This is a genomic window from Franzmannia pantelleriensis (genome assembly GCF_900102875.1).
GTDB classification, from domain to species: Bacteria; Pseudomonadota; Gammaproteobacteria; order Pseudomonadales; family Halomonadaceae; genus Franzmannia; species Franzmannia pantelleriensis.
Map to the genome: position 1 here is coordinate 174,788 of NZ_FNGH01000008.1, position 55,081 is coordinate 229,868.

Here is a 55,081-nt window from a genome sequence, read left to right on the forward strand (position 1 = left end):
AGAGGACTTGAACCTCCACGTCCTTACGGACACTAGCACCTGAAGCTAGCGCGTCTACCAATTCCGCCATCTGGGCAAGTGGCGTGCATCATACCGATTTCGTCTCTTATTGCAAGCCCTGAACGGCGGCTTGCCGCGCTTTCAAGACCTTGACCTCCACACCATCAAGGGTTTCGCGCCGGCAATGGGTTGGGTGTGGAGAGCGGCGGCGCTATACTGCCGCCATGACATTGACAATTCGACCGAATATTGCCTCCCGCCCGCAGTGCCTCGCGCGCATCTCTTCAAGGACGCCCCTCGCATGACTCATTGGACGCTCAGCGACGACCCACACGCGGAACGTGAAGCCCACAAGTACGATAACCCCGTCCCCAGCCGCGAATATCTGCTGGCTCGCCTGGAAGACTATGGCAAGCCGATCACCCACGAGAACATGAGCCGCATGCTGGGACTCGAGGATGAGAACCAGCTGGAAGCGGTACGCCGCCGCCTGGCGGCCATGGAGCGCGACGGCCAGATCCTGCGCGACCGCCGCGGTGCCTATGCGCTGATCAACAAGCTCGACCTCATAAAGGGCAAGGTGCTCGGCCATCGCGATGGCTTTGGTTTCCTGGTCCGCGATGATGGCAAGAAGCCCGACCTGGTAATGCCGCCGCGCCAGATGCGCCGCGTGTTCCACGGTGACCACGTGCTGGTCAGGGTCAGCGGTCGCGATCGCCGCGGCCGCGACGAGGCGACCATCGCCGAGATCATCGCGCGCAATACCCAGACCATTGTCGGCGTCTACCGCCAGAACAACGACGAGTTCGGGGTGCTGATCCCCGAAAACTCGCGCATCTCCCAGGAAGTGATCATCCCCCACAGCGCCTGCGGCGGTGCCCAGGACGGCCAGGTGGTCTCGGCCAAGATCGTCAAGCAGCCCGAGACTCGGGTGCAGCCGGTGGGCGAAGTGGTCGAGGTGCTCGGCGAGCGTATGGACCCGGGGATGGAGATCGATATCGCCATCCGCAGTCACGATATCCCCGCCGACTTTCCCCCCGATGTGCTCGATCAGATCGCCAGCATGTCAGCCGAGGTGGCCGAGGACGACAAGGCGCACCGCATCGACCTGCGTGACGTGCCGCTGGTGACCATCGACGACGAGAGTGCCAAGGACTTCGACGACGCGGTATGCGCGTGGAAGACCAAATCCGGCAGCTGGAAGCTGCTGGTGGCGATCGCCGATGTCTCTCACTATGTACGCCCCGGCAGCGCGCTGGATCAGGAGGCCCACACCCGCGGCAACTCGGTATATTTCCCGGGCCAAGTGGTGCCGATGCTGCCGGAGCTGCTCTCCAATGGACTCTGCTCGCTGAACCCGGACGTTGATCGTCTGGCGATGGTCTGTGAGATGAATATCTCCCAGAGTGGGGCGATCAGCCGCTACCGTTTCTATGAGGCGGTATTCCGCTCCCACGCCCGTCTCACCTACAACAAGGTGGGCAAGATTCTCGAGAGCGACGAGAGCCCCGAGCGCAGCGCGCTGCGTGAGGAGTATCGCGAGCTGTTGCCGTCGCTGGAGAATCTCCACGCGCTCTATCACCTGCTGCGTGAGTCGCGCAGCGAGCGTGGTGCGATCGAGTTCGAGACGACCGAGACGGCGATCCTGTTCAACGAGGAGCGCAAGATCGAGAATATCGTGCCGCGCTCACGCAACGACGCCCACAAGATCATCGAGGAGTGCATGCTGGCTGCCAACGTGGCCACTGCGCGCTTCCTCGACAAGCACGATCTGCCGGCGCTATACCGCATTCACCAGCCGCCCTCGCCGGAGCGCCTCGATAAGCTGCGGCTGTTCCTCAACGAGCTCGGCCTGTCGCTAGGCGGCGGTGACGACCCGACGCCCCAGGACTACCGGGCGCTTTCCGAGGTGATCAAGGATCGTCCCGACGCCGACATCATCCAGACCGTGATGCTGCGCTCGATGAACCGTGCGGTCTACTCGCCGCATAATGAAGGCCACTTCGGTCTGGCCTACCCGGCCTACGCCCACTTCACCTCGCCGATCCGCCGCTACCCGGACCTGCTGGTACACCGTGCGATTCGCTCGGTGGTGCGCGGGCCGCGCCAGACCGCCACCGTACTGCGTGCCGAAGGCGCGCCGGTGGATCCACCGAGCAACTGGTGCCCCTACACCTTCGAGCAGATGATCGAGCTCGGCGAGCATTGCTCGATGACCGAGCGCCGCGCCGACGATGCTACCCGCGACGTCGAGGACTGGCTCAAGTGCGAGTTCATGTCCGACAAGCTCGGCGAGGTCTACGATGGCACCATTGCCTCGGTCACCCAGTTCGGGATCTTCGTGCGCCTCGACGATATCTACGTCGAGGGCCTGGTCCACGTGACCTCGCTGCCATCCGACTACTACCACTACGAGGCCGAGAAGCATCGTCTCAAGGGCGAGCGCTCGGGGATTGCCTACCGGCTGGGTGACGGCGTCACCGTGCAGGTGGCGCGCGTGGACCTCGACGATCGCAAGATCGACTTCGACCTGGTCGACGACAAGCCGCGGCCGCAGCGTCCGCCCAAGCGTCGCAAGCCGTCGGCTGACGCGCCTGCGGCCAAGGCCAAAGCCGGCAAGGGCGATAAGCCGGCTGGCAAGCCGCGGCGCCGTCGCGGACCGCGTAAGCCCAAGGGCGGCCAACACTGATGGCGATCCACAAGCGTCGCAAGGGGCCGGCAGGGGGCAGGAAATCCCCGGCCCCTGGTGGCCTGGACGCGGTGTACGGCGTGCATGCGGTGCGTGCGCTGCTCGATCGCGGTGAACGCCCCCGCGAACTGTGGGTGCAGGAGGGCGGCGCCGCGGCGCGTCTCGCCGAGCTGGTCGACACCGCCCAGCAGCGTGGTGCGCGGTTGGTCAGCCAGCCACGCGACGTGCTCGATGAGTTGGCTCAGGAAGCCTCCCACCAGGGCATCGTTGCCTTCTGCACGCCGCTGGCCGCCGAAGGCGAGGCCTCGCTATGGCTGCGCCTCGAGGCTTGGCCCGAGCGGGCAGCCGCGCCGTTGCTGCTGATCCTCGACGGCGTTACCGATGTGCACAACTTCGGGGCCTGCCTGCGTAGCGCTGATGCAGCCGGGGTCGACGGGGTGATCGTGCCCAAGGACAAGGCCGCGCCGCTCAACGCCACGGTGCGCAAGGTGGCCTGCGGGGCAGCGGAGAGCGTGCCGGTCTATCAGGTCACCAACCTGGCCCGGGCCATGGCCAAGCTCAAGTCGCTGGGGGTGTGGATCACCGGCACCGCCGGCGAGGCCGATGCCAGCCTGTTCGAGGCCGACTTCCGCGGCGCCACGGCGCTGGTGATGGGCGCCGAGGGCAAGGGCATGCGGCGCCTGACCCGCGAGGCCTGCGACGGCCTGGTCAAGCTGCCGATGGCCGGCAGCGTCTCCAGCCTCAATGTCTCGGTGGCCACTGGCGTCTGCCTGTTCGAGGCGGTGCGGCAGCGTCAAGCTAGCGCAGTGCCTGCTAGCGAGGGACGCCGGCGGTAGGTCGAAGAGGAGGTTTGCGCCATGGGTGAGGAGGATTCCTCCGAACGGGCTGGCCATGGATGGCCAGCCCCGGTCCTGCAAGCGGAGCAGGATGCGAGAGCGCAGCAGGGCGCAAGGTAGCGCCCAGGGAAGGGTTTACAGCGCCTCCTCGTAGGCCTACCGGCGGATCAGTCTCGAGCGGTGCCGCACTGTGTCGCCTTGCCTTTAGCTTGCGATGTCGGTGTTTAATCCCTAAAATACTGGCGCCCGTACGTCCTTCGTGCGGGCATTAGTATTTCTACTATCACCTCCTTGCTTCCCCTGGTCATGCCGCGTCAGGCCTCAGGAAGCTGTCAAACCGAAAGGAGCTAGCATGCGCCATTACGAAATCGTGTTCATGGTCCACCCGGACCAGAGCGAACAGGTTCAGGCGATGGTCGAGCGCTACACCTCTCTCGTCACCGAGGGCGGCGGTACCGTGCATCGTCTGGAAGATTGGGGCCGCCGTCATATGGCCTACCCGATCAACAAGATCCACAAGGCTCACTACGTGATGATGAACGTCGAGTGCCGCGGCGAGACCCTCGAGGAAATCGAGAACATCTTCCGCTTCAACGACGCGATCATCCGTAGCCTGGTCGTGCGCTGCAAGGAAGCCATCACCGAAGCATCACCGATGATGAAGCCGGCGGAAGAGAAGCGTCCGCGCCGCGAGGACAAGCCCCGCGAGCGTAACGAAGAAGAAACCGCCGAAGCTAACTGATTTCCGCACGTCCATAGGAGACTCGACATGGCACGCTTTTTCCGTCGCCGCAAGTTCTGCCGTTTCACCGCCGAAGGCGTGAAGCAGATCGATTACAAGGATATCGATACGCTCAAGGCCTACGTCACCGAGACCGGCAAGATCGTTCCGAGCCGTATCACCGGCACCAAGGCCCGCTACCAGCGTCAGCTGTCCACCGCGATCAAGCGGGCACGCTACCTGGCGCTGCTGCCGTACACCGATAGCCACCAGTAAGCCATTGGCGTGATGCTGTCCGTCGCCCGCTGGCTGATGCGCGGTACCCCCTACGCGGTGGGTGCCGCGGCACTCGCCTCCGTCATACCCTGGCTGTTCTGGTTCGGTGCTGCCATCGCTGCGCTGGTGACCCTGCGCCGCGGGTTGGCGCCGGCCACGCCGGTGATCCTCGCCGCTGCACTGCCCTCCGGCTGGTGGTGGATGCAAGGGGATGCCATCCCGCTGGCCACGGTACTGCTGGTCACCTTGATGGCCAGCGTGCTGCGGGCCCGCATGCGCTGGAGCGAGGCGTTGATCGTCGGCGCTCTGGCCGCTGCGGCAATGGTTCAGTTGGGACTGTTCGTGCCCCCCGGTGGGGCGGGTCCGTTGCTGGAGCAGGTGCGGCAGAATTCGGCGGAAGTCGACCGGATGCTCACCGAGTTCGCCAATCAGGGGCTCGATACCGAGCGCCTGGCGGTACTGCTGATCGGCGGGGTGACCGGCCTGATCGTGCTGGTGGCTGCGGTGGCTTGCCTGGCGCTGGCGCGCAGCTGGCAGGCCGGGCTCTATAATCCCGGCGGCTTTCGCGAGGAATTCCACGCGCTGCGCGTCGCACCCAAGGAGTTGGCGGTGCTGGTGGTGCTGGGGGTGATCGGCATGCTGCTGGGAATCCCGGCGCTGGCGATGCTCAGTTGGGTGCCGCTACTGGTGGCCGGCGTTGCGCTGGTACATGGTTTTATTGGTGTAAAGGGGATGAACGGGCTGTGGTTGGTGGCCTTCTACGTATTGCTGATAACCACCTGGCCCATGATTCTGATTGTGCTGCTTCTGGCCTTCATCGATTCGCTTGCGGATTTCCGTGGGCGACTGGCCCGAAGCGACTGACAAGAGGTTAACGAGATGGAAGTCATTCTGCTCGACAAGATTGGCAAGCTGGGTGGCCTGGGTGACAAGGTCACCGTCAAGCCCGGTTATGGCCGCAACTACCTGGTGCCCTACGGCCTCGCCGTGCCGGCCACCAAGGATAACGTCGCTGCTTTCGACGCGCAGCGCGCCGAGCTTGAAGCGCAAGCCGCTGATCGCAAGGCCGAGGCCGAGGCACGCGCCGCTCAGCTCAGCGAGATCGAACTGTCGCTGGTCTCCAAGGCCGGTGACGAAGGCAAGCTGTTCGGTTCCATCGGTCCGCGCGACCTGGCCGAAGCGATCGCCTCTGCCGGCATCGACATCGCCAAGAGCGAAGTGCGCATGCCGGAAGGTCCGATCCGTGCCACCGGTGAGTACGACATCGACCTGCAGCTGCATGCCGAAGTCGCCACCACCGTGCGCGTCGTCGTCGTCGCCGAGTAAGCGATACGCCGCGCGACGGCGCTTGCCGTCGCAGGACGCCAGCGTCCGTGCAAACAAGCCCCCGTAGCCCTGCTGCGGGGGCTTGCTCGTGTCTGGCGGGCGCAAGCGCGTGGTGGCGCTTGCCAAAATGTCAGACATTTAATAGGCTGGTGCTCCGTTCTTCAGGAGATGCGCCATGCCGCTCGATCAACTGCCTCGCCATCACGGTGGCGCCGATGCCTTGGCGCGCCTGCTGGGCCAAGCGCTGCTGGCCGGCGAGTGGCAGCCGGGCGAGGCGTTTCCTCGTGAGCTGGACCTCTGCCAGCACTTCGACGTCAGCCGCAATCAGGTGCGCAACGCCCTGGCCAGCCTGACTGCCACCGGCTTGATCGAACGCACCGCGGGCCGCGGTACCCGGGTTTGCCCCATCAGCGATTGGCATCTTCTCGACCCGCTGATGAGCGACTGGCTGGCCGGGCTGAATAACCCCGACCCGCAACTGGTGCGCGAGATCTTTGCCTTCCGCTACTCCGCCGAGCCGGTGGTCGCCGGCCTCGCTGCCAGCGCCGCCGAGCCGCGCGATATCGCCGAGATCGACCGGGCATTTCAGGGCATGCGCATCACCGCCAATGCCGGGCAAACCGAGCAGCACGTCGAGCACGATCTGGCCTTCCACGAAGCCATCTACCGTGCCAGTCATAATCTGGTATGGCGGCAGATGGGGCATCTCCTGAGGCCCTCCATCGTGGCGCTGATTCAGCGCTCACAGCACAGCGTCGCGACCCTTGACGATAGCCTGAGGCGCCACGGCCGCGTGCTCGAGGCAATCCGTACCGGCCGCCCGATGGCCGCCGAACAGGCCGCCCGCGACGTACTCAAGCGCACCGCTATCGACCTGGGTATTGTCGCCGAGGCGATCGACGCCTGATTCACTCTTAGGAGTCCCATATGAAGATCACCCGACTCAAGACCTGGCAGGTGCCGCCGCGCTGGCTGTTCCTCAAGATCGAGACCGACGAGGGCTGCTACGGCTGGGGCGAACCGGTCATCGAGGGGCGTGCCGCCACCGTCGAGGCGGCCGTGCACGAGCTGTCCGACTACCTGATCGGCGAGGACCCGCACCGCATCGAGCATCTCTGGAACATGCTCTACCGCGCCGGCTTCTATCGCGGCGGCCCGATCCTGATGAGCGCCATTGCCGGCATCGACCAGGCGCTGTGGGATCTCAAGGGGCGCGACCTGGGCGTCCCGGTGCATCAACTGCTGGGCGGCGCGGTGCGCGACAAGATGCGCATGTACGCCTGGACCGGCGGCGACCGCCCCAGCGACGTGGGCGCCGGAGCCCGGCGGCTTGCCGAGCAGGGCTTCACCGCCTTCAAGATGAACGGCACCCCTGAACTGGCGATCGTCGACTCCCACCACAAGATCGACGAGGCGGTGGCAAGGGTCGCCGAGGCGCGCCAGGCGGTGGGGCCAGCAGTGGGCATCGGCATCGATTTTCACGGCCGCGTGCATCGCCCCATGGCCAAGGCGCTGCTGCGTGAGCTGGAGCCCTTCCATCCGATGTTCGTCGAGGAGCCGGTAGCCCCCGAACACTTGCCGTGTCTCAAGCAGATCGCAGGTGGGCTCGGCTATCCGCTGGCGACCGGTGAGCGACTGCACACGCGTTTCCAGTTCCGCGATCTGTTGGCCGACGGCATGATCGATATCGTTCAGCCCGATCTCTCCCACTGTGGCGGCATCAGCGAGGGGCTCAAGATCGCCGCCCTGGCCTCGGCGCATGACGTGGCCTTGGCGCCGCACTGTCCGCTGGGCCCGCTGACGCTGGCTACCTCGCTGCAGCTGGATGCCGTCTGTCACAACGCTTTCATCCAGGAGCAGAGCATGGGCATCCACTACAACCGCGACAACGATGTCCTCGATTATCTGGTCGACAAGTCGGTGCTGGCCATCGACGACGGCTTCTGCGGGATTCCCCAGGGGCCGGGGCTGGGGGTCGAGATCGACGAGGCATTCGTCGAGGAGCGCGCCAAGGTCGGGCACCGCTGGCGCAATCCGGTGTGGACCCACGACGACGGCTCGATCGCCGAATGGTGAGTACCACGATGCCGATTACCGACCACGTCGGCTGGATCGCCGTCGATTGGGGCTCCAGCAACCTGCGCGCCTGGGCCGTTACCGCCGCCGGCCGCGTGCTGGCTCATGGAGGCAGTGAGCGGGGCATGCTGTCGCTCGCCTCTAGCGACTACGAAACGGCACTGCTCGAGGTGGTGGGCAACTGGCTGCCCGCCTCCAGGCGAACGCCGGTGCTGGTATGCGGCATGGCGGGGGCCCGCCAGGGCTGGCGTGAGGCTGCCTATCTGCCGCTGCCGGCGCGGCTGGACGACCTGGCCCGCGGGGCGGTGTGCCCGCCAGTCAACGATGCGCGCCCGGCGGTGCGGCTACTGCCGGGACTCTGCCAGAGCGCTGCGGGGGCGTTCGATGTGATGCGCGGCGAGGAGACCCAACTGGCCGGCCTGGTAGCCGACGATAGGCGCTTCTCGGGTCTGGTCTGCCTGCCGGGTACCCACGCCAAGTGGGCGCGACTCGAGCAGGGGGCGGTGACCCGGTTCACCACCTGCCTTACCGGTGAGCTGTATGGCCTGCTGGCCCGCCAGTCGGTGCTCAAGCACTCCATCGGTGCGGACGACCTCGCCGCCCCCGGCGATCGCGAGGCGTTCGTGTTCGCGGTACGCGACATCCACGCCAATCCGGGGCGCTATACCGCCCGCCTGTTTGGCCTGCGGGCCAGCGACCTGCTGGATGCCGGGCTGCCCGCCGGCGACGCGCGAAGTGCGCGCCTGGCGGCTCGCCTCTCGGGGCTCTGCGTGGGCCTGGAGCTGGCTGGAATGGGCGACGAACTGGCGGATAGTGGCCCCATCACCCTGGTGGGTAACGCAGCGCTGTGTACACGCTATGCGCTGGCGCTGGAGGCGCTCGGCCATGAGAGCCAACGCCTGGACGGCGACGCGGCGGTGCTGGCCGGGCTGGGCCTGGCGTATCAGGCGTTGCCTGCCTTGTGATCCCCCTCTCGCTGGAGACTGTGCTATGACGCTACCCCTGATCGGTATCCTGCGCGGCGTCACTCCCGACGCCGCAGTAGCCATAGGTGAGGCGGTGCTCGCCGCCGGTATCACCACCCTCGAGGTGCCGCTCAACTCGCCGCAGCCCCTCGACAGTATCGCCCGGCTGCGTGAGGCGCTTGGCGAGCGCGCACTGGTCGGCGCGGGCACCGTGCTGAGTGCCGCTCAGGTGCGCGACGTGCATGCTGCCGGCGGCCAATTGGTGGTCTCGCCCAACTGCCGCACGGCGGTGATCGAGGCGACGCGTCGGCACGACATGCACAGCTGGCCCGGGGTGGTGACGCCCAGCGAGGCCTTCGAGGCCCTCGACGCCGGCGCCAGCGGCCTCAAGCTGTTTCCCGCGGTGCAGGTCGGGATTGCCGGTATGCAAGCGCTGCGCGCGGTGCTGCCGGTCGGTACCCGGCTCTATGCGGTGGGCGGCATCGGTGCCGATAACTTCGTTGACTGGCGGGCCGCCGGCGTCGACGGCGCGGGGCTCGGCAGTGCACTCTACCGGCCCGGGCAAGAGGCGGGCCAGGTGGCCGAGCAGGCCCGCCGCCTGGTGACGGCGTGGCAGGCGGCGGAGCCAGCCCAATGAGCGGGGCCGATGGAGGGCCGCAGGCCAGACTCGCCGTCGATTGTCGCTGCACGCTAGGTGAGGGGCCCCAGTGGCATGCCGAGGCGCAGCGGCTCTACTGGTGCGACATCCTCAACGGTCGGCTGCACTGGCTGGACCCTGTCAGCGGCGACGCGGGTACGCACGACGTCGGTCAGCTGCTATCGCTGGCAGCACCGCTGGCGACGGGTGGGCTGCTGTTGGTCGGTGAGCAGGGCTTGAGCCGCTTCGATCCGGCTTCTGGCGACGTCGCACGCTACTGCGATGTCGAAGCCGACAATCCGCGAACGCGCAGCAACGACGCCCGCGTCGACCGCCACGGCAGCCTGTGGTTCTCGACCATGGGCAAGGCCGCCGAGCCCGGCGCCGGCAGCCTCTATCGGCTGCATCGAGGGACGCTGTCGCGGCTACGCAGCAACCTGACCATCCCCAATGCGATCTGTTTCTCCCCCGATGGCGACTGGGCGTGGTTCACCGATACGCCGAGTGGTGTGGTGATGCGCTGGGCCCTCGACGCCGATGGCTGGCCGCTGGGGGAGCCCCAGGCCTGGGCCGATTTCACCGGCGTTTCGGGCAATCCGGACGGTGCCGTGGTCGACGTCGAAGGTCATCTATGGCTGGCGCTGTGGGGAGCGGGGCAGGTGGTGCGGATAGCGCCGGACGGTCGCCTAGTCGCCAGGCTCCAGCTGCCAGTCTCGCAGCCCTCCTGCCCGGTCTTTGCCGGCCGCGATCTGGACACGCTCTACGTGACCACCGCTCGCGAGGGGCTCGCAGCCGACGCGCTGGCCGATCAGCCGCAGGCGGGAAGCCTGTTTGCGGTTCGCCCGGGGGTCAGGGGGCTCGCTGAGCCCGCGCTGCGGCTTGGGCAGGGGAGTGTTACCGGTGCCTAGGCGCTGGTCTCAGCATGACACCTGGCGTTTTGCCGCCATCGCATCGGGGATTTTGGTGTTCGACTCGGAGTGGCCGCATCGGTTGGGGTAGAATGCGCCTTGGCTCGGCGCCAGCCATTGTCGCCAGCCAACCCGATTTCCCCTCAGGCCGTGAAGCGTCATGAACGACATCGTCGAAACCGATCAGGAAACCGCCGCGCTCAAGGTGCCGCCCCACTCGCTGGAAGCCGAACAGTCGGTGCTGGGCGGCTTGATGCTCGACAACCAGGCCTGGGACACCGTCTCCGAGCAGCTGGTGGGCGGTGACTTTTACCGCTACGAACACCGGCTGGTGTTCAACGCCATGCAGGGGCTGGCCGAAGGCGGGCACCCGCTGGACGTGGTAACCCTCTCCGAAGCACTCGAGAACCGTGACCAGTTGGAGACCGTCGGCGGGCTGGCCTATCTCGCCGAACTGGCCCGTAATACGCCTTCGGCCAGTAATATTCGCGCCTATGCCGATATCGTGCGCGAACGGGCCACGCTCAGAAAGCTGATCCAGGCCGCCAATCAGGTCGCCGAGAGCGCCTTCGCCCCCCAGGGGCGGCCCGCCGATGAACTGGTCAACGAGGCTGAGCGGCTGGTGTTCCAGATCAGCGAGGAGCGCCCCAAGAGCGGTGGCCCGATCGGCATGAGCGACCTGCTGGCCAAGGCGGTAGATCGCATCGACGAGCTGTTCAACATGCAGGGCGAGATGAGCGGCCTGTCGACCGGCTTTCGCGATCTCGACGACATGACCTCGGGCCTGCAGCCCTCGGACCTGGTGATCATTGCCGGACGGCCCTCGATGGGCAAGACCACCTTCGCCATGAATCTGGTCGAACACGCGGTGATCTCCAGCGACAAGCCGGTGGTGGTGTTCTCGATGGAGATGCCCGCCGAATCGCTGATGCTGCGCATGCTGTCGTCGCTGGGGCGTATCGACCAGACCCGGGTGCGTACCGGCCAGCTCGAGGATGAGGACTGGCCGCGCCTGACCTCGGCGGTCAATCTGCTCAAGGACAAGCAGCTGTTCATCGACGACACTGCAGCGCTGTCACCCAACGAGATGCGCTCGCGGGTGCGGCGCATCGTCCGCGAGCACGGCAATATCGGCCTGATCATGATCGACTATCTGCAGCTGATGCAGATCCCTGGCTTCTCCGAGAACCGCACCGGCGAGATCTCCGAGATCTCACGCTCGCTCAAGGGGCTGGCCAAGGAGTTCGGCTGTCCGGTGGTGTCGCTGTCGCAGCTCAACCGCTCGCTGGAGCAACGCCCCAACAAGCGCCCGGTGATGTCGGACCTGCGTGAGTCGGGGGCCATCGAGCAGGACGCCGATGTGATCGCCTTCGTCTACCGCGACGAGGTCTATAATCCAGATAATCCCGACAATCAGGGCCTTGCCGAGCTGATCATCGGCAAGCAGCGTAACGGTCCCATCGGCACCGTGCATATGGCGTTCATCGGCAAGTACACGCGCTTCGAGGACCTGGCCCCGGACAGCTACGGCCAGCACTTCGGCGAATAGCGAGGGTGGCGGCCTTGAGCCACGCCGCCCAGCCCGTATAATGCCGAGCCCCACGCAACCCGCAACAGGAGGCCTCATGGCAGGCGGATTTCGACGCGGTAACCGCAAGCGCATTCCCAAACTGGAAGGGCGCGGCGAGCTTCAGGAGCTCGAGCGTGAAGGCCCATTCAAGGAGTGGCTGGGCATGCCCGACCTGTATCGCTACCGGCTGGTGGTCGACGGCGTAACCTACAGCTACCAGACCGAAGACGCCGAAGTACCGGTTAAGGTCGGCGACCGAGTCGTGTTCCGCTACAAGGAGACCAAGGCGGGCAACTGGGTCGATCGCAATTCGCTGGGCAAGGCCATCGACCCCTCGGACTATCAATAAACGGGCTGCGCCTGGAACTTGACGACTTGGACAGGGTCACAGATCTGTCGTCGTAGGGACACGACGCTGTCATCTGGGGAAGCCATGCTGACCCTATTTCCCTCACGCTTCGTCGTCTTTTTCAGGAGCAATATCCATGGAGTTCGACCATCTCAAGGCGTTCGTCGCCGATCATGACAATTTCGAGATTCGCGTCATCAGTCACGCCGGTAGCCGCTACTACCAGCTCGAGCTGGAGGACGTCGAAGGTCAGCGGCATATGCTGTGCCGGCGTGGCAAGCCGGTGATGTTCCGAGCCCTCGATGATATCTACCTCGAGCTCAAACGCGCCGGCATCCATCGCGCCTACCTGGTGCAGTACGTGGCCCACGACGAGATGATCGGACGTGATGCCCACTACAACGACCCGCTGTCATCGCGCATGCCGCTGGTGTTCTAGCGCCGCGGCGAGCTCACTCTGTGCCCCCGCGGCGTGCCAGCCACCAGCGTCCCAGCCGTACCCGGCGACGCGCAAACCAGCGATATACCCCATCCAACCCGCCTGCCAGTCCCGGTAGGCAGCTGATCCACACCAGCCGGCGGTAGCCGAGCACCGCATACAGCGCGCGGCTGGCGTCCATGCCCACGTACCACTGGCCTGCCGCATCGCGCAGATGCAGTCGCCCCATCATCGCTTCGAAACTGCTGCCCATCGCCTCGGCGTTGAAATCGTCGGCCTGGATATCCACCAGCTGTACCCGATCGCGACGTGGATGCCGTGCCAGCCACGCCACTTCGCGCTGACACAGCGGGCAGTGCCCATCGTGAAACAGCGTCACCGGTGAGCGAGCGGAGAGGGGGCGGTGCCGTGTCATCAAGGTATCTCCTGGTAGTAGCCATCGACATGTGCCTGGCGCTGATTGCCGCTGCCGTAGCCTTCCTCGCCATCGAGACGGGCCAGGAAGGCGTCGGCCTGCTGGCGAATGGCATCGCGCTTGGCATCATCCATGCGCCTTAGCGAGCCGTAGATCAGCGCCATGCGCGGGTTATCCGACAGGCTGTCGGCGTGGCGCTCGAGGAAGTGCCAGTAGAGGCTGTTGAGTGGGCAGGCGTGGGTGCCGGTGATCTGCTTGGGATCGTAGCGGCACTGACGGCAGTGGTCAGACATGCGATCGATATACTTGCCCGAGGCGCAGTAGGGCTTGGATCCCATCAGACCGCCGTCGGCGTGCAGCACCATGCCCAGGGTATTGGGCAGTTCGACCCACTCGCAGGCGTCGGCATAGACCGCCAGGTACCAGTCACATAGCGCCTCCGGCGCGACACCGCAGAGCAGCGCGAAATTGCCGGTCACCATCAGCCGCTGGATATGGTGGGCGTAGGCGTTGTCGTGGGTCATTTCGATGGCGCGTTTGAGGCAGCGCAGGTCGGTATCGCCGCTCCAGTAGCTGCTCGGCAGCCCGCGCTGAGCGCCCAGGTGATTACCTGTCTTGTAGGCGGGCATCTGCGTCCAGTACAGCCCGCGCACATATTCGCGCCAGCCGAGGACCTGGCGGATAAAGCCCTCCACGGCGTTGAGCGGGGCGCGCCCCTCGTAGTATTCCCGCTCGGCGCGCTGGCACACCTCCTGCGGCGTCAGCAGGCCGAGATTGAGCGCCGGCGCCAGCCGCGAGTGGAACAGCCATGGCTCGGCGTCGCTGATGGCGTCCTGAAAGCGGCCGAAGTCGGGCAACGCGTGATCGAGGAAGTGGCGAAGATCGGCCAGCGCCTGGCGGCGGGTCACCGGCCAGTTGAACCCCTCCAGGCTACCGAAATGGTCGGCAAAGTGCTCGGCCACCAGCGCCAGCACCTCCTGAGTGATGGCGTCGTGACGATGACGCGGGGGCTCCGGGGGGCTGGCGTTGGCGGCGAGGGGCTGACGATTGTCATGGTCGAAGTTCCACTGGCCGCCGGCCGGCTGGTCGGCTTCCATCAGCAGGCCGCTGCGGCGACGCTGCTGGCGGTAGAAGTGCTCCATGCGCAGCGTCTTGCGGCCCTCGGCCCAGGCGGCGAAGTCGTCGGGGGTGGTGAAGAAGCGGGTGTCCTCGTGCAGCTGCCAGGGCAGGGTGGCGTTGCGGCGTGCGCGCATCGCTTGCCATAGTCGCCATTCACCCGGACGCACCGCCTGTATGCTATCGCAGTCGTAGCGTTCGGCCAGGCGCTCCGCCTCGGCGAGCAGCGACTGGGCGTTGTCGTCGTCGTCGAGCCGGCTGTAGTGCACCCGGAAGCCCCGGGCCCTCAGTGCCTCGGCGAAATGACGCATGGCCGCCAGTATCATGGCGATTTTCTGTGGGTGGTGCGGTACGTAGCGGCCCTCGTCCTCGACCTCGCACATCGCCACAACGGCGTTGGCGGGGGCGTCTTGCAGGATCGCGAGATCGAGGCTGAGCTGGTCGCCGAGCACTAGCAGCAATGGCTTGGACATAGGTTGACCTGAAGTTATACAAATAATGCTGATAGTATAACGTGATTCTCCCCGGCGACGAGTCGGATGCTAGAATCGCTCTACGACTTCGACCCAACCTAGGCCTACTGCGGCTGCCGACAAACAAGTCCTAGGTTTGTACGAAAAGTCGGCGAGCGATGGCCAGACAAGGCAAAAGACGGCGAAAACGGACCGGGCTCGCGCGCGAGTTTACGGGGTGTAAATGAGTACTTTGAGCCGAATTTTAACGCCGTATGGGCGAGCGCAGACAGTTTTCGTACAGAGCCTAGCCTGCGGTAGCGCGGCGACCCAATTAAAAGGATGCCTCTGCATGTCAGCAAGTGATGTGGAACTCGACCAGCCTGGCCAAGGCCGGCTGGCCCATGCCGGACCCGACCACCCGCCGGTGACTCGCGCCAAGGTCGGCGTGGTGCTCGCCAATCTGGGCACGCCAGACGCCACCGACTACTGGTCGATGCGCCGCTATCTCAATGAATTTCTCTCCGACAAGCGGGTCGTCGACTACGCCTCCTGGAAGTGGCAGCCGCTGCTGCAGGGCATCATCCTGACCAAGCGCCCGTTCAGTTCCGGCAAGGCCTATCGCAGTATCTGGAACGAGGAGAAGGATGAGAGCCCGCTGCTGACCATCACCCGCGACCAGACCGCCAAGTTTGCTGCACGGCTCGAGCGTGAGCTGGGCGACAAGGTAGTGGTGGACTTCTGCATGCGCTACGGCAACCCCTCCACCGATAGCGTGCTGCGGCGACTGCAGGCCCAAGGCTGCGAGAAGATCCTGTTCTTCCCGCTCTACCCGCAGTACGCCTCGCCCACCTCGGCGACGGCCAATGATCAGGCCTTTCGTACCCTGATGAAGCTCAAGTGGCAACCGGCGATCCGCACCGTGCCGGCCTACTTCGAGCACCCGGCCTACCTCGATGCGCTGGCGGCCTCGGTCACCGAGACCTATACGGCCGCCGAGTCGCGGCCGGACATCCTGGTGGCCTCCTACCATGGCGTGCCGAAGCGCTACCTGATGGAAGGCGACCCCTACCACTGCCAGTGCCAGAAGACCACGCGCCTGCTCAAGGAGCGGCTGGGCTGGGACGACAGCCAGATCGTCACCGCCTTCCAGTCGCAGTTCGGGCCAGAGGAGTGGGTGGGGCCGCAGACCGTCGATCACGTCGCCGAGCTGGCACGCCAAGGCCACAAGCACATCGCGGTGATCTCGCCGGCCTTCGCCTCCGACTGCGTGGAGACCCTCGAGGAGATCAACGAGGAGATTCGTGACAGTTTCCTGCACGCCGGTGGCGAGCACTTCACCTATGTGCCCTGCCTCAACGATCGCGACGACCATATCGAGGCATTGGTGCAGGTGGCGCTTAACGAGCTGGGCGGTTGGATCTAACGCCGCAGGCGCCAGCGGCGCTTCTGCCCCTCGCTGGCAGGGCGCCGCGGCCGCGGCGGACGCTCTACCCGGCCTTGGCCGACGTCCTCATCGCGCAGCTCGGGGGGCGAGCCGCGGGTGTCACGGGTGTAGCGCAGGTGCATGTGCAGGCCGGTCTTGGCCAGCATATGGCCGGTGACCGGGGCAGTGATGAAAAGAAACAGCGTGATCAGCAGCTCCTGCACATGAATCCCCGGCTGCACCACGCTGAAATAGACCATCGACGCCATCAGGATACAGCCAATGCCCAGGGTGGTGCCTTTGGTCGGCCCGTGCAGGCGCATGAAGAAGTCCTTGAACTGCAGCATGCCCAGCGAGCCGACGAAGGCGAACACGCCGCCGGCGATCAGCAGCAGGCTGATCACCCACTCGAGTAATACATAGAACGCCATGCCGTGCCCCCCTATTCGATGATATCGCCGCGCAGCAGGTAGCGGCAGATCGCCATGGTGCTGACGAAGCCGAGCATGGCGATCAGGATCGCCGCTTCGAAGTACACCTTGGTGTTGAGCCACAGCCCCAGCAGCACGATCAGGGCGATGGAGTTGACGTAGATGGTGTCGAGGGCCAGCAGCCGGTCGGGAATGTCGGGCCCGCGTGCCAGGCGTGCCACGTTCATGGCCAGGGCGGCGACGATCAGCGCCAGGCTGATCCACAGTGCCGTGTCTAGCATTCGAAGATCTCCTTGAGCGGCCGCTCATAGCGGGTGCGAATCGCCTCGACCAACGCCTGCTCGTCGTCGAGGTCGAGCACATGGATCAGCAGCGTTGAGCGGTCGAGGCGAATGTTGGTCGAGACGGTGCCGGGGGTCAGGGTGATGGTATTGGCCAGCAGGGTAATGGTCAGCGGCTCGCGCACCAGCAGCGGATACTCGACGAAGCCCGGGCGTGGCGCCCGCCCGGGCTTGAGAATCAAATAGCTGACCTCGAGGTTGGCCTTGAGGATGTCCCACAGCACCCGGGCGACGAAGCGGCACAGCGTCCAGGGGTGACGCACCCTCGGCAGCGGTTCCCACAGGCGTCGTGTCAGTAGCGGTATGCCCATCGCCAGCAGCACGCCCAGCAGCAGTTGGCCGGGGGCCAGGCTGCGTACCAGCAGCAGCCAGATGATCAGTAGCACCAGCGATAGAGTAGGGGTCGGCAGTAGGCGGCCCAGCGATGTCATGGTCGGGCTCCTGGGTCGGCGGCCAGCGGCGCGGTCTCGGGTACATCCAGCGTGGCGTCAGTGCGGGCCAACTGCGCAGCGGTGGCCTCGGCGTAGCCGCTCACCGGCCCGGCGAACAGTGTCAGCAGTGGCAGGCTGGCCAGTAGCCAGAGTACCCCGACGAGCTGCGCGGGATGCGCGCGCTGGGTCCCTGGCTTGCCCTGGTGGCTGGCCCAGAACAGCACCGACCCGGCTCGCGACAGCGCGATCAGGGCGGCCAGGGTGGCCAGCAGCAGTAGTGCCCACAGCCACAGCCCCTGTTCGTCATCGGCCGCCTGCAGCAGCCACATCTTGCCCAGCGCGCCGGACAGCGGCGGCAGGCCGACCATGCCGATGGCGGCGATCATGAACAGCCCGCCGAGCAGGCGCTGCTGGTTCAGACGCCGACCGCACACCAGTCGCGTGCCGGCCTGGCCGCGCTGGCGGTCAATCAGCTCGGCGATCAGGAACAGCGCAGCGGCGACCAGCGTCGAGTGCAGCAGGTAGTAGAGCAGCGCTGCATCGCTGGCGCGCTGGTCCATGCCAACGGCCGCCAGTAGTGCCCCCACCGAGATTAATACCAGGTAGGCCACCAGCATACGCAGGTCGCGGGCGCCCAGTGCACCGATCATGGCCAGCGCCATGGTGGCTAGCCCGGCGACCCATAGCCAGGTCTGGATCGGTGCACTGGCGGGGGTATCGGTGAAGACCAGCGACTCGACGCGCAGCAGTGCATAGACGCCGACCTTGGTCATGATCGCGAACAGCGCGGCGACCGGTGCCGGGGCAGCGGCATAGGTGCGCGGGAGCCAGAAGTAGAGCGGCAATGCGGCGGCCTTGAGGCTGAACACCACCACCAGCAGCAGTGCACCGGTGGTGGCCAGCGCCGCCTGATCGCCGTCCAGGGCGGCCATGCGTTGGCCCATATCGACCATGTTGAGGGTGCCGGTGGCGCCGTAGAGGACCCCTAGCGCAATCAGGAACAGCGCCGAGCCGATCAGGTTGAGCACCACGTAGTGCAGCCCGGCGCCCACCCGGGCCTTGCCACCGCCGTGCATCAACAGCGCGTAGGAGGCCAGCAGCAGGATCTCGAAGAACACGAACAGGTTGAACAGGTCGCCGGTCAGGAAGGCGCCGTTGAGCCCCATCAGCTGCAGCTGAAAGAGGCCGTGGAAATGGCTGCCCTGGGCGTCTTCGCCGGCGCAGGCGAACGTCACGCAGCCCAGCGCCAGCACTGCGGTGAGAACGACCATCAGGGCCGCCAGGCGGTCGAGGGTCAAGGCGATGCCGAATGGCGCCTGCCAGTTGCCCAGCGCATAGTGGAGTATCTGGTCGCTGCCGGCCTGGTCCAGCAGCAGTGTGGAGATGCCGACCAGCAGCAGCGTGGCGGTGATGCTGACCAGACGCTGGCGTGCGTCGTCGAGGCGCAGGCCGAGCAGTACCAGTGCCGCCAGCATCGGCAGCAGGATCGGCAGTATCGGCAGATGCTGGGCCATCATCGCGGTGGCTCCTCGTCGCCCTGTTTACCATCGACATGGTCGTTACCCAGCTCGCTGCGTGCGCGAATCGCCAGGATCACCACGAAGGCGGTCATGGCAAAGCCGATCACGATAGCGGTCAGTACCAGCGCCTGGGGCAGCGGATCACTGGGTGACAGCGACTCGCCGATCACTGGGGCGGCGTGGGTGTTGAGCCCGCCCATCGAGAACAGGAACAGGTTGACCGCATAGGAGAGCAGCGTCAGGCCGACGATCACCGGGAAGGTGCGGCCGCGCAGCATCAGGAATAGTCCGCAGGCGGTCAGGGTGCCGACCACCCCGGCGAATAGCGCTTCCATCAGTTCTCCTCCTCGATGCTGGGGCGGTGCACGGTGGTCACTCGGCCAAGGTTGACCAGGATCATCAGGGTGGCGCCAACGACGGCGAGGTAGACGCCGAGATCGAAAAGCAGCGCCGAGGCCAGCTCTAGCTCGCCGATCAGCGGCAGTTGGAAATGCCCAAACGTCGAGGTCAGGAAGGGGTAGCCGAACAGCCAGCTGGCGAGTCCGGTGGCGGTGGCGAGTGCCAGCCCCGATACGGCCACCAGCGGGTAGGAGAGCGGTAGCCGCTGGCGGGTCCAATCGTAGCCGCGTGCCAGGTACTGCAGCAGCAGCGCCACGGCGGTGATCAGGCCGGCGATGAAGCCGCCGCCGGGCTGGTTGTGGCCGCGCAGGAAGATATACGCCGACACCAGCAGCGCCAGCGGCAGCAGGATCTGGGCGATCACCGCCAGGATCAGCGGATGACGATGCCTCGACCAGTGAATGCCCTCGACGTTACCGGCCGGCATGAACAGTTTCATACGATTGAGCAGCTTGTAGGTGGCTAGCCCGGCCAGGGTCAGCACGGTGATCTCGCCGAAGGTATCGAAGCCGCGGAAGTCGACCAGGATCACGTTGACCACGTTGCCGCCGCCGCCGCCGGGTACGCTCTCGCGCAGGAAGAAGTCGGCAATGCTGAGGGTCTCGCGGGTCAGCAGCGCGTAGTTGAGGCTGGCCACCACCAGGCCACACAGCCCGGCCACCAGCAGGTCGCGCAGGATACGCCGGGTCGACACCCAGGGCGGCGGGCGCTGGGGCAGGAAGAACAGTGCCAGCATCAGCAGAATCATCGATACCACCTCCACTGATAGCTGGGTCATGGCGAGATCAGGCGCCGAGAAGCGCACGAAGGTCAGCGCCACGGACAGCCCTACCACCGACAGCATCAGCAGCGATACCAGCCGCCAGCGGTGGCTCAAGGCGCTGCCGACGGCGCCGAACACCATCAGCGCCGCGCCCAATACCAGCATGCCGTCCAGCGGCTGCACGCCACGCTCGCCGGTGAGCCGCTCGACCTGGGCCAGGCCGAGTCCGGCCATGGCCACGGCGGTCAGCAGCAGCAGGGCCAGATAGCGCTGCAGCGAGCCGTTCTCGAGCCTGAGGGTCAGCCACAGGCTAGCCTTGGTCAGGCGGATGACACCGGCCTCGAATAGCCACCGCGCATCGCGCCGCGGGAACAGGGCGACGATCCGCGCCAGCTGGGGCTGGCGCAGTGCGGCAACCAGCCCGCCGAGCACGGCGACCACGCTGATCGCCAGCGGCAGGCTGGGGCCGTGCCACAGGGCCAGATCGAGCGTCGGCGTGGCGCTGCCCTGCACCGCCCGGCTCGCCAGCGTCACCAGCGGTGCCGCCAGGGTCATCGGCAGCAGGCCGATCAGCAGGCACAGCGCCGCCAGCAGCAGGCCCGGGGCCAGCATGCTGCGGGACGGGTCGTGGGTCGCTGGCTCATCGGGTCGGCCAGCACCGAAGAACACGCCGACGGCCAGGCGCAGCGAATAGCCCACCGAGAGCAGGGCGGCCAGCCCTACCAGCAGCGTCACTGCTGCGCCCAGGCCACCGAACAGTCGGCTGTCGAGGGTAGCGGCGAGCAGCAGCTCCTTGGACAGGAAACCGTTGAACGGCGGTAGCCCGGCCATGGCGGCAGTGGCCATCAGCGTCAGGGTGGCGGTCAGTGGCATGGCGCGGGCCAGCCCGCCAAGGCGCTGAAGGTCGCGGGTGCCGGTCTGGTGGTCGATGATACCGGCACTCATGAACAGCGCCGCCTTGAACAGCGCATGATTGAGGATATGCAGCAGTGCGGCGGCGATCGCCAGCGGGCTGCCCAGCCCCAGCAGCAGGGTGATCAAGCCCAGGTGACTGATGGTAGAGAAGGCCAGGATGCCCTTGAGGTCGCGCTCGAAGAGTGCAAACCAGGCGCCATAGAGCAGGGTGGCAAGGCCAATCAGTGACAGTGACAGCGCCCACAGCGACGTGTCGCCGAGTGCCGGGGTCAGCCGCGCCAGCAGAAACACGCCGGCCTTGACCATGGTCGCCGAGTGCAGGAAGGCCGATACTGGGGTCGGTGCGGCCATGGCGTGGGGCAGCCAGAAGTGCAGCGGGAACTGCGCCGACTTGGCAAAGGCGCCGAACAGCACCAGCGCCACGATCAGCGGGTAGCGGGACGAGGCGCGCAGCGTCTCGCCGGCCGCCAGCACATCGCCAAGCGCCAGGCTGCCGACTTCCTGGCCGATCAGCAGGATGCCGGCCAGCAGCGCCAGGCCCCCGGTGCTGGTCACCACCAACGACATGCGCGCGCCACGCCGCGCGTCGCTCAGTCGCGACCAGAAGCCGATCAGCAGGAAGGAGGCGAGTCCGGTAAGCTCCCAGAACAGCCACAGCAGCAGCAGGTTGTCGGACAGCACGATGCCCAGCATGGCGCCCATGAACAGCAGCAGGTAGGCGAAGAAGCGTGCATCGGGCTCGTCGCGATGCAGGTAGTGGCCGGCGTAGACGATGATCAGGCTACCCAGGCCGAGGATCAGCAGCGCGAACAACAGGCTCAGGCCGTCCAGGCGCAGCGCAAGGTCGAGGCCCAGGGCTGGCATCCAGCTCAGCTGCACGCGCGGCAGGCCGCCGGCCAGCAGCTCGGGTAGCGTCAGGCTGAGCAGCAGCAGGGCCAGCAAGGGGGGAATCAGGGCGGTCAGGGTCAACCAGCGACGGTTGCGGCGACCAGCGGCCAGCGGTAACAGACTGCCGGCCACGGGGGCGAGGAGAGTCCACAGCAGTGACATCGAAGATGGGTCCCGTCGCAGCGGGGCACGCTTGGGGCGTTGCCGTTGGGTTATTGTCGTGGCGTGGCGACACTGGGAAACCAGTGCGTCAGGCGATGAATTTCCAGAAAAAACAGGGAGTAAGCTCGGAAAGTGCCGGTCTTTTCCGATGCGGCGGACCGCTATTTCTTGCCAACTATCACATTGATTCTATAGGCTTTACCTCCACCATTGTAGGCTTGCATGTCGCCCCGCGGTTAATCATTAGGCGTAGGAAATTTATAACATTGCGCCATCCACCGCCCTGCGTGCGCGGGTGACGACGACGACAAGGAGAGACCCGCGTTATGCAACTTGCCGTGCTTTCAGGCTTCGTGCTGGCCGCCTTCGCTCCGCTGCTGCAGCGTTGGTGCGCCGCACGTACCAGCCTGGTATTGGCGCTCTATCCCGCCGCGCTGGCGCTGTGGCTGTTGACCCAGCTGCCGGCCGTGATGGGCGGTGAGGTGCTGGTGTTCAGCCTGGAGTGGGTGCCGTCGCTGGGCATGAGCCTGACCTTCGTGCTCGACGGCCTGTCGATGCTGTTCGCGCTGCTGATCACGGTGATCGGCACCTTCGTGCTGATCTATGCCGGCGGCTACCTCAAGGGTCACCCCGATCTGGTGCGCTTCCACGTGGTAATCGTCGCCTTCATGGTGTCGATGCTGGGGCTGGTGCTGGCCGACGGTCTGATGACGCTGTTCGTGTTCTGGGAGCTGACCAGCATCACCTCCTACCTGCTGATCGGCTTCAACCACACCGATCTCGAGGCGCGCAAGTCGGCCCGCCAGGGGCTGTTCGTCACCGTCGGCGGCGGCCTGGCGCTGATGGCGGGCCTGGTGATGTTGGCCATCGCCGGCGATAGCTGGTCGCTGCAGGAGCTGCTGAGCAGTGGCGATGTGCTGCGTGATCACGCGCTCTATCTGCCGATGCTGCTGTGCCTGCTGGGCGGCGCTTTTACCAAGTCGGCGCAGTTCCCCTTCCATTTCTGGCTGCCCAACGCCATGGCCGCACCGACCCCGGTATCGGCCTATCTGCACTCGGCGACCATGGTCAAGGCCGGTATTTACCTGCTGGCGCGTCTGCACCCGGGGCTCGGCGGTACCGAGGCCTGGATCGGCATCCTCTCGGTGGTCGGTGCCCTGACCATGTTCACAGGTGCTTTCCTGGCGCTGCGCCACACCAACATCAAGAAGCTGCTCGCTTACTCGACGATCATGGCGCTGGGTACCCTGACCATGCTGCTCGGCATCGGCACCGAGGGGGCGCTGATCGCGTTCGTCACCTTCCTGCTGGCCCACTCGCTGTACAAGGGCGCGCTGTTCATGATTGCCGGTATTCTCGACCATGAGACCGGCACCAAGGATGTCACCGCCATGGGCGGGCTGCGCCGGCTGATGCCGGTGACCGCGCTAGTGGCGTGTATCGCAGCGCTGTCGCTGGCCGGGGTGCCACCGCTGTTCGGCTTCATCGGCAAGGAGCTGATGTTCGAGTCGGTGCTCGAGGCCGGCAGTTTCCGTGCCATCATCTTCCTGCTCAGTTTCTCCGCGGCGATCTTCACCATCGCCGTGGCCGCCATCGTGGTGCTGCGGCCGTTCTTCGGCGAGCGCCGCGAGACGCCCAAGGCCGCCCACGAGGCACCCAGTGCCATGCTGGCAGGACCGGTGGGGCTGGCCATCCTGTCGCTGCTATTCGGCCTGGTGCCGGTGCTGGCCGGCACCGGCCTGCTCACCGCGGCGGCGTCGGCGGTGGCCGGTGAGTCGCTGTCGGTGTCGCTGTCGCTGTGGCATGGCATCAATCTGCCGCTGATCATGTCGCTGATCAGCCTGGCGCTCGGCTACCTACTGTTCCGCCACTGGGATCGCGTGCGTGGCAACCTGTCGCGGCTCGACCCGCTGTTCGCCCACGGCCCGGAGGCCGGCTACGAGAACCTGATGGATGGCATCGTGCGGATCTCCGAGTGGCAGACCCGTGTGCTGCAGAACGGCTATATGCGCAACTACATCATGGTCATGGTAGTGGTATTGATCGCGCTGGTGGGCAATTCGCTGCTGCTGCGTCATGCGCCCGCCTTTGCCATCAGCTTCGACGTGCAGTTCCACGAGGCGGTGGTGACCGGCTTGATGGTGGCCGGCGCGCTGTTTGCCTGCATCTCTCGCTCGCGGCTCGGTGCGGTGGCCTCGGTGGGCATCATGGGGTTCTGTATCGCCCTGACCTTCATTCTGTTCAGTGCGCCTGATCTGGGTATCACCCAGCTGCTGGTCGAGACGCTGACCGTGATCCTGCTGATTTTGGTCCTGTTCCGGCTGCCGCGTTTCGCCAGCCTCTCGACGCCACTCGAGCGCGTGCGGGACCTGGTGGTGGCCGGCTCCATGGGGGTGCTGATCATGTTGTTGATCCTCACCGTGGTGGCCAGCAACCAATTCGTGCCGGTGTCCGGTTACATGATCGAGAACAGCGTTCCGCTGGCTCATGGTCGCAATATCGTCAACGTCATCCTGGTCGACTACCGCGCACTGGATACGCTGGGCGAGATCTTCGTGCTGGCACTGGCGGCGATCGGCGTGATCGCGATGCTCAAGCTACGCGCGCCCAAGCCGGAGGCCAAGGGCGCCGGCAAGGGCCAGGGAGCCAAGGAGTCTGCCGATGGTTAAGTCGGGTACCATCATTCTGAATACGGCGGCGCGGCTGCTGATGCCGCTGCAGCTGCTGTTCTCGGTGTTTCTGCTGCTGCGCGGCCACGATGAGCCGGGTGGTGGGTTCATCGCCGGCCTCGTCGCGGCGGGGGCCTTCATTCTGTACCTGTTTGCCTTCGGGGTGACGGCGACCAAGGAAGTGCTGCGCATGGTCGATCCCCGCGACCTGATCGGCATGGGGTTGCTGCTGGGCACCCTGTCGATTCTGCCGGCCTGGTTCGTTGGCGAGCCGTTCTTTACCGCACAGTGGTGGGAGATTCCCGGCATCGACTTCAAGGCCTCGACGCCGCTGATCTTCGATATCGGTGTCTACCTGGCGGTGCTGGGTACCCTGCTGGCAGTGATCATGACGCTGATGGAGGTGGACAAGGATGAGCCCTGACCACGTGACCCAGGCGCAAGATGTGATGCCTACGCCCATGATTCAGGAGGTGCCATGGAACCGCTGATGGCGCTCGCCATAGGCCTGCTCTACGCCACCGCGATCTACATGATGCTGCGGCGTTCCATCGTCAAGCTGGTGATCGGCTTGATGCTGCTGTCCAATGCCGCCAACTTGCTGATCTTCACCTCGGCGGGGATGACCCGCGGCGCACCGCCGCTGATCCCCGAAGGGGCCCTGGCGCCGGCCGGTCAGGTCGCAGACCCTTTGCCTCAAGCGCTGGTGCTGACGGCGATCGTGATCGCCTTCGGCGTGCTGGCCTTCGCCGTGGTACTGATTCGACGCGCCTATGAAATCGTCAAGGCCGATGATCTGGACAAGATGAAGGATACCGACACGTGAGGCCCGAAGTCGCACTCCCCGTTATCATTCCGCTGCTCTGTGGCGCCGTATCGCTGCTGTTCTGGCGTTCGCGGCCCATGCAGCGCTTCATCGCCGTGGCGGGCACTCTGGCGCTGCTGGTGGTGGGGCTATGGCTGATCACCAGCGTGTCACGCGAGGGCTATGTGGTGATCCACATGGGCAGTTGGCAGGCGCCCTACGGGATCAGCCTGGTGGCCGACATGCTCAGCGCGATCATGATCCTGCTGACCGGTATCATCGGTCTCGGGCTGGCAATCTACTCACTGGCCTCGACCAGTACCCAGCATGAGAAGTTTGGCTTTTATCCGCTGATGCATCTGCTGCTGGCGGGGGTTGCCGGCGCCTTCCTCACCGGCGATATCTTCAACCTCTATGTGTGGTTCGAGGTGATGCTGGTGGCCTCCTTCGCACTGCTGATCCTCGGCGGGGAGAAGGCGCAGATGGAGGGGGCGATCAAGTATGTGACGCTCAACCTGCTGGCCTCGGTGATCTTCCTCACCGCTATCGGCCTGGTCTATGGGATGGTGGGCACGCTCAATATGGCCGATATTGGCCAGCGCCTGGCCGAGGCCGAGAACCAGGGGATGGTCGAGGTGCTGGCGATCATGTTCATGATCGCTTTCGGCATCAAGGCCGCTGCCTTTCCACTGTTCTTCTGGCTGCCGGCTTCCTACCACACGCCAGCGGTGGCGGTGTCGGCGCTGTTTGCCGGTCTGCTGACCAAGGTCGGTGTCTACTCGCTGTTCCGGGTGTTCACCTTGATGTTCGACCAGACCATGCCTTACGTGCAGGACATCCTGCTGTGGGGGGCGGCCTTCACCATGGTCACCGGGGTGCTGGGCGCGGCGGCGCAATATGAGTTCCGGCGTATCCTGTCGTTCCATATCGTCAGCCAGATCGGCTACATGATCCTGGGTCTCGCTCTGTTCACGCCGCTGGCACTGGCCGGCGGGATCTTTGCGGTGATGCACAACATCATCGTCAAGACCAATCTGTTCCTGATCAGCGGCATTACCAACCGGCTGCAGGGCACCTACCAGCTCAAGAAGATGGGCGGGCTGTTCAAGGAGCGTCCGTGGCTGTCGGTGGCGTTCTTTCTGTCGGCCTTCTCGCTGGCCGGGATACCGCCGCTGTCGGGGTTCTTCGCCAAGTTCGTGATCGTCCGTGCGGGCATCGAGGCCGAGGCCTACGTGGTCACTGCGGTGGCGCTGGCGGTGGGGCTGATGACGCTCTATTCGATGGTCAAGATCTGGAACGAAGTGTTCTGGAAGTCGCTGCCAGAGGATAATCTGGTTCCGGAAAGCAGTACCCCCAGCGGTGACGAGGGGCGTCTGGTCAAGAGCTCGTTGGGGCTGATGTACCTGCCCGTTGCGATCCTGGCGCTGTTCGCAGTACTGATCGGCGTCTTCGCTCAGCCGCTGATGGAGATGATGCTGATGGCCGGTGAACAGCTGATGGACCCCCAAGGCTACATGGATGCGGTGCTGGGGGAGGAGCGGACGGTACTGCTGCGTGATGCTCTGGAGGTGAGTCCATGACCGGTGCGATCTGGAACCTGCTGCTGGCGCTGGCCTGGGTGATCCTGGGTGGCGAGTTCACCGGCATCAATCTGGTGGTGGGCTTGATCTTCGGCTACGTGACCCTGGTGCTGATCGAGCCGCAGGTGCCTGCGCTCAAAGGCTACCCGGGGCGAATTCCGAGGATCCTGATGTTCATCGGCTTCTTCATCAAGGAACTGATCCTCGCCAACCTGCGCGTTGCCTTCGATATACTCACTCCCCCTTGGCACATGCAGCCGGGGGTGATCGCGATGCCGCTCAAGGCCGAAACCGAGCTCGAGATCACCATGGTGGCCAACCTGATTTCGCTGACCCCGGGCACCCTGAGCCTGGATGTCTCCGACGACAAGCGGGTGCTCTACATTCACGCGATGTTCCTCGACAACGAAGAGGAGCTGCGCCAAAGCCTGCAAGAGATGGAGAGTCGCGCATTGGCGCTGTTCCGCTGACCGCTCGACACCCTGTGAGGAGTGACCTTGGATACCGTGATCCTGATAAGCCAGGTATTGATGGGCCTGGCGATGATTCTCGCCTTCGTGCGCCTGGTGCGTGGCCCCAGTCTGCCCGACCGGGTGGTGGCGTTGGAACTGTTTGCCAGCATCATCGTCGGGCTGGTTGGGGTGCATGCGATCAGTTCCGACCTGTCGAGTTTTCTCGATGCCGCAATCGTGATTGCGCTGATGGCGTTCCTGTCCGCTATCGGTTTCGCTCGTTTTCTGGAACGTGGAGGGCCTCGCGATGATTGAGGTGATCAAGGGCACACTGATCATCGTCGGTGCGCTGTTCATGCTGCTGGCGTCGCTGGGCATCCTGCGTCTTCCGGATCTGCTGACGCGCATGCACGCCACCACCAAGGCGGCGGCCCTGGGGGTGATCCTGGTCATGCTGGCGGTGGCCATGCATTTCGCCGAGGTGGGCGTGGTGGCGCGAGCCTTCGCGATCATCACTTTCATTCTGATGACCGCCCCGGTGGCTGCGCATGTGATTGGTCGCGCCGGTTACTTCGTCGGCTCCAAGCTGTGGAGTGGTACGGTCAAGGATGAACTCAAGCCTAACTATGATCCGCTGACCCATGAGCTGAAAAGCGGCCTGGAAACCGAGGCCAATGCTGCGCGTCAGCCCAAGCACACCGACAAACCCTGACGGCAGGTCGAACATGCGGCGATGACAGGGCCACCCCAGCGGGGTGGCCCTGTTGCGTTGGTGGCTACGGCACGATGAGGCTGTTCTTTCGTGTACATAGGGTGTAGATTGATATCATTATTGTATAGGTATTGAGGCCCGTCTGATTCAGGCGGCCAGTCCTTGGGCACCCTGGGTGCAAGTGAGAGTGAGCATGCGTCGTACCGGCGATCTGCCTATCAAGCAGTGTGAGCAGTGCCAGCGGCCTTATCGCTGGCGACGCAAGTGGGCGCGCTGCTGGAATGAGGTGCGCTACTGCAGTGAACGCTGTCGCCGTAATGCGCGACTCGCCAGGAGGCGGGCATGAGCACCACGATTGTGTGGCTGCGTCACGATCTACGGGTGTCTGACAATCCGTTGTTCAGTTCACTGGAGGGCACCGCGGCCTTGGCCTGTGTCTATGTGCTGGATGCCCGTGAGCTGCGTCAATGGGCGCCTGAGCAGAGCGCTAGCCGCTGCGGTCCGGCGCGACTGCGCTTCCTGTGGCAGAGTTTGATGGCGCTACGAGGAGAATTGCTCAAGCGTGGCAGCGACCTGCTGGTGCGCATCGGTGACCCCGTCGACATCATCGCCGAGCTGGCCCTGCGGCTGCAGGCCGATCACGTTCTGGTGCGTGAAGAGCCTGGCCCTGAAGAGCGTGCTCAGCTCGAGCGCCTGACGCACTCGTTGGATCAGCGCTGCCGGCTGCAGCCGGTAGAATCGGGCATGCTGTTTGAGCGAGGACAGCTCCCCTTTGCGCTGGACGAGTTACCGTCGTCGTTTTCGGCCTTTCGACGCCGGTTGGAACACGACTGGCAGGTAACGGATCCTCGGCCTGCCCCACTGACCCTGCCGCTGTGGCCGGATGGCGCCCCACGCGGCCTGCCTCCTCTGGATCAGGTCTGTCCGCGTGCTGCGGCATGGCGGCCGAGCGATGCCACCAGCCTAGACATGCAAGGGGGTGAAGAAGCGGCTCGTGCCAGGCTTGATCACTACCTCTGGGACAGCAACGCGGTGGCCACCTACAAGACCACCCGCAACGGCCTGCTGGGAGCTGACTTTTCGACGCGCTTCTCTCCGTGGCTCGCCCACGGCTGCTTGTCAGCGCGTCAGGTTCACGCGGAAGTGCGCGCCTGGGAGGCGGAGCACGGTGCCAATGCGTCAAGCTACTGGGTCATCTTCGAGCTGCTATGGCGTGACTACTTTTACTGGGCCGCCTGGCAGGAGGGGGCCGCACTGTTCGGTGCCGAAACGCTGCCGGCGCCCGATGCAAACCTGGTGGCATGGTGCGAGGGCAGCACCGGCGTGCCCTTCATTGACGCCGCCATGCGTGAGCTCGGCACCAGCGGCTGGCTTTCCAATCGTGCTAGACAGAACGTGGCCAGTTTTCTGGTCAAGGACCTTGGCGGCGATTGGCGGCTAGGCGCCGCCTGGTTCGAGCACTGCCTGATCGACTACGATGCCTCCAGCAACTGGGGCAACTGGCGCTACGTGGCCGGGATTGGCCGCGATCCACGCCAGCACCGCTACTTCAATGTGCTCAAGCAGGCGCGCCACTATGATCCTCAAGGGGACTATGTGGCGCACTGGCTGCCGGCACTCCAGACGCTGCCCCAAGGGGCGTCCCGCCACCAGCCCTGGCAGGCGGCTCCCGCGCGCTTCGCGGCGCCGCTTGTCGAGCCACCGGCATGGCGTGAATGGCGCATCCCAGCGTTAGGCGGTGTCGAACCGGTAGGGCCGGATGAGTAAGGGGCGTGGGATGCAGTTGCCAACCCGATTGACCACACGGCTGGGTGCCGCCGGCCTGCTACCGTTCGCCATGACGCTGACGATGGCCTGGGTGGCACCGTCCGATTGGCAAGCCTGGGCGGTCAGTGCGTTTCTCTTCTACAGCGCGGTGATTCTGTCGTTTCTCGGCGGCGTCCAGTGGGGCGTGGCAATGAGCCTGGATGCGCCAGAGGATGCAGCGTTTGCCGCACGAATGCTGCGCAGCATGCTGCCCAGCCTGATTGCCTGGCCGGCGCTGCTGCTGTCGGATCTGGCCGCCACGGTAATCCTGCTGGCGGGATATCTGTTGATCCATGCCTATGAAAGTCAGCCTGTCAGCCGGGCGCGACTGCCAGGATGGTACCGGTCGCTGAGGCGCTCTCTGACGCTGTGCGTCGTCGGCGGACATGGGCTGATGATACTGCGTCTCGTGATGGGCTGAACGCTGGCAAACGGGGCTGGCTCCGAAGGCACTTCTGGGCGATGATCCCGGTCACAGACTGACTCATTTCGGAACTGCTGACAGGGATTGCCATGCGTAAGCTTTTCTTCACTTCGCTCGTATTCACTATGCTTGCCGGCTGCCAGTCGGGTGCCCAGCTGGCACCGCCGGCTGCCGCCGACGAGTCCGATTCCCACGCCAGCGATGTTGCAACCGATAGTGCCGTCGAATCCGACACGACTGCCTCGAGTGGCGGCGCTGCCAGCAACGACAATGGTGCCGAGCGACCCGCCAGCTTCATGGCCTGGGTCGATGACTTCCGCCGTCATGCGCGCAGCGAAGGTATCGCCAGGTCGACCCTCGATGAGGCCTTCAGCAATGTGCGCTATCAGCCACGCATCATCGAGCTCGACCGCTCGCAGCCGGAGTTCGTGCGACCCATCTGGGAGTATCTCGACACCGCGGTCTCCTCGACGCGGATCAATCAGGGCCGTGACAAGCTCGCCGAGCATCGTGACACCGCCCGAGAAATGGAGCAGCGCTATGGCGTGCCGGCCGAGATCGTGGTGGCGATCTGGGGCATCGAGAGCAACTACGGCGGCAATTTCGGCAGCTTCTCGACCATTGATGCCCTGGCTACCCTGGGCTATGACGGCCGCCGTCAGAGCTTCGCCCGCGGCGAGCTGATGGCAGCGCTGCGTATCATCGAGCAGGGCGATATCGCCGCCGAGCGGATGATCGGCTCGTGGGCCGGCGCCATGGGGCACACCCAGTTCATCCCTTCGAGCTTCGAGGCCTACGCCGAGGATGGCGATGGCGATGGGCGCCGTGATATCTGGGGCAGCATTCCCGACGTCATGGCGTCGACCGCCAACTACCTGGCGCGAGCCGGCTGGCAGCGCGGGCAGCCGTGGGGTGTCGAAGTCGAACTGGGCAGTGGGTTCGACTACTCCCAGGCCGACGATACCCGCCTGAGCAGCCGCCAGTGGGCCGAGCGCGGGGTGCGCCCGGTGAACGGCGGCAGCCTGCCGGACTTCAGTGACGCGGCGGTGGTGGTGCCGGCGGGCGCTAACGGGCCGGCGTTCCTGGTCGGCCCCAACTATCGGGCGATCCTGCGCTACAACAACGCCACCAGCTATGCGCTGGCGGTGGGCACCCTGGCCGATCAGATCGCCGGGCGCAGCGGCGTGGTCCAGGGGTGGCCGCGTAGCGAGCAGCCGCTGACCCGCAGCCAGGTGCGCGAGCTACAGGAGCGCCTCAACGCCGCCGGCTTCGATACCGGCACGCCGGATGGCGTGTTTGGCCCCAACACTCGCAGCGGCCTGCGCAGCTATCAGCGCGCCGAGGGGCTGGTACCGGATGGCTTTGCCACCCTCAGCCTGCTGGAGCGCCTACAGCGCCGCTAGCCAAGCCGGGCCAGTAGTGCCACCACCGCGGTCTCGACGCGCAGGATGCGCGGGCCGAGATGGATGCCCTCGCAGCCGGCCGCCAGCAGCTGTTCGACCTCGTAGGGAATGAAGCCGCCCTCGGGGCCGACCAGCAGGGTGGCGGGTCCTTCAATGCCTCGCGGGCAGGCCGCCGGCATGCCGGGATGCGCAAGCAGCGCCCGACGCCCGGCGATCTCGTCTGCCAGACTATCTTCGACGAAGGGTTTGAAGCGTGTGGCCAGGCGCACCTCGGGAAGCACGGTGTCACGAGCCTGCTCGAGGCCCAGCACCAGATGCTGATGGATCTTGTCGGCAGCCAGCTCCGGTGACTGCCAGTAGCTCTTCTCGACGCGGCGGGTGTGCAGCAGGGTGATGCGCTTCACGCCCAGCGCGGTGACGTGCTCCAGGCTGCGCGCCAGCATGCGCGGGCGCGGCAGGGCCAGGATCAACTCGATGTCCAGTGCGGGGGGAGGCGATTGATCGAGGGCATCACACTCGAAGCGGGCGCCCTGGTCGTCGAGTCGCGTCAAGCGGCCGCGACCGATGCCGCCGCCCAACCGCCCCAGGGTCAGTTCGTCGCCGGGGCTGGCGCGGTGCACCTCGCGCAGGTGGCGCAGGCGCCGTGGATCGTCGACATGGGCCTGGCCGTCGGACCGCCATTCGTCTTCTGCGAGCAGTATCAGGTTCATCGCGTCTCTTCGTTACGGCGGGCGGACAGCCGATAGTCTACCCCAGCGTGGGCGAGTTTCGTTTGCATGGTTGGCCAGCCGGTGCACAATACGGGCAACAATGGATAAAGGAGTAGCGCTGTGCGCGTGATTCGCAAGTATGCCAACCGTCGTCTCTACGATACCGAACAGAGCCGCTATGTGACCCTCGAGGACCTACGCGGGCTGATTCTCGACGAAGTGCCGTTTCGCGTCGAGGATGCCAAGAGCGGTGAGGATCTGACGCGTACCATCCTGCTCTCGATCATCATCGAGCAGGAGCAGGCCGATGGCGAGTCGGAGGTGTTCTCCAACGACCTGTTGGAGCAGTTGATCCGCGTCTACGCCATGTCTCAGCCGCTGCCGCTGGCGCGCTATCTGGAGCAGGGCACGCGGCTGATGATGGAGCAGCAACAGCGCATGCAGGATCAATGGCAGCAGGCCATGCGCCACTCGCCGATGGAGCTGATGCGCGAGCTGGCCGAGGAGAACATGCGCTTCTGGCAGCAGACCATCAACCAGGGGCAGGAACGCAAGGACGACGAGGAGTAATGGCGGCCGACAGGCGGCCGGGCTTTCTGGCATACTGTCGACCCGAAATTTTTCCCATCCTGCGTATCAATCTGTCGAGCAAGGTCTCTAGATGAAGGTTCTGATCATCGGCGGCGGTGGCCGCGAACACGCCCTGGCCTGGAAGGTCGCCCAGTCTGCTGCGGTGGAGGGGGTCTTCGTGGCGCCCGGCAATGCCGGAACGGCCCATGAGCCCAAGCTCGAGAATGTTCCGGTGGCCGCCGACGACCTGGCCGGGCTCGAGGCCTTTGCCCGCGAGCAGGGCGTCGAGCTGACCATCGTCGGCCCCGAGGCGCCGCTGGTGGCGGGCGTGGTGGACCGTTTCCAGGCCGCTGGGCTGACCATCTTCGGCCCCACCCGGGCCGCCGCCCAGCTCGAAGGGTCCAAGTCCTTCACCAAGGACTTTCTGGCGCGTCACGCCATCCCCAGCGCTGATTACGCCACCTTTACCGAGATCGAACCGGCACTGGCCTACCTGGCCGACAAGGGCGCACCGATCGTGATCAAGGCCGACGGCCTGGCGTCCGGCAAGGGCGTGATCGTGGCCATGAACGAAGCCGAGGCCGAGGCGGCGATCCGCGACATGCTCGAGGCCAACGCCTTTGGCGATGCCGGGGCACGCGTGGTGATCGAGGAGTTTCTCGACGGCGAGGAGGCCAGTTTCATTGTCATGGTCGACGGCCGGCACGTGCTGCCGATGGCCACCAGTCAGGACCATAAGCGTGCCTACGACGGTGACACCGGCCCCAACACCGGTGGCATGGGCGCCTATTCGCCGGCCCCGGTGGTGACCCCGGCGGTTTATCAGCGCATCATGGATCAGGTGATTGTGCCCACCGTCGAGGGCATGGCCGCCGAGGGCCATCCCTATGTCGGCTTTCTGTATGCCGGCTTGATGATCGACGCCGAGGGTAACCCCAAGGTGATCGAGTACAACTGCCGCTTCGGCGATCCTGAGACTCAGCCGATCATGCTGCGCCTGCAGTCCGACCTGGCGGCCCTGTGCCTGGCCGCCACCCGCGGTGAGCTGGACGCAGCGAACTGCGCGTGGGACCCACGCGCCGCGGTTGGCGTGGTGCTGGCGGCCGGCGGCTATCCCGGCGACTACCGCAAGGGCGATGTCATCGACGGCCTCGAGGATGCCGCGGCCACCGGCTGCAAGGTCTTCCATGCCGGCACGGCCATCAACGCCGAGGGTCGCGTGGTGACCAGCGGGGGCCGCGTACTCTGCGTCACCGCCCTGGGAGATAGCGTTTCCCAGGCGCGCGATCTGGCTTATTGTGGGGCTGCGGCCATCGACTGGCCCGAGGTACTGCTGCGCCGCGATATTGCCCATCGGGCGATTGCCCGGGAGACGTGATTGGCGTCATCCTGACACGGCTGCCTGTCGGTCTTCCCTTCGCCGCTGACAGCAACAATCGGAGAGACCCATGATGTTAACAGTCATCCGGCGCCATTGCCGTCAGCCCTGCGCGGGGCGCGACTGATGTCCCGCGAGTATCCGGTGATTGCGGTGACCGGCTCGTCGGGCGCCGGGACCACCACGGTGCGGCGGACATTCGAGCGTATGTTCGCCCGTGAGGACGTGCATGCCGCCTTCGTTGACGGTGACGCCTTCCACCGCTACACCCGCGACGAGCTGGCACGGATGTTCCGGGAAGAGCCGGAACGCACCGACGAGCTGTCGCACTTCGCCGTCGAGGCCAATCTGCTTGACCGCCTCGAGGCGCTGCTGCAGGAGTATGGCGAGCAGGGTACCGGCACCTATCGGCACTATATCCACGCCGAAGACAAGCGCATGATCGAGGGCGGCCACCAGATCGGCACCTTCACCGATTGGCAGCCGCTACCCTGCGGCACCGACCTGCTGTTTTACGAAGGGCTGCACGGCGGGCTGGTCACCGCCGACCTGGATATCGCCCGCCACGTCGACCTGCTGGTCGGCGTGGCGCCGACCATGAACCTCGAGTGGATTCAGAAGATCGACCGTGACACCAAGCTGCGCGGCTATTCCCAGGAAGCGGTGATCGATACCATTTTGGGACGCATGCATGACTACGTGCGCTACATACAGCCGCAGTTCTCGCGTACCCATATCAACTTCCAGCGCGTGCCTACCGTGGACACCTCCAACCCCTTCGAGGTGCAGGACATTCCCACCGACGCCGAGTCGTTCGTGGTGATCCGTTTCCGTGACCCCTCGGCGGTGGACTTTCCCTATCTGCTGGCGATGATCCAGGATGCTTTCATGAGCCGTCCGCACACCCTGGTCGTGCCCGGCTCGCGGATGCCGCTGGCCATGGAGTTGATCCTCGCCCCACTGGTACGCCATCTGCTAGCCCAGCGGCGCTTTCGTTGACCGCATCACCCGTGAGGAGTCGTCATGTCTACGCTGTTCAGCAAGATCATCGAGCGGGAAGTCCCGGCCGACATCGTCTATGAAGACGACCAGGTGCTGGCCTTTCACGACATCAATCCCCAGGCCCCGACGCATATCCTGATCATCCCCAAGAAACCGATCGCCACGCTCAATGACCTCACCGAGGAAGATCAGGCGCTGGTAGGGCGGTTACCGCTGATCGCGGCCAAGCTGGCCAAGCAGCTTGGCTTCGCCGATGAGGGCTATCGAGTGGTGATGAACTGCAATGAAAATGGCGGCCAGACCGTCTACCATATACATATGCACCTGATGGGCGGTCGCCGCTTTACATGGCCGGCTGGCTAGCTGGCGCTCTGCGAGTTTCGCGCAACCACCAAGTGCTGCGACGCATCGGTGCATACTCTTTCCACTCTAACAGCGCAGTAACGGACGGCCGCCTACGGGCGGCCGTCTGCTGCGTGGCCACGTCGTTACCCGTGCCAGGAGGCGCCGCCATGTCACGCCAACTCTCTTCCAGCGATCAGTGGATCGGCCAGTTCGATCGCCTGCTGCGTACGCTGGTGCCGCATGCGGCCCAGGCGTCGCGGCCGTCGCCGGCCGGCGATCTGCCCGAGGCGTCACTCAGCGAAGCCGAGCGTGAGCATGCGGTGGGGCTGATGCGCATCAATCATACCGGCGAGGTGTGCGCCCAGGCGCTCTATCAGGGCCAGGGGCTGACCGCCAAGCTGCCCGATACGCGCGGGCAGATGGAGCGTGCCGCGCAGGAGGAGATCGACCATCTGGCCTGGTGCGATGCTCGGCTGCAGGAGCTGGACGGCCGCACTAGCCTGCTCAATCCGCTGTTCTATGCGGCGTCGTTAGGGCTGGGTGCGCTAGCCGGTGGGGTGGGCGATCGGATCAGCCTGGGGTTCGTGGCGGCTACCGAGGAGCAGGTCGGCAAGCACCTTGACCTCCATCTGCAAGCGCTGCCTGCGGCGGATCAGCGTTCGCGGGCGGTGCTCGAGCAGATGCGCGAGGATGAAGCGCATCACGAACGCTGGGCGCTGGAAGCCGGTGGAGCGCGGTTTCCGCTACCGGTCAAGCTGGGCATGCGCCTGGTCTCCAAGGTGATGACCCAAAGCGTCTACCGGCTGTAGCGCCAAGCTGCAAGCGCCTAGCAGCTTGGCACCACCCTGTGGCGCTCGGCGCTACTCCTCGACGATGGTATAGGAGTGGCTGATCTCCACTCCGCCCTGGGCCAACATGATCGAGGCGCTGCAGTACTTCTCGGCGGACAGCGATACTGCGCGCTCTACCTGTTTATCCTTGAGCCCATGGCCGCTGACGGTGAAGTGCACGTGGATCTTGGTAAAGACACTGGGCACGCTGTCTGCTCGTTCGGCCTCGATGCTGGCCACGCAGTCACTGACCGGCGCGCGGGACTTTTCGAGGATCTCCAGCACGTCGAAGGAAGTACAGGCGCCGAGCCCCATCAGCAGCATTTCCATCGGGCGTGGGCCGGTGTTGCGGCCGCCGTGGTCGGGCGGACCGTCGATCACCACGCTGTGGCCGCTGCCGGCTTCGGCAACGAACTGACGACCATCGGTCCATTTGACACTGGCTTTCATATTGCGGTCCTTGTGGTTCATTGAGCGGAGGCTGAGCGCCGCAAGTGGGCGTCGAGTGTATACAGACGCTGCGGAGTGCCAACGTCGACCCAGGCACCACGATGGTGGTGCCCGCGCACCTGGCGAGCATCCATGGCACGCTTGAGCAGCGGTGCCAAGGCAAAGGCACCTGGCGGCTGGTCGCTGACCAGCGCCGGGTCGAGCAGGCTGAGGCCGGCAAAGGTCAGGCGCGGCGAGCCCTCGACGTGAACCGTGCCGGCATCGTCGAGGTGGAAGTCGCCGGCCGGGTGATGGTCGGGGTTGTCGACCAGCCACAGGTGCGCCAGGGCGCCCTCCAGCGTCGGCAGCGCGCTGAGCTCGGCATCACACCAGATATCGCCGTTGATCAGCAGGAAGGGCGCGTCGCCGAGCAGCGGCAGGGCTTGGCGAATGCCTCCGCCGGTCTCCAGCGGCGCCTCCTCCCGACTCCAGGTAATGTGTACGCCGTAGTCACGGCCATCACCGAGCGCCTGGATGATCTGCTCGCCGCGATAGCTGACGTTGATCACGATATCATCGATGCCCGCCGCTGCCAGCCGCGTCAGATGGTGGCCGATCAGCGGCTTGCCGGCCACCGGTAGCAGTGGCTTGGGGCAGTGGTCGGTGAGCGGACGCATGCGGGTGCCGAACCCGGCGGCCAGGATCATCGCCTTCATGGCGCGGTGACCTCGACGTCACGTGCCTGCAGGGCGCGGGACAGCGCCGGCGCGAACTGCGCCTGCAGCCAGTCGCCGAGGCCGGCGAACTCGGCGTGTGGCGCCAGGCTATCCTCGAGATGGGCGAGAAAGTGCGGCAGGCGCGCCAGGTAGCCGCGCTTGCCGTCGCGCAGCGTGAGCCGGCAGAAGATGCCTAGCACCTTGAGGCTGCGTTGGGCCGCCATGGCATCGACCTGGAGGCGAAACGCCTCGGTCCCGGTATCCGCCGGCAGGCGCCCATCGGCGACGGCGCGCTGGCGAAAGGCCTCGCAGCGCCGGCCAAAATCAGCCAGATCGAAGCGCCGGTAACGACCGCGCAGCAGTGAGATCAAGTCGTAGCTGAGCGGTCCGGCCACGGCGTCCTGAAAGTCGATCACATACAGCTGGTCGCGATGGAGCATGAGGTTCATGGCGTCAAAATCGCGATGCACCGCGACCCGTGTCTGGGCCAGCGCCATGTCGATCAGCCGCTGGCGCCAGGTCGCCCACCGGGGCGGCGGTGCGAGGTCGACCATCCGTGCCAGACACCAGTCGGGGAACAGGTCGAGTTCGCGACCCAGCAGGGCAGCATCGTAGGCCGGGAGATCATCCAGCGGCGCGTCACTCTGGAGCTGGTCGAGCAGTGCTTCGGCAGCGTCGTAGGCGGCGTCGCTCAGGCGCTCGCTGAGCGGGGTATCGCCAAGGTCCTCGAGCTCCAGAAAGCCCTGTTCGAGATCGGCAGCGTGAATGACGGGTACCGGTAGGCCGGCTCGCTGCCACTGTTCGGCGATGCGCACGAAGGGCGCGCTGTCCTCCTGCTCGGGAGGGGCGTCCATCAGTATGCGCGTATCACCGTGGGGCAGGGTCAGACGGTAGTAGCGACGAAAACTTGCGTCGCCTGCTGCCAGCCGCAGGTCGACGCTGCCGGCTGCAAGGCCGTGGCGGGCGGCGCTCCACTGGGTCAAGGCGGCGAGGCGCGGCGTAGGGGGCATGTAGACTCCTGGTCGAGAGGCTGTGGGGCGCCAGCGGTTGACGGACCGTGGGCACCGCCGCATGCTGAGCCAGACGCTACCGGCGACGAGCGCCAGTCGCGGGACGACAGCCGTAGTGCGCTCTGTATAATACCGATTTCACTCGCCAAGGACATCGAGAAACATGGGCAAGCGACTCTACTGGACTGCCCTGGCCGGGCTCGCCAGTGGCTCCGGCCTGTGGGTCATGACGGCCCACGCCGCACCGCCACCGCTGCCGGCCGAACGGCTCGACTGGCAGCCATGGGGGGAGCAGGCCCCGGCCGATGCGCTGTGTCGCGGGCGCTATGTGATGCCAGACTATCGTATCCAGGCAGCCCCCACCCCCGAGCAGGTACGCTCGGAGTCGGACGACGCCAGCTACGGCGAAGATGGCGAGACGATTCTCGGCGGCGAGGTGGTGCTGCGCCGCGGAGAGAGTCAGCTCGAATCACCGCGGGTACGGGTCAACGCCGAGCGTGACCGCGCCTTTGCTTCGGGGCCGGTGACGCTGCGCGATCGAGGCTTGCTGCTGCGTGGCGACGCCGCCGAGTTATCATTGGTGGATGACCAGGCGCAGGTCGATACTGCCCACTACGTGCTGCATGACCAGCATCTGCGCGGCGGGGCGCAGCGCCTCGAACGCCTCGAAGACGGTCGCTACCAGATGACCGAGGCCAGCTTTACCACCTGTGACCCGGGCGACAACCTCTGGCAGCTGGTGGGCAACGACGTGGTGCTCGACGAAGAGAGCGGCTTCGGCACGGCGCGTCATGCGCGGCTCGAGGTCGCCGATGTGCCGGTGTTCTACTGGCCCTGGGTGCGTTTTCCCATCGATGATCGCCGTCAGAGCGGCTTTCTATGGCCGACCTTGGGCATCTCCAGCGACTCGCTGGACTACTCACAGCCCTACTACTTCAATCTCGCCCCCAACTACGATGCGACCCTGACGCCGCGCTGGATTACCGATCGTGGCCTGCTGCTCGGCGGGGAGTTTCGCTACCTGTTCGATAGCGACGAGGGCCAGATCGAAGGCGCTTATCTGGCCGATGATCAGGGCGGCTCGGCGCGCAACCCCGAGGACGCCAGCCGACGCTTCGAAGGCCACGACCGCTGGTATATCGACTATCAGCACCAAGGGCGCTTTTCTCCCGAGCTGCGCTATCAACTGCGCTATGGTGGCGCCAGCGATGGTCGCTATTTCGAGGACTTTGGCGGCGATTTCGGCGAGCAGGAAACCGAGAACATGCCACGCCTGGCACGGCTCGACTACCGCGGCAGCCTATGGCGGCTCGAGGCGCGTGCCCAGGGTTTCCAGAAGCTGGAGGACCCGCTACGCGACCGCGACAAGCCCTTCTACAGGCTCCCCAGCCTGACCGCCAATGCCACCTGGCGGCAGGATAATGGCTTCTACCAGCAGTGGCGTTCCAATGCGACCTACTTCTGGCGTGATGTCGATGAAACCATCGTGCCGCTGCGTGAGTCGGCGACTGGCGGACGTGTACATCTTGCGCCGGCACTCGGCTGGCGTGGCGAGCCCAGTTGGGGCTTTCTCGAACCGCGGGTGGAGATGCTGCATACCGCCTACGAGGTCGACTACGGCGATCGTCAGACCGACCGTGATACCCGTCTGACACGCACCGTGCCGGTCACCTCCGTGGACGCCGGACTGATCTTCGAGCGCGAGCTGGAGGTGCGCGGCAACGGTTATCGCCAGACCCTTGAGCCGCGGCTCAACTATGCTTACGTACCGGCGCGAGATCAGAGCGACTTCCCCGAATTCGACACCAATGAGCGGGCGTTTTCGTGGAATCAGCTGTGGTCGCCGCACCGCTTCTCCGGGGCGGATCGGGTCGGCGATCTCAATCGCCTGTCGTACGGCCTCAGCACTCGCTTCCTGGCCGATGACAGTGGCCGCGAGCGCTTGTCGCTGGGTGTCGGGCAGGCGACCTACTTCGACGACCGCACCATCGATATGAATGGCGATCCGGATACTCTACCCTCCGAGCGGAACTTCGAGCGGCGATACAATGCCATTCGTGATCGCTCGCCGGTTGTCACACGGCTGGACTGGCAGGTGACAGATCGCTGGAGTGCCGGCTATGAGCTGCTTTACGATGAGCAGCGTCGCTTGACCGAGCGCAACTCGGTGGATCTGCGCTACCGTGATCCGCGTGGCCATGTGTTGAACCTTGGCTATCGCTGGGAACTCGAAGGGTTCGATCCGTCGCAGGACGAAGAGGATCGGCTCGACTATAACCGCGAGGAGTACGATATCTCCGGTGCCTATCGCATCAGCCCGCGGGTGGACATGATCGGACGCTTCACCTATGACCACACCAATAGCCGAGCGCTGGAACAGCTGGCCGGCGTGCAGTGGAACGACTGCTGCTATGGGCTGCAACTGGTGTGGCGGGAGTGGGTCGACGATAACGATACGGCCAGAATCGACGATGATTTCACCGACCGCGGCATTTTCCTGCGCTTTGTGTTCAAGGGCTTGGGTGGCGTAGGGCGCGATGCAGATAGCTACTTCGAGGAAGCGATCCCCGGCTATCGTGCAACCCAATTTTAGTGATGCGGCCGTTGTCGGGACAATGGCGCCAAACACATCGTGTTCCGCCCCTGGGTGGTACACCGATCAGAGAGTCAATGATGAGAGCAGATGAGGTAGCTATGCGCAGTCGATCCCCCTCCCTACGGTTCGCGATGGCGAGCTGGCTGGTGCTGGCCATCGGCCTGCTGCTGGCGCCAGCCGCCTGGGCGCAGTCGATTCAGCCACTTGATCGTATCGTCGCGGTGGTCAATCAGGGGGCGATCATGGCCAGCGAGCTCGAGCAGCGGGTAGAGCAGGCGCGCAGCCAGCTCACCGGCCGGGGCATCGACTCGCCCCCGGATCAGACGCTGCGTCGTCAGGTACTGGAGCAGATGATCAATGAAGAGATTCAGCTTCAAATGGCGCGCAGTGCCAACCTCAGCGTCGACGACACCGAGCTCAACCGTGCGGTACGTTCGATCGCCGAAAGCAACAACATGACCCTCGACCAGTTTGCCGATGCCGTAGAGGCAGATGGCCTGACGCTGGCATCGGTGCGCGAGGAAGTGCGTCGCGAATTGATCATGCGTGAAGTGCAGCAGCGCCAGGTGGGCAGCCGGGTCAACGTCAGTGAGCGTGAGGTCGATCGCTACCTTGAGCAGCAGGGGGCGACCCAGGGCGTACGCTACCGCCTGGCACATATTCTGGTGGCACTGCCGCAGTCGCCGACCAGCGATCAGGTCAACGAGGCCCAGCAGAAGATCCAGCGTCTGCTCGGTGAGCTACAGCAGGGCGCCGACTTCGCCCAGCTGGCCGCCGCCGAGTCCGATGGCGGACAGGCCCTGGATGGCGGCGAGATCGGCTGGCGTGAGGCAGGTGAGGTACCCAGCGTATTCGCCGAGACGGTGCCACAGCTGGACGTGGGTGAATTCAGCCAGCCGCTGCGCAGCCCCAGTGGCTTCCATATCGTCAAGCTGCTTGACCGTGAGCAGAGTGGGCAATCGGCCAGTGGTCAGGATCAGCGTGCCCAGGCGCGGCAGGCGCTTTTCCAGCGCAAGGCCAATGATGAACTCGACATCTGGCTGCAGGAGATTCGCGCCGACGCCTTCGTTGAGGTGCGGCTGTAAGCATGTCTCCCTTGGTGATCACCGCCGGTGAGCCCGCTGGCATTGGCCCCGATCTGATCCTCCAGCTGGCGGCCGAGGGCCACGAGGTGGCCCGGCCCTGGCTGGCAGTCGGCGATCCTGCGTTGTTTCGCCAGCGCGCTGCACGGCTAGGCCTCGCGGTCGAGGTTGTCAGCCTGGCTGATGGCGAGACGCCGGTGATGGCCCCGGGCAGGCTATCGGTGTGGCCGGTCGCGCTGAGGTCGGCCTGTCAGCCGGGGAGGTTGGCGACCGCCAATGCCGACTATGTGCTCGAGAGCCTGGACTTGGCCATCGCTGCCTGCCGCGAGGGGCGCGCGTCGGCCATGGTTACCGCACCGCTGCACAAGGGGGTCATCATCGAGGCGGGACACGCCGGTTTCACCGGCCACACCGAGTACCTGCGTGACGCCTGCGGTGTCGACGACGTGGTGATGATGCTGGCTACCGACGACGCGCTGCATGCCCGCTCACCGAGCTGGCAAGGCAGCCCGGGGCTGCGCGTGGCCCTGGCCACGACGCATCTGCCGCTGCGCGAGGTGGCCGATGCCATTACTCCGGCGTCATTGGGCCGGGTGCTGCGGATTCTCGACCACGACCTGAGGCACGATTTTGGCATTGCCCGACCGCGTATTGCGGTGTGCGGGCTCAACCCCCACGCCGGCGAGGATGGTCACCTGGGGCGCGAAGAGCTCGAGGTGATCGCCCCGACCCTCGACGCGCTGCGCGGCGAGGGGCTGATTCTGGATGGCCCGCTACCCGCCGATACCCTGTTCACTCCGCGCCATCTGGCCGACGTCGATGCGGTGCTGGCGATGTATCATGACCAGGGGCTGGCGGTGCTCAAGTACGCCGGCTTCGGTCGCGGTGCCAATCTTACCCTGGGCCTGCCGATCGTGCGCACCTCGGTGGACCATGGCACTGCCCTCGATCTCGCCGCCAGCGGGCGCGCCGATGCCGGCAGTCTCGCGGTGGCACTCAATCTGGCTGCCGAGATGGCCGCCGCGCGGGCCGCTAGCGCCTGATCCATGATTTTCGCCTGACCCATAGAGGACGCCAACCCGCATGTCATCTCGCCCTCCCGTACACCGGGCCCGCAAGCGCTTCGGCCAGAACTTTCTGCGCGACCCCGGCATCATCTCGCGCATCGTGCGCGCCATCGGCCCCCGTGATGGCGAGCGCCTGGTCGAGATCGGCCCCGGTCAGGGTGCGCTTACCGAGCCGCTGCTGGACGCCGCTGGCGGGCATCTCGAGGTCATCGAGCTCGATCGCGACCTGATCCCCGGGCTACGCGTGCAGTTCTTCAACTACCCGCACTTCACGATCCACGAAGGCGACGCACTGAAATTCGACTTCGCCGCGCTCAGGGCCGAGGGCCCGCTGCTGCGGGTGGTGGGCAATCTGCCCTATAACATCTCCACGCCGCTGATCGTGCACCTGCTCGAGCAGCGCGAGGCGATCGCCGATATGCACTTCATGTTGCAGAAGGAAGTGGTTGAGCGCCTGGCCGCGACGCCTGGTGGTCCCGACTGGGGGCGCCTGGCGGTGATGGCCCAGTACCGCTGTCGGGTCGACTCGCTGTTCGTGGTGCCGCCGGAAGCGTTCGTGCCTCGTCCCAAGGTCGATTCGGCGATCGTGCGCCTGACGCCACATGCCGAACTGCCGCACCCGGCGCGCGATGAGCGTCTGCTGTTCGAGATTGTCCGCGAGGCCTTCGGGCAGCGTCGCAAGACGCTGCGTAACAACCTCAAGGGCCGCATTGCCGCCGAAACGCTGACGCAGCTGGAAATCGATCCGGCGCGCCGGCCGCAGACGCTGCATATCGAGGAGTTCGTGCGTATCGCCAACCATCTGGCCGAGGTGAACTCATGAGCCGCCAGCCGCTGCCTGAGGGCGTGCATGTCGACGTCGAGCCGCTGTACCGCGAGGATGAGTCCTCCCCCGAGGAGCGGCGCTTCGTGTTCAGCTACACCATCACCGTGCACAATCACTCGCCAACCAGCGTGCAGCTGCTGGCGCGCTACTGGAAGATCACCCAGGGCAGCGGCAAGGTGCAGGAGGTGCGCGGCAAGGGCGTGGTCGGCAAGCAGCCGATGATCGGCCCGGGCCAGACCTTCCGCTATACCAGCCGGGCGATTCTCGATGGCCCGGTGGGGGTCATGGAGGGGGCTTACACCTGCGTCGATACCAATGCGCAGCGCGCCTTCGACGTGGCCATCGCGCCCTTCCGCCTGGCCGGACCCAATCAGGTACACTGAACGCCGAGTGCCGCCGCTGGCCGGCAGCGCCAAACCCGATAGCAAAGCAAGGAGAGCACCATGGCGCACTACGCCGTTGGCGACCTGCAGGGCTGCCACCGCGAATTCGTCACACTGCTCGACCGGCTGGCGTTCGACCCGGCTGTCGATCGGCTGTGGCTGGCCGGCGACCTGGTCAACCGTGGCCCGGGCTCCCTCGACTGCCTGCGCGAAGTTCATGCCTTGGGTGACGCGGCGCGGCTGGTGCTGGGCAATCACGATCTGCATCTGCTGGCGGTCGCGCGGGGCGGTGCGCGGCTCAAGCCCAGCGACACCCTGGACGCCATCCTTGCCGCTGCCGATCGCGAACCACTGCTCGACTGGCTTCAGCAGCAGCCCCTGGCGGTGGCCGAGGGCGAGCTCGTGATGGTGCACGCGGGGCTGCTGCCGCAGTGGTCCTGCCCGCAGGCGCTAGCCCTGGCCGCCGAGGTAGAGGCGCGCCTTGCCGGTCAGGGCGCAGGCGCCTTTCTCGAGCAGATGTATGGCAACTGGCCGGCCTGCTGGCGCGACGATCTCGATGGCATCGAGCGGCTGCGGGTGATCGTCAACGCTTTTACCCGCATGCGCTTCATCGACGTCGACGGCTGCCTGGACTTTGCGGCCAAGGAGGGGCTCGACTCGGCGCCAGCAGGTTTTGCCCCCTGGTTCCGCTATCCGCGTCGCGACGACCCGCATATCATTTTTGGGCATTGGGCGGCGCTAGAAGGCTGCACCCCAGACGCCCAGGTGCGCGCCGAGGCGCTGGATACCGGCTGCGTGTGGGGTGGCCGGCTGACCGCCATGAACCTCGACAGCGGTGAACGCATCAGTGTGCCCAGCCAGCGGCGCTGAGCTGCCGTGCTTGCCAACGCCACAGGAGATACCGATGAGCGATACCGCCTTCGACCACCTCGACCCCGCGACGCTTGCCGACTGGCTGGATGCCGAGGCCTCGTTGCAGCTGGTCGATATCCGCGACCCGATGAGCTTCGCCCAGGGGCATATTCCGGGCAGTCGCCACCTCGACAATGCCAGCGCCGGCGCGCTGCTCGACGAAACCCCCTATGATCGACCGCTGGTCGTCGTGTGCTACCACGGGCACTCCAGTCAGCAGGCCGCCGCCTGGCTGGCCGGGCAAGGCTATCGGCACGTCTACAGCCTCGACGGCGGTTTCAGCGACTGGGCGCATCGCCACCCGACCCGGGTCGCGCACTGAAATGGCCCCCGCCGCCGATCGCTATACGGCCGGGCTCAATGTCTATCGGGTAGGCGGCGCGGTGCGCGATGCACGGCTGGGTTGGCCGGTATATGACAACGACTGGGTAGTGGTCGGCGCCACACCGGAGGAGATGCGACGGCGCGGCTTCAAGCCGGTAGGGCGCGACTTCCCGGTCTTCCTGCATCCCCATAGCCACGAGGAGTACGCCCTGGCGCGCACCGAGCGCAAGGCCGGTCACGGATATACCGGCTTCGTAGTGCATGCCAGCCCCGAGGTGACCCTCGACGAGGACCTGGCGCGGCGCGATCTGACCATCAACGCCATGGCCGAAGACGCCAATGGACGGCTGGTCGACCCCTTCCACGGCAGCGATGACCTGGCCGTTGGCCTGCTGCGCCACGTCTCGCCAGCGTTTGCCGAAGATCCGCTACGGGTGCTACGCACGGCGCGCTTCCTGGCCCGCTATCAGGGGCTCGGCTTTTGCATCGCCGACACCACGCTCGAGCTGATGAGCGAGTTGGCGGCTAGCGGCGAACTGGCCCACCTGGCTGCCGAGCGCGTCTGGGGAGAAACCGAAAAAGCCCTCGCCGAGCCGCATCCTGAGGCCTATTTTGCGACTCTCGATCGCTGTGGTGCGCTGGCGCGGCTGATGCCCGAGCTCAAGGGTGAACCGGCAGCGTTCACCGAGGCGCTGGCGCGTCTCGAACGGGTGCCGGAAGAGCCGCTTGACGATCTTGTCGGAGCGCTGCCGCGCTGGCGCTGGGCGCGGTTGGTCGAGCATCTCGACGACGCCGAACGCGAGGCCCTGGCCAAGCGTTTGCGCCTGCCCAACGCCTACGTCGATCTGGCACGGCAGGTGGCGCTGAGCCGCGCGCTATGGCGCCAGGCGCATCCGGACGCGGCGGCTATCCTGGCCTGGTTGGACGCCATCGACGCCTGGCGGCGCAGCGTTCGCGTGGTGCCGTTGATCTCGCTGGTCAGCCTCGAGCGGCCGGCGCTGGCCGACGATCTGGCGCTGGCCTGGCGGTTGGCCCAGCAGGTGGTCCCGCGGCTGCTGCTCGAAGAGGGCTATCGCGGCAAGGCGTTGGGCGAGGAAGTGCGTCGGCGGCGCTATCAGGTGATCGCCGACGCCTTGATATAAGGCGTGTCGGACACGTCAGCGGGCGCGTGAAATGGGGGTGCCCCGCCAGCAAAAGTCCACCGGCCATAGCGGCTGCCGGCGGGCCGGCTCGCTCTCGGCGAAGCGTGCCCAGAGGGTCGTGTAGCGCTGGCCGTTGCACGGGTGGCGGTGGTCGGGCAGCAGCTCGGCCAGCGGCCGTAGCACGAAGGCGTGCTTGTCGATCTCGTCACGCGGCAGGGCCACTCCGTCGACCACTCCGCAGGCATCGCCCACCGTGAGCAGGTCGATGTCCAGCGTGCGCGGACTGAACTTGGGGCTGTCCTGGCGCCGTCCGTTGGCGTACTCCAGGGTCTTGCACCAGCGCTGGAGCTCGCCCACGCCCAGCTCGGTCTCGAAGGCCGCCACCAGGTTGTAGAAGTTACGCCCGTCCTCGAACCCCACCGGCTCGCTCTCGAAGACGCGTGATATGCGCAGCGCAGTGAAATGCTCGGCGAGCGCGTCGAGGCATGCCCGCACGTGATGGTCGCGCTGGATATTGCTGCCGATGCTGACCGTCACCAGGGCCATCACGACCACTCCCGCTCGATGCGTACGCCCACCGCGGCGGCGGCGGCGACGGCACCGGGCTTGCGCACCGTCAGCCGCAGCCAAGCGATGGCGAACTCCTCATGCAGCAGGGTGGCCAGCCGCTCGGCGAAGGTTTCGACCAGTGCAAAAGCCTGCTCGTCGGCGAAATGCGCAATACGCTGACTGATGGCAGCATAGTCAAGCGTCAGGGAGATATCGTCGTCGGCGGCGGCGGCACGGATATCCGTGGCCAGCTCGAGATCGAGCAGCAGGCGCTGCTGGATATCACGCTCCCAGTCATAGACGCCGATCACGGTCTCCACCGCCAGCGCTTCGATGATCACTCGATCACTGTGCATCCCTGTCCCCCATACCGCTGGCTCATGACGAAGCGGCGATTGTACTGTAGCCATGCTGCCAACGATAGGAAGGCGCGGCTACCGCTGGGACCGCAAGGCTGGCAGAATCGAGGCATCCTTCGCCGCGGTGCGCTTGCCATGTCGTCAGTCGAACTGCTGCTCGTGACTCTGCTGTTGATGGCGCTGGCCTACGCCTGCGGCGGCTGGCTGGGGGCGCTCAGCGTGTGCCGCTGGGCCGGCGTGCGCGACCCGCGCCTGGCCGGATCGCGCAACCCGGGCTTCTCCAACGTGCTGCGGCTGTATGGCAGCCGCCTGGCGCTGGCCACGCTACTACTGGATGCTGCCAAGGGCATGCCGGCGCTGTTGCTGTCCAAGGGGGTGGGGTTGCCGGCCTGGGCGCAAGGGTTGGTCGGGTTGGGGGTGCTGCTGGGCCACAGCTATCCGCTGTGGCACCGCTTTCGCGGTGGTAAGGCAGTGGCCAGTGCCTTCGGCGTGCTATTGGTGCTGACGCCCTGGGTGGCGCTGCTTTGCGCGCTGCTATGGGCGCTGCTGGCGTGGCGGGTGCGCACCGCGGCGGTGGCCTCGTTGGCCACCGCCTGCCTGGCGCCGATGGCCAGCTGGTGGCTGGCGCCGGACTTCGTATGGGTGGTCAGCGCCTTTGCGCTGTTGGTGGTGGCCCGGCATGTCTGGAGCATCCGCCGTCTGGGCGGTGGGGGAGAGCTGCGATTTCGGCGGCGCGGCGTCAGGCCGCCGGAGGAGTGAGGTGGTCGAGTGGCCAGCGCGGCACCGCGAGCATGCTGGCGGCATCGCGCTCACCGGCTAGCAGGCGCTGGGCTCCCGCATACGCAATCATCGCGCCGTTGTCGGTGCAGAAGCGCCCGCGCGGGTAGTAGGCGCGGGCGCCGCGCTTGGCGCACTCGTGCTCGAGGCGCTCACGCAGGCGTCGATTGGCGCTGACGCCGCCGGCCACCACCAGACGTGTCTGACCGCTGGCGTCAAGCGCGCGGCGACACTTGATCACCAGGGTATCCACCACCGCTTCTTCGAAGGCGCGGGCCACGTCGGCGCGGGCCTGGTCGTCGAGCGCACCGGTCGCCTCGAGTTGGCGAATCGCGGTCAGGGTGTGGGTCTTGAGCCCCGAGAAGCTGAAGTCGAGCCCCGGGCGGTCGGTCATCGGGCGCGGAAAGCGCAGCCGCTTGGGGTCGCCACGCTCTGCCAGGCGGGCGATATGCGGGCCGCCGGGATAGTCGAGGCCGAGCATCTTGGCGGCCTTGTCGAAGGCTTCGCCAGCGGCATCGTCCACCGACTCGCCGAGCAGCCGGTAGCGCCCGAGCCCGAGCACTTCGACCAACTGGGTGTGGCCGCCTGAGACCAGCAGCGCCACGAACGGAAAGTCGGGGGCCTCGTCCTCGAGCATCGGCGCCAGCAGATGCCCTTCCATATGATGCACGCCGAGCACCGGGATCCCGAGGGCGCGGGCCATGCCGTGAGCCGTGGCAGCACCGACCATCAGTGCGCCAACCAGGCCGGGGCCAGCGGTATAGGCGATGCCGTCGAGGTCGCGGCGGCCCAGGCCTGCCTCACCGAGCACCTCGTCGATCAGCGGCAGCAGACGCCGGGTATGGTCGCGGGATGCCAGTTCCGGCACCACGCCCCCAAAGTCGGCATGCATCGCCACCTGGCTGTAGAGGGCGTCGGCGAGCAGGCCGCGCTGGCTGTCGAACAAGGCGACACCGGTCTCGTCGCAGGAGGTTTCGATCCCCAGTACGCGCATCTTGGCGGGCTTCCATGGTCGCTGTGGGGCGCTCATTCTACGTGCTTTACGAGGTCGGGGGCAGGGTCCTGGCCGGGAAATTTGCAAACCGCGGAGACGACGACTAGACTACTGTGCGCTGTAAGACTGGGTCGTGCGCCCGGGATGCACTTTTTCTTTCGCTTCTCCCTTTCGCTGACACGCCTGTTCTCACGGCGACGTCAGCCAGTGACGAAACGCGTAAGGGACGTGGTTCCCTAGGCGTGCGTTCAAACCGAACTCATGATTCCAAGGTAGGTGAGTGCTTAATGCCTTCTGTCAAAGTACGTGATAACGAGCCGTTCGACGTTGCTCTGCGTCGCTTCAAGCGTTCCTGTGAAAAAGCCGGTGTTCTCTCCGAAGTGCGTCGTCGCGAGCACTATGAGAAGCCGACTGCCGAGCGTAAGCGCAAGGCCGCAGCCGCTGTCAAGCGTCACGCCAAGAAGCTGCAGCGTGAGCGCAAGCGTTTCGAACGGTTGTATTGATCCGTACTGGGAGCGGTCGCCGTCGCGTTGACTGACCGTTCCAAGAGGGACGCCAAGCGGCCGCCAATTCGGTGGCCGCTTGTTTTTCACGCGCCGCTAATGCTCATGCGAGCCTTGGTGGGTGCGTTTCAGGATCGCTGAGGTTCATGGCCGGGCAAATTCCGCAACGCTTCATCGATGATCTGCTGGCTCGCGTCGACGTGGTCGAGGTGGTGGGTGAGCGCGTGCAGCTCAAGAAGAGCGGCCGTAATCACTCGGGCCTGTGTCCATTTCATCAGGAAAAGTCGCCTTCCTTCACCGTCAGTCATGACAAGCAGTTCTATCACTGCTTCGGCTGCGGGGCACACGGCAATGCGCTGCGTTTCCTGATGGAGTACGACAATCTACGTTTTCCTGAGGCGGTCGAGCAGTTGGCTGCCCGGCAGGGCATGGAAGTCCCCCGGGAAGGTGCCGACGACCCCCATGCCCAGGCGCGGGAGAAGAAGCGCAAGCAGGGCGTCAACCTGCTCGAGCTGGCGGCGCGCTTCTTCCGCGAGCGAATGAAGATGGCCGAGGGGCAAGCGGCACGCGGTTACCTCGAGCGCCGCGGCTTGTCGCCCCAGGTAGTCGAGGAGTACGGGATTGGCTTTGCGCCCAACGACTGGGAGGCGCTCAAGCGCCACCTGGGCGAGCAGGGCATCAGCGAGGCGGTGCAGGTCGAGTACGGGTTGCTGATACACCGCGAGGATAGCGGCCGTACCTACGATCGCTTCCGTGACCGGGTGATGTTTCCGATCCGCGACGTCAAGGGCAACACCATCGCGTTCGGTGGGCGGGTGCTCGGTGACGCCAAGCCCAAGTACTTGAACTCGCCGGAAACGCCGGTGTTTCACAAGGGGCGTGAGCTGTATGGGTTGTACGAGGCGCGTCAGGCCCATCGCCAGCTGGAGCGGGTGCTGATCGTCGAGGGCTACATGGACGTGGTGGCGCTGGCCCAGTTCGGCATCCGCAATGCAGTGGCGACCCTGGGCACCTCGACCAGCGAGGACCACCTGACGCGGCTGTTCCGGATGGTCGACGAGGTGGTGTTCTGCTTCGACGGCGACCGCGCCGGGCGGCAGGCTGCGACCCGAGCGCTGGAAACGGTGCTGCCGCTGATGATCGATGGTCGCCAGGCGCGCTTTCTGTTCCTGCCCGAGGGCGAGGATCCGGATACCCTGGTACGCAGCGAAGGGACGGAGGCCTTCCAGGACCGCGTGACCTGCGCCAGCCCGCTGTCGGAGTTCCTGTTCGATCAGGCGGCAGCGGGGCGCGACCTGGCACGCATCGAGGAGCGCGAACGCTACGCCAGTCAGGTGCTCAAGGCGCTGGCTCGGCTGCCGGAGGGGGTGCTCAAGTCGCTGCTGCTCAGTGAGTTGGCCAAGCGCACCGGCGTCGAGCAGGCCCGCTTCGAGTCGCTACTGGCCGTGCCGGATCCCGTGGCAGCGCCGGTGGCCGAGGCGGCTGCCGAGGCACCGCGTGGCGAGCGCCCCGCTGCATCGCATGGCGCTCTGAGTCTGGCGGCGCGAGCGCTGCAGCTGCTGGTGCACGAGCCGGGCCTGGTAACAAGGCTGCCGGAGCACGACGACTGGTGTCCCGAAGGTGACCCGGATGGGGCACTGTGCCGCGAGGTGATCGCACTGATTCGCGCCGGTGGCTACCGCAGTGCCCAGGTGCTGCTGGCACACTTTCACGGCACCCAGGACGGTGAGCGACTGGCGGCGCTGGCGCGCCGTGAGCTGCTGATTCCCCGCGCTAATCGCGGTGCCGAGCTGGATGGGCTGGTGAGTTACTTCATGCGCAATCGCCAGCAGCCCACTCGCCAGCAGGAGATCGACACATTGTTGGAAAGAAAGCGTCAGGGAGAGACGTTGACGGCCGAGGAGCGGCAGCGCCTCATGAGCTTGTTGTCAGAGGCAGAAAAATGATCGGTTGAGGCCTTTATTGGCGTCAGGGTTGAATTGTTGCCCAGCATCACCATCTAAGGGGGAGCAAAGCCACCGCTGGCGTGAGCCTAACCGAATAAACTAACACACCTGAACGTCGGCGCAAACGCATCACTGGCGGACCCCTATGGCGAGCAGCTATACTGGTCGGCTTCACGATTTTCTTCGCCTACCCGTTTGGGTGCTTCATTCTTCTTCGTCGAGATAGGGTTTCTATGGCTGGAAATGCGCAGCAGCAGTCACGTCTGAAGGAGTTGATCGCGCGCGGCAAGGAGCAGGGCTTCCTGACCTATGCCGAGGTCAACGACCACCTTCCCGAGGATATCGCCGACCCGGATCAAGTGGAAGACATCATCGGCATGATCAACGACATGGGTATCAGCGTCGTTGAAGAAGCCCCCGATGAAGACACCTTGATGATGTCCGATCACTCCACCGATGAGCAAGCCGCCGAGGAAGCGGTAGCGGCACTGGCGGCGGTGGAAAGTGACGTGGGCCGTACCACCGACCCGGTGCGCATGTACATGCGTGAAATGGGGACCGTCGAGCTACTGACCCGCGAGGGCGAGATCGAGATCGCCAAGCGTATCGAGGAAGGCACCCGTGAAGTGATGTCGGCGTTGGCCTACCTGCCCGGCGCGGTGGAATCGATTCTCGAGATTTACGATGGCACCCAGGACGAAGAAGCCCCGGGGCGCTTGTCCGATCTATTCTCCGGCTTCATCGATCCCGACGAGGGGATACCCGGTGTGGCCGAGGCCGATGTCCCGGAGGTAGAGGAGTCCGCTTCCGTCGATGACGAAGATGACGACGCTGCCGAGGAGGACGATTCTGGCGGCGGCCCGGATCCTGAGGAGGCGCGCGCCCGTTTCGAGCAGATCCGCGAGCAGAACGCGCTGGTGCAGGCGGCCATCGCCAAGCACGGTCGTACCTCCAAGCAGGCGCACGACGAGCAGGCGCGGCTGGCCGAGCTGTTTTCGCCGATCAAGCTGGTGCCCAAGCACTTCGAGCGTCTGGTAGGCCAGGTGCGGATCAGCGTCGAGCAGGTCCGCGAGCAGGAAAAGGTCATCATGCAGGTGTTCGTCAAGCGCGGTAAGGTGCCGCGCAAGACCTTCATCAAGTCGTTCCCTGGCAACGAGTCTCGCAAGGACTGGATGGACGACTTCCTGGCCGCCAACGCCAAGTTCAGTGATCGACTCGCGCCGTTTCGGGGTGATATCGCGCGTGCCCAGCGCAAGATCGCCTTCGAGGAGGAGATGGTCCAGCTGCCGGTATCCGAGCTCAAGGAGGTCAATCGTCGGCTGTCGATCGGTGAGGCCAAGGCGCGCCGCGCCAAGAAGGAGATGGTCGAGGCCAACCTGCGCCTGGTGATCTCCATCGCCAAGAAGTACACCAATCGCGGCCTGCAGTTCCTGGACCTGATCCAGGAGGGCAACATCGGCCTGATGAAGGCGGTGGACAAGTTCGAGTATCGTCGCGGCTACAAGTTCTCGACCTACGCCACCTGGTGGATTCGTCAGGCGATCACCCGCTCCATCGCCGACCAGGCGCGCACCATCCGTATCCCGGTGCACATGATCGAGACCATCAACAAGCTCAATCGTGTGTCGCGCCAGATGCTTCAGGAGATGGGCCGCGAGCCGACTCCGGAAGAGCTCGGCGAGCGCCTCGAGATGCCCGAGGACAAGGTGCGCAAGGTGCTCAAGATCGCCAAGGAGCCGATCTCCATGGAGACGCCGATCGGCGATGACGACGACTCGCACCTGGGCGACTTCATCGAGGATGGCACCATGCTGCTGCCTATCGATCTGGCCACCGGCGAGGGGCTGATCGAGGCCACCCGTAACGTCCTCGGTGGCCTGACTGCCCGCGAGGCCAAGGTGCTACGCATGCGCTTCGGCATCGACATGAACACCGACCACACCCTCGAGGAGGTCGGCAAGCAGTTCGATGTCACCCGCGAGCGCATTCGTCAGATCGAGGCCAAGGCGCTGCGCAAGCTGCGCCACCCGAGCCGCTCCGAGCCGCTGCGGTCGTTCCTCGACGAGTAACGCCACCCGCGGTCCAGACCAGACGCCCGCCGCCGAAAGGTTGCGGGCGTCTTGCGTTATGTCGTGCAGGGTCATGCCTCTGTCGGCACGCTGCGTCGGGCTTCTTCCACCAGCCAGTCGTGCACCGCAAGGACGCGGCGATCGTCGAGGGCGCCCGGGGCGTGCACGATGCCGTAGCGCTTGCCAGTCGCCACGCGCTGGGGGAATGGCGCGATCAGGGCGCCGCTCTTGAGCTCGCCGGTGATCAGCGTCTGGCGGGCGATGGCCACGCCCATGCCGGCAATCGCTGCCTCCATGGTCAGCTGGTTGCGATTGAAGGTGTAGCCACGGCGCACGTTGACATGCGGAGCGTCGATGGCATTCAGGTAGTGCTCCCACTCGGCATGGTCGTGGCTGCCGCGCCAGGCGGTGACGTCGTGCAGCAGTGGGTACCAGGCCAGGTCTTCCGGGGTAGATAGCGATGGCTTGCCGCGTAGCAATGAGGGGGCGCAGACCGGGAAGATCACCTCATCCATCAGCGGCGTGATGGCGAGGCCCGGGTAGTGGCCGTCATTGAGGTCCAGGGCAAGGTCATAGTCGCCGTCACGCAGCGAGATGTTGCTGTCCTCGGCGACTACCTGCAGTTCGATGTCGGGGAAGCGCGCCTGCAGCCGCGGCAGG

59 protein-coding genes (1 of these 59 only partly in view) are annotated in these 55,081 nt (G+C 65.5%); 43 read left to right on the top strand and 16 right to left on the bottom strand.

Features of this window, described 5'->3' with window-relative positions:
• Positions 1-301 precede the first annotated feature (301 nt).
• The 14 genes from rnr to BLT16_RS11975 all read left to right on the top strand — a co-directional run bounded on the left by rnr (position 302) and on the right by BLT16_RS11975 (position 12,792).
• The gene (gene rnr / locus BLT16_RS11910; RefSeq protein WP_089658728.1) at positions 302-2,689 is read left to right on the top strand and encodes a ribonuclease R; all 2,388 of its coding nucleotides are present in this window, start codon (positions 302-304) and stop codon (positions 2,687-2,689) included.
• A complete protein-coding gene (gene rlmB / locus BLT16_RS11915; RefSeq protein ID WP_089658729.1) occupies positions 2,689-3,525 on the top strand; it encodes a 23S rRNA (guanosine(2251)-2'-O)-methyltransferase RlmB in 837 nt (278 codons plus the stop codon). Before rnr ends, rlmB begins: the two co-directional genes overlap by 1 nt.
• Positions 3,526-3,877: 352 nt before the next feature.
• Positions 3,878-4,267, top strand: a complete 390-nt coding sequence (gene rpsF / locus BLT16_RS11920) for a 30S ribosomal protein S6 (RefSeq protein ID WP_089658730.1) — start codon at positions 3,878-3,880, stop codon at positions 4,265-4,267.
• Positions 4,268-4,294: 27 nt separating this feature from the next.
• Positions 4,295-4,522 (top strand): 30S ribosomal protein S18, encoded by a 228-nt coding sequence (rpsR, locus tag BLT16_RS11925; protein ID WP_076746520.1) that lies wholly within the window; start codon positions 4,295-4,297, stop codon positions 4,520-4,522.
• A gap of 12 nt (positions 4,523-4,534) precedes the next feature.
• A complete protein-coding gene (locus BLT16_RS11930; protein ID WP_089658731.1) occupies positions 4,535-5,386 on the top strand; it encodes a YybS family protein in 852 nt (283 codons plus the stop codon).
• Between the two features lie 15 nt (positions 5,387-5,401).
• Positions 5,402-5,848, top strand: coding sequence for a 50S ribosomal protein L9 (gene rplI / locus BLT16_RS11935; RefSeq protein WP_089658732.1), 447 nt, complete (start codon positions 5,402-5,404; stop codon positions 5,846-5,848).
• 175 nt (positions 5,849-6,023) lie between these two features.
• Complete coding sequence (locus BLT16_RS11940; protein WP_089658733.1) at positions 6,024-6,755, top strand: FadR/GntR family transcriptional regulator; 732 nt, start codon at positions 6,024-6,026, stop codon at positions 6,753-6,755.
• A gap of 20 nt (positions 6,756-6,775) precedes the next feature.
• Positions 6,776-7,924, top strand: coding sequence for a galactonate dehydratase (gene dgoD / locus BLT16_RS11945; protein ID WP_089658734.1), 1,149 nt, complete (start codon positions 6,776-6,778; stop codon positions 7,922-7,924).
• An 8-nt stretch (positions 7,925-7,932) separates the two neighbouring features.
• Entirely contained in the window at positions 7,933-8,889 is a 957-nt protein-coding gene (locus BLT16_RS11950; protein ID WP_245701622.1) for a 2-dehydro-3-deoxygalactonokinase, read from the top strand.
• Between the two features lie 25 nt (positions 8,890-8,914).
• Complete coding sequence (locus BLT16_RS11955; RefSeq protein ID WP_089658736.1) at positions 8,915-9,526, top strand: 2-dehydro-3-deoxy-6-phosphogalactonate aldolase; 612 nt, start codon at positions 8,915-8,917, stop codon at positions 9,524-9,526.
• On the top strand, positions 9,523-10,434 hold the full coding sequence (locus tag BLT16_RS11960; protein WP_089658737.1) for an SMP-30/gluconolactonase/LRE family protein: 912 nt from the start codon (positions 9,523-9,525) through the stop codon (positions 10,432-10,434). Before BLT16_RS11955 ends, BLT16_RS11960 begins: the two co-directional genes overlap by 4 nt.
• A 160-nt stretch (positions 10,435-10,594) precedes the next feature.
• A complete protein-coding gene (gene dnaB / locus BLT16_RS11965; protein ID WP_089658738.1) occupies positions 10,595-11,983 on the top strand; it encodes a replicative DNA helicase in 1,389 nt (462 codons plus the stop codon).
• 76 nt (positions 11,984-12,059) lie between these two features.
• Positions 12,060-12,353: a hypothetical protein gene (locus BLT16_RS11970; protein WP_089658739.1), complete on the top strand. Its 294-nt coding sequence runs from the start codon at positions 12,060-12,062 to the stop codon at positions 12,351-12,353.
• 136 nt (positions 12,354-12,489) lie between these two features.
• On the top strand, positions 12,490-12,792 hold the full coding sequence (locus BLT16_RS11975) for a DUF6482 family protein (RefSeq protein ID WP_089658740.1): 303 nt from the start codon (positions 12,490-12,492) through the stop codon (positions 12,790-12,792).
• Between the two features lie 13 nt (positions 12,793-12,805).
• Here the strand turns inward: BLT16_RS11975 and BLT16_RS11980 are convergent, their stop codons facing one another.
• Positions 12,806-13,207, bottom strand: a complete 402-nt coding sequence (locus BLT16_RS11980) for a thiol-disulfide oxidoreductase DCC family protein (protein ID WP_089658741.1) — start codon at positions 13,205-13,207, stop codon at positions 12,806-12,808.
• Positions 13,207-14,796 (bottom strand): cryptochrome/photolyase family protein, encoded by a 1,590-nt coding sequence (locus BLT16_RS11985; RefSeq protein WP_089658742.1) that lies wholly within the window; start codon positions 14,794-14,796, stop codon positions 13,207-13,209. Before BLT16_RS11985 ends, BLT16_RS11980 begins: the two co-directional genes overlap by 1 nt.
• 331 nt (positions 14,797-15,127) lie before the next feature.
• On the opposite strand from BLT16_RS11985, the gene hemH reads away from it, so the two are divergent.
• A complete protein-coding gene (gene hemH / locus BLT16_RS11990) occupies positions 15,128-16,201 on the top strand; it encodes a ferrochelatase (RefSeq protein WP_089658743.1) in 1,074 nt (357 codons plus the stop codon).
• Here the strand turns inward: hemH and BLT16_RS11995 are convergent.
• Genes BLT16_RS11995 through BLT16_RS12020 form a run of 6 tightly spaced genes read right to left on the bottom strand, consistent with a single transcriptional unit; the run spans position 16,198 to position 22,051 of the window.
• Positions 16,198-16,632 (bottom strand): Na+/H+ antiporter subunit G, encoded by a 435-nt coding sequence (locus BLT16_RS11995; protein ID WP_089658744.1) that lies wholly within the window; start codon positions 16,630-16,632, stop codon positions 16,198-16,200. The two genes, hemH and BLT16_RS11995, sit on opposite strands and share 4 nt — an antisense overlap.
• An 11-nt stretch (positions 16,633-16,643) precedes the next feature.
• Positions 16,644-16,913: a K+/H+ antiporter subunit F gene (locus BLT16_RS12000; protein WP_089658745.1), complete on the bottom strand. Its 270-nt coding sequence runs from the start codon at positions 16,911-16,913 to the stop codon at positions 16,644-16,646.
• A complete protein-coding gene (locus BLT16_RS12005) occupies positions 16,907-17,404 on the bottom strand; it encodes a Na+/H+ antiporter subunit E (protein WP_089658746.1) in 498 nt (165 codons plus the stop codon). The genes BLT16_RS12000 and BLT16_RS12005 overlap by 7 nt, the downstream gene beginning before the upstream one ends.
• Positions 17,401-18,918 (bottom strand): monovalent cation/H+ antiporter subunit D, encoded by a 1,518-nt coding sequence (locus BLT16_RS12010; protein WP_089658798.1) that lies wholly within the window; start codon positions 18,916-18,918, stop codon positions 17,401-17,403. Before BLT16_RS12010 ends, BLT16_RS12005 begins: the two co-directional genes overlap by 4 nt.
• Complete coding sequence (locus BLT16_RS12015; RefSeq protein ID WP_089658747.1) at positions 18,918-19,259, bottom strand: Na+/H+ antiporter subunit C; 342 nt, start codon at positions 19,257-19,259, stop codon at positions 18,918-18,920. Before BLT16_RS12015 ends, BLT16_RS12010 begins: the two co-directional genes overlap by 1 nt.
• Positions 19,259-22,051 (bottom strand): monovalent cation/H+ antiporter subunit A, encoded by a 2,793-nt coding sequence (locus BLT16_RS12020; protein WP_089658748.1) that lies wholly within the window; start codon positions 22,049-22,051, stop codon positions 19,259-19,261. Before BLT16_RS12020 ends, BLT16_RS12015 begins: the two co-directional genes overlap by 1 nt.
• A 326-nt stretch (positions 22,052-22,377) precedes the next feature.
• Here BLT16_RS12020 and BLT16_RS12025 point away from each other — a divergent pair, with 326 nt between their 5' ends.
• The 11 genes from BLT16_RS12025 (at position 22,378) to BLT16_RS12075 (ending at position 31,902) form a co-directional block, all read left to right on the top strand.
• Positions 22,378-24,720, top strand: a complete 2,343-nt coding sequence (locus BLT16_RS12025) for a putative monovalent cation/H+ antiporter subunit A (protein ID WP_089658749.1) — start codon at positions 22,378-22,380, stop codon at positions 24,718-24,720.
• A complete protein-coding gene (locus BLT16_RS12030) occupies positions 24,713-25,144 on the top strand; it encodes a Na+/H+ antiporter subunit B (RefSeq protein WP_089658750.1) in 432 nt (143 codons plus the stop codon). The genes BLT16_RS12025 and BLT16_RS12030 overlap by 8 nt, the downstream gene beginning before the upstream one ends.
• Before the next feature lie 54 nt (positions 25,145-25,198).
• The gene (locus tag BLT16_RS12035) at positions 25,199-25,546 is read left to right on the top strand and encodes a Na+/H+ antiporter subunit C (protein WP_076746539.1); all 348 of its coding nucleotides are present in this window, start codon (positions 25,199-25,201) and stop codon (positions 25,544-25,546) included.
• Positions 25,543-27,105, top strand: coding sequence for a Na+/H+ antiporter subunit D (locus BLT16_RS12040; RefSeq protein ID WP_089658751.1), 1,563 nt, complete (start codon positions 25,543-25,545; stop codon positions 27,103-27,105). The genes BLT16_RS12035 and BLT16_RS12040 overlap by 4 nt, the downstream gene beginning before the upstream one ends.
• The gene (locus BLT16_RS12045; protein WP_089658752.1) at positions 27,102-27,575 is read left to right on the top strand and encodes a Na+/H+ antiporter subunit E; all 474 of its coding nucleotides are present in this window, start codon (positions 27,102-27,104) and stop codon (positions 27,573-27,575) included. Before BLT16_RS12040 ends, BLT16_RS12045 begins: the two co-directional genes overlap by 4 nt.
• 27 nt (positions 27,576-27,602) lie before the next feature.
• Positions 27,603-27,872, top strand: a complete 270-nt coding sequence (locus BLT16_RS12050; RefSeq protein ID WP_076746542.1) for an MrpF/PhaF family protein — start codon at positions 27,603-27,605, stop codon at positions 27,870-27,872.
• Entirely contained in the window at positions 27,865-28,269 is a 405-nt protein-coding gene (mnhG, locus tag BLT16_RS12055) for a monovalent cation/H(+) antiporter subunit G (protein ID WP_076746543.1), read from the top strand. Before BLT16_RS12050 ends, mnhG begins: the two co-directional genes overlap by 8 nt.
• 193 nt (positions 28,270-28,462) lie before the next feature.
• Positions 28,463-28,615, top strand: a complete 153-nt coding sequence (locus BLT16_RS12060) for a DUF2256 domain-containing protein (RefSeq protein ID WP_089658753.1) — start codon at positions 28,463-28,465, stop codon at positions 28,613-28,615.
• Positions 28,612-30,036 (top strand): DASH family cryptochrome, encoded by a 1,425-nt coding sequence (locus BLT16_RS12065; protein WP_089658754.1) that lies wholly within the window; start codon positions 28,612-28,614, stop codon positions 30,034-30,036. The genes BLT16_RS12060 and BLT16_RS12065 overlap by 4 nt, the downstream gene beginning before the upstream one ends.
• Before the next feature lie 10 nt (positions 30,037-30,046).
• Positions 30,047-30,496 (top strand): DUF3429 domain-containing protein, encoded by a 450-nt coding sequence (locus BLT16_RS12070; protein WP_089658755.1) that lies wholly within the window; start codon positions 30,047-30,049, stop codon positions 30,494-30,496.
• Positions 30,497-30,588: 92 nt separating this feature from the next.
• Complete coding sequence (locus BLT16_RS12075; protein WP_089658756.1) at positions 30,589-31,902, top strand: lytic murein transglycosylase; 1,314 nt, start codon at positions 30,589-30,591, stop codon at positions 31,900-31,902.
• Here BLT16_RS12075 and BLT16_RS12080 read toward each other — a convergent pair.
• Positions 31,899-32,612 (bottom strand): 16S rRNA (uracil(1498)-N(3))-methyltransferase, encoded by a 714-nt coding sequence (locus BLT16_RS12080; protein WP_089658757.1) that lies wholly within the window; start codon positions 32,610-32,612, stop codon positions 31,899-31,901. The two genes, BLT16_RS12075 and BLT16_RS12080, sit on opposite strands and share 4 nt — an antisense overlap.
• 120 nt (positions 32,613-32,732) lie before the next feature.
• Between BLT16_RS12080 and phaR the strand changes: the two genes are divergently transcribed.
• The 5 genes from phaR (at position 32,733) to coq7 (ending at position 36,716) form a co-directional block, all read left to right on the top strand.
• Positions 32,733-33,182 (top strand): polyhydroxyalkanoate synthesis repressor PhaR, encoded by a 450-nt coding sequence (phaR, locus tag BLT16_RS12085; RefSeq protein ID WP_089658758.1) that lies wholly within the window; start codon positions 32,733-32,735, stop codon positions 33,180-33,182.
• Between the two features lie 91 nt (positions 33,183-33,273).
• Positions 33,274-34,560 (top strand): phosphoribosylamine--glycine ligase, encoded by a 1,287-nt coding sequence (purD, locus tag BLT16_RS12090; protein ID WP_089658759.1) that lies wholly within the window; start codon positions 33,274-33,276, stop codon positions 34,558-34,560.
• Positions 34,561-34,686: 126 nt separating this feature from the next.
• On the top strand, positions 34,687-35,559 hold the full coding sequence (locus BLT16_RS12095) for a phosphoribulokinase (protein ID WP_089658760.1): 873 nt from the start codon (positions 34,687-34,689) through the stop codon (positions 35,557-35,559).
• 24 nt (positions 35,560-35,583) lie between these two features.
• Positions 35,584-35,925 (top strand): histidine triad nucleotide-binding protein, encoded by a 342-nt coding sequence (locus BLT16_RS12100; RefSeq protein WP_089658761.1) that lies wholly within the window; start codon positions 35,584-35,586, stop codon positions 35,923-35,925.
• 149 nt (positions 35,926-36,074) lie between these two features.
• The gene (gene coq7, locus BLT16_RS12105) at positions 36,075-36,716 is read left to right on the top strand and encodes a 2-polyprenyl-3-methyl-6-methoxy-1,4-benzoquinone monooxygenase (RefSeq protein ID WP_089658762.1); all 642 of its coding nucleotides are present in this window, start codon (positions 36,075-36,077) and stop codon (positions 36,714-36,716) included.
• A gap of 51 nt (positions 36,717-36,767) precedes the next feature.
• Here coq7 and BLT16_RS12110 read toward each other — a convergent pair whose 3' ends face one another.
• From BLT16_RS12110 to BLT16_RS12120, 3 genes are read right to left on the bottom strand one after another with little or no spacing between them, the layout of a single operon-like run.
• Positions 36,768-37,187 (bottom strand): OsmC family protein, encoded by a 420-nt coding sequence (locus BLT16_RS12110; RefSeq protein WP_089658763.1) that lies wholly within the window; start codon positions 37,185-37,187, stop codon positions 36,768-36,770.
• A 17-nt stretch (positions 37,188-37,204) separates the two neighbouring features.
• Positions 37,205-37,882, bottom strand: a complete 678-nt coding sequence (murU, locus tag BLT16_RS12115) for an N-acetylmuramate alpha-1-phosphate uridylyltransferase MurU (RefSeq protein WP_089658764.1) — start codon at positions 37,880-37,882, stop codon at positions 37,205-37,207.
• Complete coding sequence (locus BLT16_RS12120; RefSeq protein ID WP_089658765.1) at positions 37,879-38,892, bottom strand: aminoglycoside phosphotransferase family protein; 1,014 nt, start codon at positions 38,890-38,892, stop codon at positions 37,879-37,881. The genes murU and BLT16_RS12120 overlap by 4 nt, the downstream gene beginning before the upstream one ends.
• 163 nt (positions 38,893-39,055) lie before the next feature.
• Between BLT16_RS12120 and BLT16_RS12125 the strand changes: the two genes are divergently transcribed.
• The 8 genes from BLT16_RS12125 (at position 39,056) to BLT16_RS12160 (ending at position 47,224) form a co-directional block, all read left to right on the top strand.
• Positions 39,056-41,485: an LPS-assembly protein LptD gene (locus tag BLT16_RS12125; protein WP_089658766.1), complete on the top strand. Its 2,430-nt coding sequence runs from the start codon at positions 39,056-39,058 to the stop codon at positions 41,483-41,485.
• 101 nt (positions 41,486-41,586) lie between these two features.
• Positions 41,587-42,573 carry a peptidylprolyl isomerase gene (locus BLT16_RS12130; protein WP_245701624.1) on the top strand — a complete coding sequence of 329 codons (987 nt, stop codon included), beginning with the start codon at positions 41,587-41,589 and terminating at the stop codon, positions 42,571-42,573.
• A gap of 2 nt (positions 42,574-42,575) precedes the next feature.
• On the top strand, positions 42,576-43,613 hold the full coding sequence (gene pdxA / locus BLT16_RS12135; RefSeq protein ID WP_089658767.1) for a 4-hydroxythreonine-4-phosphate dehydrogenase PdxA: 1,038 nt from the start codon (positions 42,576-42,578) through the stop codon (positions 43,611-43,613).
• Between the two features lie 40 nt (positions 43,614-43,653).
• Entirely contained in the window at positions 43,654-44,460 is an 807-nt protein-coding gene (rsmA, locus tag BLT16_RS12140; protein ID WP_089658768.1) for a 16S rRNA (adenine(1518)-N(6)/adenine(1519)-N(6))-dimethyltransferase RsmA, read from the top strand.
• Positions 44,457-44,846, top strand: coding sequence for a Co2+/Mg2+ efflux protein ApaG (gene apaG / locus BLT16_RS12145; protein ID WP_089658769.1), 390 nt, complete (start codon positions 44,457-44,459; stop codon positions 44,844-44,846). The genes rsmA and apaG overlap by 4 nt, the downstream gene beginning before the upstream one ends.
• Before the next feature lie 60 nt (positions 44,847-44,906).
• A complete protein-coding gene (locus tag BLT16_RS12150) occupies positions 44,907-45,716 on the top strand; it encodes a symmetrical bis(5'-nucleosyl)-tetraphosphatase (protein WP_089658770.1) in 810 nt (269 codons plus the stop codon).
• Positions 45,717-45,750: 34 nt separating this feature from the next.
• Positions 45,751-46,080, top strand: a complete 330-nt coding sequence (glpE, locus tag BLT16_RS12155) for a thiosulfate sulfurtransferase GlpE (protein WP_089658771.1) — start codon at positions 45,751-45,753, stop codon at positions 46,078-46,080.
• Between the two features lies 1 nt (position 46,081).
• Positions 46,082-47,224, top strand: coding sequence for a tRNA nucleotidyltransferase/poly(A) polymerase-related protein (locus BLT16_RS12160; RefSeq protein ID WP_089658772.1), 1,143 nt, complete (start codon positions 46,082-46,084; stop codon positions 47,222-47,224).
• 15 nt (positions 47,225-47,239) lie between these two features.
• Here BLT16_RS12160 and folK read toward each other — a convergent pair whose 3' ends face one another.
• Positions 47,240-47,770, bottom strand: coding sequence for a 2-amino-4-hydroxy-6-hydroxymethyldihydropteridine diphosphokinase (gene folK / locus BLT16_RS12165; protein WP_089658773.1), 531 nt, complete (start codon positions 47,768-47,770; stop codon positions 47,240-47,242).
• Positions 47,770-48,129, bottom strand: a complete 360-nt coding sequence (folB, locus tag BLT16_RS12170) for a dihydroneopterin aldolase (RefSeq protein WP_089658774.1) — start codon at positions 48,127-48,129, stop codon at positions 47,770-47,772. The genes folK and folB overlap by 1 nt, the downstream gene beginning before the upstream one ends.
• Positions 48,130-48,267: 138 nt before the next feature.
• Here folB and plsY point away from each other — a divergent pair, with 138 nt between their 5' ends.
• Complete coding sequence (plsY, locus tag BLT16_RS12175) at positions 48,268-48,891, top strand: glycerol-3-phosphate 1-O-acyltransferase PlsY (RefSeq protein ID WP_176817227.1); 624 nt, start codon at positions 48,268-48,270, stop codon at positions 48,889-48,891.
• On the opposite strand, the gene tsaD is transcribed toward plsY, so the two are convergent.
• Positions 48,872-49,903, bottom strand: coding sequence for a tRNA (adenosine(37)-N6)-threonylcarbamoyltransferase complex transferase subunit TsaD (gene tsaD / locus BLT16_RS12180; RefSeq protein ID WP_089658775.1), 1,032 nt, complete (start codon positions 49,901-49,903; stop codon positions 48,872-48,874). The genes plsY and tsaD overlap by 20 nt on opposite strands.
• A gap of 287 nt (positions 49,904-50,190) precedes the next feature.
• On the opposite strand from tsaD, the gene rpsU reads away from it, so the two are divergent.
• The 3 genes from rpsU to rpoD all read left to right on the top strand — a co-directional run bounded on the left by rpsU (position 50,191) and on the right by rpoD (position 54,421).
• On the top strand, positions 50,191-50,406 hold the full coding sequence (gene rpsU, locus BLT16_RS12185; RefSeq protein WP_016416934.1) for a 30S ribosomal protein S21: 216 nt from the start codon (positions 50,191-50,193) through the stop codon (positions 50,404-50,406).
• A gap of 146 nt (positions 50,407-50,552) precedes the next feature.
• Entirely contained in the window at positions 50,553-52,352 is a 1,800-nt protein-coding gene (gene dnaG / locus BLT16_RS12190) for a DNA primase (RefSeq protein ID WP_089658776.1), read from the top strand.
• 233 nt (positions 52,353-52,585) lie between these two features.
• Complete coding sequence (gene rpoD, locus BLT16_RS12195; protein ID WP_089658777.1) at positions 52,586-54,421, top strand: RNA polymerase sigma factor RpoD; 1,836 nt, start codon at positions 52,586-52,588, stop codon at positions 54,419-54,421.
• Between the two features lie 71 nt (positions 54,422-54,492).
• On the opposite strand, the gene BLT16_RS12200 is transcribed toward rpoD, so the two are convergent.
• Positions 54,493-55,081 carry the 3' portion of a LysR substrate-binding domain-containing protein gene (locus BLT16_RS12200; protein ID WP_089658778.1) on the bottom strand. Its footprint extends 341 nt past the window's final position, so only the last 589 of its 930 coding nucleotides appear in the window; its start codon lies off the right edge, out of view; its stop codon occupies positions 54,493-54,495.

Coding starts and splice junctions, on each gene's coding strand:
- rnr (WP_089658728.1), top strand. CDS start 302: ATGACTCATTGGACGCTCAGCGACGACCCACACGCGGAACGTGAAGCC.
- rlmB (WP_089658729.1), top strand. CDS start 2,689: ATGGCGATCCACAAGCGTCGCAAGGGGCCGGCAGGGGGCAGGAAATCC.
- rpsF (WP_089658730.1), top strand. CDS start 3,878: ATGCGCCATTACGAAATCGTGTTCATGGTCCACCCGGACCAGAGCGAA.
- rpsR (WP_076746520.1), top strand. CDS start 4,295: ATGGCACGCTTTTTCCGTCGCCGCAAGTTCTGCCGTTTCACCGCCGAA.
- BLT16_RS11930 (WP_089658731.1), top strand. CDS start 4,535: ATGCTGTCCGTCGCCCGCTGGCTGATGCGCGGTACCCCCTACGCGGTG.
- rplI (WP_089658732.1), top strand. CDS start 5,402: ATGGAAGTCATTCTGCTCGACAAGATTGGCAAGCTGGGTGGCCTGGGT.
- BLT16_RS11940 (WP_089658733.1), top strand. CDS start 6,024: ATGCCGCTCGATCAACTGCCTCGCCATCACGGTGGCGCCGATGCCTTG.
- dgoD (WP_089658734.1), top strand. CDS start 6,776: ATGAAGATCACCCGACTCAAGACCTGGCAGGTGCCGCCGCGCTGGCTG.
- BLT16_RS11950 (WP_245701622.1), top strand. CDS start 7,933: ATGCCGATTACCGACCACGTCGGCTGGATCGCCGTCGATTGGGGCTCC.
- BLT16_RS11955 (WP_089658736.1), top strand. CDS start 8,915: ATGACGCTACCCCTGATCGGTATCCTGCGCGGCGTCACTCCCGACGCC.
- BLT16_RS11960 (WP_089658737.1), top strand. CDS start 9,523: ATGAGCGGGGCCGATGGAGGGCCGCAGGCCAGACTCGCCGTCGATTGT.
- dnaB (WP_089658738.1), top strand. CDS start 10,595: ATGAACGACATCGTCGAAACCGATCAGGAAACCGCCGCGCTCAAGGTG.
- BLT16_RS11970 (WP_089658739.1), top strand. CDS start 12,060: ATGGCAGGCGGATTTCGACGCGGTAACCGCAAGCGCATTCCCAAACTG.
- BLT16_RS11975 (WP_089658740.1), top strand. CDS start 12,490: ATGGAGTTCGACCATCTCAAGGCGTTCGTCGCCGATCATGACAATTTC.
- BLT16_RS11980 (WP_089658741.1), bottom strand. CDS start 13,207: ATGACACGGCACCGCCCCCTCTCCGCTCGCTCACCGGTGACGCTGTTT.
- BLT16_RS11985 (WP_089658742.1), bottom strand. CDS start 14,796: ATGTCCAAGCCATTGCTGCTAGTGCTCGGCGACCAGCTCAGCCTCGAT.
- hemH (WP_089658743.1), top strand. CDS start 15,128: ATGTCAGCAAGTGATGTGGAACTCGACCAGCCTGGCCAAGGCCGGCTG.
- BLT16_RS11995 (WP_089658744.1), bottom strand. CDS start 16,632: ATGGCGTTCTATGTATTACTCGAGTGGGTGATCAGCCTGCTGCTGATC.
- BLT16_RS12000 (WP_089658745.1), bottom strand. CDS start 16,913: ATGCTAGACACGGCACTGTGGATCAGCCTGGCGCTGATCGTCGCCGCC.
- BLT16_RS12005 (WP_089658746.1), bottom strand. CDS start 17,404: ATGACATCGCTGGGCCGCCTACTGCCGACCCCTACTCTATCGCTGGTG.
- BLT16_RS12010 (WP_089658798.1), bottom strand. CDS start 18,918: ATGGCCCAGCATCTGCCGATACTGCCGATCCTGCTGCCGATGCTGGCG.
- BLT16_RS12015 (WP_089658747.1), bottom strand. CDS start 19,259: ATGGAAGCGCTATTCGCCGGGGTGGTCGGCACCCTGACCGCCTGCGGA.
- BLT16_RS12020 (WP_089658748.1), bottom strand. CDS start 22,051: ATGTCACTGCTGTGGACTCTCCTCGCCCCCGTGGCCGGCAGTCTGTTA.
- BLT16_RS12025 (WP_089658749.1), top strand. CDS start 22,378: ATGCAACTTGCCGTGCTTTCAGGCTTCGTGCTGGCCGCCTTCGCTCCG.
- BLT16_RS12030 (WP_089658750.1), top strand. CDS start 24,713: ATGGTTAAGTCGGGTACCATCATTCTGAATACGGCGGCGCGGCTGCTG.
- BLT16_RS12035 (WP_076746539.1), top strand. CDS start 25,199: ATGGAACCGCTGATGGCGCTCGCCATAGGCCTGCTCTACGCCACCGCG.
- BLT16_RS12045 (WP_089658752.1), top strand. CDS start 27,102: ATGACCGGTGCGATCTGGAACCTGCTGCTGGCGCTGGCCTGGGTGATC.
- mnhG (WP_076746543.1), top strand. CDS start 27,865: ATGATTGAGGTGATCAAGGGCACACTGATCATCGTCGGTGCGCTGTTC.
- BLT16_RS12060 (WP_089658753.1), top strand. CDS start 28,463: ATGCGTCGTACCGGCGATCTGCCTATCAAGCAGTGTGAGCAGTGCCAG.
- BLT16_RS12065 (WP_089658754.1), top strand. CDS start 28,612: ATGAGCACCACGATTGTGTGGCTGCGTCACGATCTACGGGTGTCTGAC.
- BLT16_RS12070 (WP_089658755.1), top strand. CDS start 30,047: ATGCAGTTGCCAACCCGATTGACCACACGGCTGGGTGCCGCCGGCCTG.
- BLT16_RS12075 (WP_089658756.1), top strand. CDS start 30,589: ATGCGTAAGCTTTTCTTCACTTCGCTCGTATTCACTATGCTTGCCGGC.
- BLT16_RS12080 (WP_089658757.1), bottom strand. CDS start 32,612: ATGAACCTGATACTGCTCGCAGAAGACGAATGGCGGTCCGACGGCCAG.
- purD (WP_089658759.1), top strand. CDS start 33,274: ATGAAGGTTCTGATCATCGGCGGCGGTGGCCGCGAACACGCCCTGGCC.
- BLT16_RS12095 (WP_089658760.1), top strand. CDS start 34,687: ATGTCCCGCGAGTATCCGGTGATTGCGGTGACCGGCTCGTCGGGCGCC.
- BLT16_RS12100 (WP_089658761.1), top strand. CDS start 35,584: ATGTCTACGCTGTTCAGCAAGATCATCGAGCGGGAAGTCCCGGCCGAC.
- coq7 (WP_089658762.1), top strand. CDS start 36,075: ATGTCACGCCAACTCTCTTCCAGCGATCAGTGGATCGGCCAGTTCGAT.
- BLT16_RS12110 (WP_089658763.1), bottom strand. CDS start 37,187: ATGAAAGCCAGTGTCAAATGGACCGATGGTCGTCAGTTCGTTGCCGAA.
- murU (WP_089658764.1), bottom strand. CDS start 37,882: ATGAAGGCGATGATCCTGGCCGCCGGGTTCGGCACCCGCATGCGTCCG.
- BLT16_RS12120 (WP_089658765.1), bottom strand. CDS start 38,892: ATGCCCCCTACGCCGCGCCTCGCCGCCTTGACCCAGTGGAGCGCCGCC.
- BLT16_RS12125 (WP_089658766.1), top strand. CDS start 39,056: ATGGGCAAGCGACTCTACTGGACTGCCCTGGCCGGGCTCGCCAGTGGC.
- BLT16_RS12130 (WP_245701624.1), top strand. CDS start 41,587: ATGCGCAGTCGATCCCCCTCCCTACGGTTCGCGATGGCGAGCTGGCTG.
- pdxA (WP_089658767.1), top strand. CDS start 42,576: ATGTCTCCCTTGGTGATCACCGCCGGTGAGCCCGCTGGCATTGGCCCC.
- rsmA (WP_089658768.1), top strand. CDS start 43,654: ATGTCATCTCGCCCTCCCGTACACCGGGCCCGCAAGCGCTTCGGCCAG.
- apaG (WP_089658769.1), top strand. CDS start 44,457: ATGAGCCGCCAGCCGCTGCCTGAGGGCGTGCATGTCGACGTCGAGCCG.
- BLT16_RS12150 (WP_089658770.1), top strand. CDS start 44,907: ATGGCGCACTACGCCGTTGGCGACCTGCAGGGCTGCCACCGCGAATTC.
- glpE (WP_089658771.1), top strand. CDS start 45,751: ATGAGCGATACCGCCTTCGACCACCTCGACCCCGCGACGCTTGCCGAC.
- BLT16_RS12160 (WP_089658772.1), top strand. CDS start 46,082: ATGGCCCCCGCCGCCGATCGCTATACGGCCGGGCTCAATGTCTATCGG.
- folK (WP_089658773.1), bottom strand. CDS start 47,770: ATGGCCCTGGTGACGGTCAGCATCGGCAGCAATATCCAGCGCGACCAT.
- folB (WP_089658774.1), bottom strand. CDS start 48,129: ATGCACAGTGATCGAGTGATCATCGAAGCGCTGGCGGTGGAGACCGTG.
- plsY (WP_176817227.1), top strand. CDS start 48,268: ATGTCGTCAGTCGAACTGCTGCTCGTGACTCTGCTGTTGATGGCGCTG.
- tsaD (WP_089658775.1), bottom strand. CDS start 49,903: ATGCGCGTACTGGGGATCGAAACCTCCTGCGACGAGACCGGTGTCGCC.
- rpsU (WP_016416934.1), top strand. CDS start 50,191: ATGCCTTCTGTCAAAGTACGTGATAACGAGCCGTTCGACGTTGCTCTG.
- dnaG (WP_089658776.1), top strand. CDS start 50,553: ATGGCCGGGCAAATTCCGCAACGCTTCATCGATGATCTGCTGGCTCGC.
- rpoD (WP_089658777.1), top strand. CDS start 52,586: ATGGCTGGAAATGCGCAGCAGCAGTCACGTCTGAAGGAGTTGATCGCG.